This window comes from Pseudomonas sp. GV085 (assembly GCF_003050925.1).
Taxonomy (GTDB): Bacteria; Pseudomonadota; Gammaproteobacteria; order Pseudomonadales; family Pseudomonadaceae; genus Aquipseudomonas.
In genome coordinates, this window is record NZ_QAOV01000013.1 from 57,672 (window position 1) to 114,418 (window position 56,747).

Here is a 56,747-nt window from a genome sequence, read left to right on the forward strand (position 1 = left end):
TGCCAGATTGCTGATCATCTCGCCGAGGGATGCGTTCTTGCCCCCCACATGCTCTACATCATGGACGCCGAGCTTATCGAGGGAAACTACGTACTCTACCAAGGTGATCTCTCCACTAACTGTGTTGGAAAAGCTCAAAACCGGCTGCTCGGGGGAGCGTTTGCCGGCCATATGGCCTGGACCTGGAAAATAAGTGAGAATGCGGGCCAATGGCGGCCGGCAAATCGCGCCTATCATATCCAAGATTCGTCACTAGCTTAAGGCCCAAGGTGCAAATGAAACGATCTGCTTTCTTTATCTCCGATGGTACCGGCATTACCGCCGAAACCCTGGGTCAAAGCCTTCTGGCGCAGTTCGAAAACATTGCCTTCAGCAAAGTCACGCGGCCGTATATCGACAACGTGGACAAAGCGCGGGCCATGGTACAACAAATCAACAAAGCCGCCGAAACAGACGGCTTCCGTCCGATTATCTTCGACACCATCGTCAATCAGGACATTCGTGAGATTCTCGCAACCTCGAATGGTTTCATGATCGACATATTCTCGACGTTCCTGGCACCACTTGAACAGGAACTGACCGAGCATTCTTCCTACACCGTGGGCAAATCCCACTCCATCGGCTCCAACACCAATTACATGGAGCGTATCGAAGCGGTGAACTTCGCCCTCGACAACGACGATGGCGCCCGCACGCACTATTACGACAAGGCCGATCTGATACTAGTGGGCGTGTCGCGATGTGGTAAGACGCCGACGTGTCTGTACATGGCGATGCAATTCGGTATCCGCGCAGCCAACTACCCGCTGACCGAAGACGACATGGAACGCCTGCAACTGCCAAACGCCCTGCGCGCCCACCAGCACAAGCTGTTCGGCCTGACCATCGACCCGGACCGCCTCACCGCGATCCGCAACGAGCGCAAACCCAACAGCCGCTATTCGAGCTACGCCCAGTGCGAGTTCGAAGTGCGCGAGGTCGAGAACCTGTTCCGCCGCGCAAACATCCCGCACATCAACTCCACGCATTTTTCCGTGGAAGAAATCTCCGCGAAGATTCTGGTGGAGAAAGGTGTGGAGCGGCGGTTCAAGTAACTCTCGACACGCCCCTACAGGGATCTCTCTAAATCACGAATAGATCCACAAACCGGTTCACCGGCGTAGCCTCTAGCCGCGCCCGATCCTTGCACAGCGCAAAAATCTCTTCGCTGCGCTGACCGGTGAATCGTGTCAGCAAGTTCGCCCTGAATTTCTCCTCCAGCAACGGGATACCTTCAACCCGGCGTCGACGATGCCCGATCGGGTACTCCACCACGACGTTATCCGTACTGGAGCCATCCTTGAAAAACACCTGCACCGCATTGGCAATGGAGCGCTTGTCGGCCTCCAGATATTCACGGGTGTAACGTGGTTCCTCGACGATAACCATCTTGTCGCGCAGCACATCGATGATCGGATGCGCCTTGTGGAAATCGTCCTCGTAGTGCTCCGCCACCAGATTGCCGAAGGCCAGCGGCACAGCGGTCATGTACTGGATGCAGTGATCGCGGTCGGCGGCATTTGCCAATGGACCGACTTTGGAAATGATGCGAATCGCCGATTCATGGGTGGTGATGACGATCCTGGCGATTTCGTGCAGTCGATTACGCACTTGCGGATGCAAGGTCACCGCCGCTTCGCAGGCCGTTTGCGCATGGAACTCGGCCGGAAAACTGATCTTGAACAGCACGTTTTCCATCACATAACTGCCGTACGGCCGCGAGAAACTGAACCCGCGCTTGTCTTCAGGCTTGAGTGCCAGATCGCTATTGGTGTGGCTGAACAGTACGTCGTAAAAACCCCACTGTTTGGCACTCAATATGCCGGGGATGCCCATCTCGCCACGCATCGCGATGTCCGCCAGGCGCACGCCACGACTGGACGCATCGCCCGCCGCCCAGGACTTGCGCGAGCCGGCATTCGGCGCATGCCGGTACGTGCGCAAGGCCTGACCGTCGGCAAAGGCGTGGGACAACGCCGACAACAACTGCTCGCGATTGGCGCCCATCAGCTTGGCCGTAACCGCAGTCGAGGCGACTTTCACCAGAATCACGTGATCGAGGCCGACGCGGTTGAACGAATTCTCAAGGGCGATCACGCCTTGAATCTCGTGGGCCATGATCATCGATTCAAGCACCGTGCGAACGGTCAGCGGCGCCTCGCCATTGGCCAGGCGCTTTTGCGACAGGTGGTCGGCCACCGCGAGAATGCCGCCGAGGTTATCCGACGGATGCCCCCACTCGGCCGCAAGCCAGGTGTCGTTGTAGTCGAGCCAGCGCACGATGCAGCCGATGTCCCACGCTGCCTTCACCGGATCGAGCCGGTAACTGGTGCCCGGCACACGGGCGCCAAACGGTACGACGGTGCCTTCGACCGCAGGCCCCAGATGCTTGGTGCACTCCGGAAAACGCAGGGCCAGCAAGCCACAACCCAAGGTATCGATCAGACAGTTGCGCGCGGTATCCAGCGCCTCTTCGGACTCGATCTTGAAGTTGAGAACGTAATCGGCAATGTCCTGCAGGACCTTGTCGTAGTCGGGGCGGTTGTTCAGGTCGACGTTGGCACTCATGTTCGATTCACTCTGTGAAATGGGTCGTTGATGAGACCTCGGTTCAGGGCAGCTCCTACATGGTTCGGTGCCGTATTAGAACGAGTCACCCGGCACACGAACATAACCTTCCATCAACACTCGCGCACTGCGGCTCATGATCGCCTTGTTCACGGTCCATTCGCCATTGACCTGACTGGCCTCGGCGCCGACACGCAGGGTGCCGGACGGGTGGCCGAAGCGCACCGCATTGCGTTCGATACCGCCCGCCGCGAGGTTGACCAAAGTGCCGGAAATCGCTGCCGCCGTGCCGATCGCCACCGCCGCCGTGCCCATCATCGCGTGGTGCAATTTACCCATGGACAGTGCACGCACCAGCAGATCGACATCGCCTGCCGCAATCGCCTTGCCGCTTGAGGCCACGTAATCCGCAGGCTTGGCCACGAAGGCCACCTTCGGCGTGTGCTGCCGCTTGGCCGCTTCGTCGATGTTCGAAATCAGCCCCATGCGCAGCGCGCCGTAGGCACGGATGGTTTCGAACATCAGCAAGGCTTTCGGGTCGCCATTGATCGCGCCCTGCAACTCGGTGCCCTTGTAGCCGATGTCTTCGGCATTGACGAAAATCGTCGGGATGCCGGCGTTGATCATGGTCGCCTTGAAGGTACCGACGCCGGGTACTTCCAGGTCATCCACGAGGTTGCCGGTAGGGAACATCGAACCGCCGCCGCCCTCTTCATCCGCCGCAGGGTCGAGGAACTCGATCTGCACTTCGGCCGCAGGGAAGGTCACGCCGTCGAGTTCGAAATCGCCGGTTTCCTGCACTTCTCCGTTGGTGATCGGCACGTGGGCGATGATGGTCTTGCCGATGTTGGCCTGCCACACGCGAACCACCGCCACGCCGTTGTGCGGGATGCGGCTGGCGTCCACCAGACCGTTGCTGACGGCGAACGAACCGACTGCCGCCGACAGGTTGCCGCAGTTGCCGCTCCAGTCGACGAACGGCTTGTCGATCGACACCTGTCCGAACAGGTAATCGACGTCGTGATCGGCCTTGATGCTTTTCGACAGAATCACGGTTTTGCTGGTGCTGGAGGTCGCGCCGCCCATGCCGTCGATTTGTTTGTCGTACGGGTCGGGGCTGCCGATTACGCGCAGCAGCAAAGCGTCGCGGGCCGGGCCTGGGACCTGTGCCGCTTCAGGCAAATCCTTGAGGCTGAAAAACACGCCTTTGCTGGTGCCGCCGCGCATGTATGTCGCGGGTATCTTGATTTGAGCTGCGTGAGCCATGGTGCTCGTTACTCCTTGAGATGAGACACGGGACCCAAGGTCCCGTGTCCGTACAGCCTGTATTAAACGGCGACCGCCGACTCTTCGAGGAAGTCCTGGGCAAAGCGTTGCAACACGCCGCCGGCCTCGTAGATCGACACTTCTTCAGCGGTGTCGAGGCGGCAGGTCACCGGCACATCGACGCGTTCGCCGTTCTTGCGATGGATCACCAGCGTCAGGTCTGCACGCGGAGTGCGGTCGCCAATCACGTCGTAGGTTTCACTGCCGTCGATGGCCAGGCTGTGACGGTTGGTGCCCGGTTTGAACTCCAGCGGCAACACGCCCATGCCCACCAGGTTGGTGCGGTGAATGCGCTCGAAACCTTCGGCGGCAATCGCTTCCACACCCGCCAGGCGCACGCCCTTGGCCGCCCAGTCGCGAGACGATCCCTGCCCGTAGTCGGCGCCGGCGATGATGATCAGCGGCTGCTTGCGATCCATGTAGGTTTCGATGGCTTCCCACATGCGCATCACTTTGCCTTCCGGCTCGACACGGGCCAGCGAACCCTGCTTGACCTTGCCGTTTTCCTGAACCATTTCGTTGAACAGTTTCGGGTTGGCGAAGGTGGCGCGTTGCGCGGTCAGGTGGTCACCACGGTGAGTCGCGTAAGAGTTGAAGTCCTCTTCCGGCAGGCCCATTTTCGCCAGGTATTCGCCGGCGGCGCTGTCGAGCATGATGGCGTTGGATGGCGACAGGTGATCGGTGGTGATGTTGTCCGGCAGTACCGCCAGAGGGCGCATGCCCTTGAGCGGACGAGCGCCGGCCAGCGCGCCTTCCCAGTACGGCGGACGGCGGATGTAGGTGCTCATTTCGCGCCAGTCGTACAGCGGCGCGACTTTCGGGCCGGTGTCTTCGTGGATGGCGAACATCGGGATGTACACCTGGCGGAACTGCTCAGGTTTCACCGAGGCTTTCACCACCGAGTCGATTTCTTCGTCGCTCGGCCAGATGTCTTTCAGGCGGATTTCCTTGCCATCCACCACGCCCAGAACATCTTTTTCGATGTCGAAACGGATGGTGCCAGCGATGGCATAAGCAACCACCAATGGCGGCGACGCGAGGAACGCCTGCTTGGCGTACGGGTGGATCCGCCCGTCGAAGTTGCGGTTACCGGACAACACGGCCGTGGCGTACAGGTCGCGGTCGATGATCTCTTGCTGGATCACCGGGTCCAGTGCGCCGGACATGCCGTTGCAGGTGGTGCAGGCGAAAGCCACGACGCCGAAGCCGAGTTTGTCCAGCTCATCGGTCAGGCCGGCTTCGTCGAGGTACAGCGCGACGGTTTTCGAACCCGGTGCCAGGGACGACTTGACCCACGGCTTGCGAGTCAGGCCGAGCTTGTTGGCGTTGCGCGCCAGCAGGCCGGCGGCAATCACGTTGCGCGGGTTGCTGGTGTTGGTGCAGCTGGTGATGGCGGCGATGATCACCGCGCCATCCGGCATTTGACCCGGCACATCGTCCCATTTGCCGGAGATGCCTTTGGCTGCCAGATCCGAAACCGCGACACGAGCGTGCGGGTTGCTCGGGCCAGCCATGTTGCGCACCACCGAAGACAGGTCGAAGGTCAGGCCGCGCTCGTATTGCGCACCTTTGAGGCTGTCAGCCCACAGGCCGGTCTGCCTGGCGTAGTTCTCGACCAACTGCACCTGCTCGTCTTCACGGCCGGTGAGTTTGAGGTAGTCGATGGTCTGTTGGTCGATGTAGAACATCGCCGCGGTGGCGCCGTATTCCGGGGCCATGTTGGAGATGGTCGCGCGGTCGCCGAGGGTCAGCTTTGATGCGCCCTCACCGAAGAATTCCAGCCATGCACCGACCACTTTTTGCTTGCGCAGGAACTCGGTCAGCGCCAGCACCATGTCGGTGGCGGTGATGCCCGGTTGCAACTTGCCAGTCAATTCGACGCCAACGCTTTCCGGCAGACGCATCCACGATGCGCGGCCGAGCATCACGCTTTCGGCTTCGAGACCACCAACACCGATGGCGATCACGCCCAACGCATCGACGTGCGGGGTGTGGCTGTCGGTGCCGACGCAGGTATCAGGGAAGGCCACGCCGTCTCGCACCTGGATCACCGGAGACATTTTCTCCAGGTTGATCTGGTGCATGATGCCGTTGCCCGGCGGGATCACGTCGACGTTCTTGAACGCCTTCTTGGTCCAGTTGATGAAGTGGAAACGGTCTTCGTTGCGACGGTCTTCGATGGCGCGGTTCTTCTCGAACGCCTCTGGATCGAAACCGCCGCGCTCGACGGCCAGGGAGTGGTCGACGATCAGTTGCGTCGGCACCACCGGGTTGACTTGTGCCGGGTCACCGCCCTGCAGTGCAATGGCGTCACGCAGGCCGGCGAGGTCGACCAGCGCGGTCTGCCCGAGAATGTCGTGGCACACCACGCGGGCCGGGAACCACGGGAAGTCGAGGTCGCGCCTGCGTTCGATGAATTGCTTCAGGGATTCGGTGAGCGTGGCCGGGTCGCAGCGACGCACAAGGTTTTCCGCCAGCACGCGGGAGGTGTACGGCAGGGTGTCGTAGGCGCCAGGCTGGATCGCCTCGACCGCTGCGCGGACATCGAAGTAATCCAGGTGGCTGCCGGGCAGCGGTTTACGGAATTCAGTGTTCATCGTCAGGACTCGGTCACGGTAGTTACAAAAGGTGGGGCCTGGCACCGGCTTCGAAGCCAATGCAATCCACTGTAGGAGCGAGCCTGCTCGCGATAGCGATGTAACTGGTGACATTGATGTTGAATGTCAGTCCGTCATCGCGAGCAGGCTCGCTCCTACAGGGATCTGCTTTGAACTCAGATCCCGGTGCCGACCTCCACCATTCAGCGTTGTTCGATGGGTACGAACTTGCGCTGTTCAACGCCTACGTACTCGGCGCTTGGACGGATGATGCGGTTGTTGGCACGCTGTTCGTACACGTGGGCGGCCCAGCCGGTCAGGCGCGAGCAGACGAAAATCGGCGTGAACAATTTGGTCGGAATGCCCATGAAGTGGTACGCCGAGGCATGGTAGAAGTCGGCGTTCGGGAACAGTTTCTTCTGCTCCCACATGGTCTTGTCGATGGCTTCGGACACCGGGAACAACACCTTGTCACCCACTTCGTCAGCGAGCTTTTTCGACCAGCCCTTGATCACCTCGTTACGCGGATCGTTGTCCTTATAGATCGCGTGGCCGAAGCCCATGATCTTGTCCTTGCGCTCGAGCATGCCGAGGGTGCCTTTGATCGCGTCTTCCGGCGACGAGAAACGCTCGATCATTTCCATCGCCGCTTCGTTGGCGCCACCGTGCAGCGGGCCGCGCAGCGAGCCGATGGCCGCGGTGATGCACGAATACAGGTCGGACAGGGTCGACGCGCAAACACGTGCGGTGAAGGTCGAGGCGTTGAACTCGTGCTCCGCGTAGAGAATCAGCGAAACGTTCATCACCTTGACGTGCAGTTCGCTCGGCTTCTTGCCGTGCAGCAGGTGCAGGAAGTGGCCGCCGATGGACTGCTCGTCGCTCACGCAATCGATGCGCTTGCCTTCGTGGCTGAAGTGATACCAGTAAGTCATGATCGCCGGGAACGCGGCCAGCAGGCGGTCGGTCTTGTCGTGCTGCTCAGAGAAGTCGTTCTCCGGTTCCAGGTTGCCGAGGAACGAGCAACCGCTGCGCATAACGTCCATCGGGTGGGCGTCGGCGGGGATGCGTTCCAGCACTTCCTTCAAGGCTTGCGGCAGGTCACGCAGCTTGCTCAGCTTGTCGATGTAGGCGTTCAGTTGTGCTTTGCTCGGCAGCTCGCCATACAGCAGCAGGTAGGCGACTTCTTCGAACTGTGCGTCAGCCGCCAGTTCACGAACGTCATAACCACGATAAGTCAGACCGGCACCCGACTGGCCCACGGTGGACAGTGCGGTTTGCCCGGCTACCTGGCCACGGAGCCCGGCGCCACTGAGTACTTTTGCTTCGGCCATTTTTTGTCTCCAATATTCTTTTTGTCAGAGAAACCTGTAGGAGCGAGCCTGCTCGCGAAGGTGGATGTAACACCTCGGTGCATCAGGGACACCACGTAATCGTTGACGTCCATCGCGAGCAGGCTCGCTCCTACATATAAAAGGTTCGATTACTTCTTCGCGGCGAACAACGCATCGAGCTTCTGCTCGAAGGTGTGATAGTCGATGCGATCGTAAAGCTCCATGCGGGTCTGCATGGTGTCGATGACGTTTTGTTGAGTGCCGTCGCGACGGATCGCGGTGTAGACGTTTTCTGCGGCCTTGTTCATGGCACGGAACGCCGACAGCGGGTACAGCACCAGCGATACGTCGGCAGCGGCCAGTTGCTCGGTGGTGTACAGCGGCGTCGCGCCGAATTCGGTGATGTTGGCCAGGATCGGCGCTTTCACGCGGTTGGCGAACAGCTTGTACATGTCCAGCTCGGTGATGGCTTCCGGGAACACCATGTCGGCGCCGGCTTCGATGCACGCAGCAGCGCGATCCAGGGCAGACTCCAGGCCTTCCACCGCCAGGGCGTCGGTACGGGCCATGATCACGAAGCTGTCATCGGTACGCGCATCGACGGCGGCCTTGATGCGGTCGACCATTTCCTGTTGGGTCACAATCTCTTTATTAGGACGGTGCCCACAGCGCTTGGCGCCAACCTGGTCTTCGATGTGAATCGCCGCGGCGCCGAACTTGATCATCGACTTGACGGTGCGAGCGACGTTGAACGCCGAGGAACCGAAACCGGTATCCACGTCCACCAGCAATGGCAGGTCGCAAACATCGGTGATACGGCGCACGTCGGTCAGCACGTCATCCAGGCCGGTGATGCCCAGGTCAGGCACGCCGAGGGAGCCGGCAGCCACCCCGCCACCCGACAGGTAGATCGCCTTGAAACCGGCGCGCTTGGCCAGCAGCGCGTGGTTGGCGTTGATCGCACCGACCACTTGCAGTGGGTGTTCGCTGGCGACCGCATCGCGGAAACGCTGGCCTGGTGTGCTCTTGTTCAAACTCATGACTCACCTCGTTTGGCTGTCGGGTTAGCGCCGTCCTGATAATGACGGGCGATATTGCGTTTGGAGGCGCCGATGTGACGGCGCATCAACAACTCGGCCAGTTCACCGTCACGGTCGGCGATGGCATCGAGAATGCGGTGGTGCTCGGCAAATGCCTGGTGCGGGCGATTGGGCGTGGTGGAAAACTGGATGCGGTACATGCGCACCAGTTGATAGAGCTCGCCGCAGAGCATTTGGGTCAGCGTGCGGTTGCCGCTGCCCTGGATGATTCGGTAATGGAAGTCGAAATCGCCTTCCTGCTGGTAGTAGCCTCTCCCGGCCTGAAACGCCTCATCGCGCTCGTGGGTTTCCAGGACCCGACGCAGCTCGTCGATTTCATCGAGGCTCATGCGCTCGGCGGCCAGGCGACAAGCCATGCCTTCCAGGGATTCGCGGATTTCGTAGAGTTCAATCAGTTCGGCGTGATTGAGCGACACCACCCGAGCGCCGACATGCGGCACACGAACCAACAGGCGCTGGCCTTCCAGACGGTGGATGGCCTCGCGCAACGGGCCCCGGCTGATGCCGTAGGTGCGCGCCAGCTCCGGTTCGGAGATTTTGCTGCCCGGCGCAATCTCGCCTTTGACGATAGCCGCCTGGATGCGACGGAAGACGTTCTCGGACAGGGTCTCCGTATCGTCTTGCGTTGAAACGGGGGGATCGAGTTGATCCAGCATATTGTCGACACCTTGTGAGCCAATGCCGCAAAAACTAACGAATACAGGCGACACAGTCAAAGGTTAAATCGATATTGTCGACAATCTTCTGATAACCGGCTGCACCATAACGAAGCAACCCCTCTGTTTATAGCCACCGGCCAGCGCTGGCGCCATCAAACTACCGTGCTAGAATGCCGCCCGCATTTGTTTGTCACATCTGCACTGCCTGTCATGAAAACCTGACAGGCATACGAGGGAGCTTGCGCAGCGATGCCAGGGCCTTGAATCAAGTCGGACCGCTGCGCACCAGGATTTATGAGACTCAAGCCCTTCCCTGCCTTCCTTTATTTCCTTTGCCTGCCCGGTTTTACAATGGCCGGGGAAAAGACCCTGTATGGCCTCAATGAGTATGCGTCGCTCAATGGCATTGACCTGGAAGTGGCGGCCAAACTCGACACCGGGGCGAAAACCGCGTCCCTGAGTGCGCGGGATATCAAACGTTTCAAACGCAACGGCGAGTCGTGGGTACGTTTTTATCTGGCCATCGACACCGCCCATTCGCACCCGATCGAACGCCCGCTGGCCCGTGTCAGCAAGATCAAGCGCCGGGCCGGCGACTACGCTCCCGAAGAAGGCAAAAAGTACACCGCCCGTCCGGTGATCGAACTGGATATCTGCATGGGCTCGGCCCTGCGCAGCATCGAAGTGAACCTGACCGACCGCAGCGCTTTCCAATACCCGCTACTGATTGGCTCCGAAGCCCTCAAGCGCTTCGATGCACTGGTCGACCCCAGCCTTAAATATGCTGCCGGCAAACCCGCCTGCACCACCGACGCTTATACCGCCGAGTAATTCAAATGCGCTCTCTTACCCTTCATCTGAAACTGCTGATCGCCATCCTGGTGGTGCTGGGCATTTCAGTTACGGCCTATCAGATCTTCGTGCTGGGCATCCCGGTGACCGAAGACGCAACCGACGACCTGTGGAACATCGACGCCAAGGTCGAGTTCGTCGCCAGTGCCAAGGACCCGGTCAAGATCCAGATGTTCGTGCCACCGCTGAGCCGCGACTTCGTCAGCCTCAACGAGAGCTTCATCTCCAATAACTACGGCGTGGCCGTGAACCGGGTCGATGGCAACCGCAAGGTCACCTGGTCGGCGCGCCGGGCCAAAGGCAATCAGACGCTGTATTACCGCCTGGTGCTGACCAAGCGTTACTCCGGTGAGAAAGCCAAGATCAAAGGCCCGACCTTTCGCGACAGCATGACCATCGAAGGTCCGGAAAAAATCGCCGCCGAAGCCCTGCTCGCGCCGATTCGCCAGCACTCGGCCGACGTCGAAACCTTCGTCGGCGAATCCATCAAGCGGGTCAACAACCTCAACGACGACAACGTGAAGCTGTTGCTGGCCGGTGATCCGTCCACCGCACACAAGGCAAAAATCGTCGAGTTGCTGCTGTCCATCGCCCACGTGCCGATCGAGAAGGTCCACACCATCCGTCTGGTGGCCGACCAGCCGCAAATACCGGAACTGTGGCTGCGCAGTTTCAATGGCACCGACTGGCTGTACTTCAACCCGGAAACCGGTGAACAGGGCCTGCCGACCGACCGCCTGCTGTGGTGGACCGGCGACGAAAACCTGATCACCGTCGACGGCGGCAAGAAAGCCAACGTGACCTTCAGCCTGAACAACAGCGAAATGAACGCCATTCGCCTGGCCAAGCTGACCGACGAAAACACCGACGCCAACTTCCTCGAATACTCGCTGTACGGCCTGCCGCTGCAAACCCAGCAGACCTTCATGATCATGGTGATGATCCCGATCGGTGTGCTGGTGATCCTGATCCTGCGTAACCTGATCGGCATCCAGACCCTGGGGACATTCACCCCGGTGCTGATCGCCCTGGCCTTCCGCGAAACCCAGCTCGGCTTCGGCATCATGCTGTTTACCATCATCACGGCGCTGGGGCTCTCGCTACGGTCCTACCTCGAACACCTGAAGCTGCAAATGCTGCCGAGGCTGTCGGTGGTGCTGACCTTTGTGGTGGTGTTGATCGCAGCCATCAGCCTGTTCAGCCACAAACTCGGCCTGGAGCGCGGCTTGTCGGTGGCGCTGTTCCCGATGGTGATCCTGACCATGACCATCGAACGCCTGTCGATCACCTGGGAAGAACGTGGCGGCGGCCATGCGATGAAAGTGGCCATTGGCACACTGTTCGCCGCGTCCCTGGCGCACCTGATCATGACCGTGCCGGAACTGGTGTACTTCGTGTTCACCTTCCCGGCGATCCTGCTGATCCTGGTGGGTTTCATGCTCGCCATGGGTCGTTATCGCGGTTATCGCCTGACCGAACTGGTGCGTTTCAAGGCTTTCCTGAAAAAGGCTGACGCCTGATGTTCGGCTTCTGGAAGACCTGGAAGGCCCTGGAAGCCCGGGGCATCATGGGGATCAATCGGCGCAACGCAGACTATGTGCTCAAGTACAACAAGCGCAGCCTGTACCCGATCGTCGATGACAAGATCATCACCAAGGAGCGCGCCATCGCCGCCGGCATCCATGTGCCCGAGCTGTATGGCGTGATCTCCACCGAGAAGGAAATCGACAATCTCGAAGAGATCATCGGCGGGCGCAAAGACTTCGTGATCAAACCGGCCCAGGGCGCTGGCGGCGATGGCATCCTGGTCATCGCCGACCGTTTTGAAGGCCGCTATCGCTCGGTGTCCGGCCGAATCATCAGCCATGAAGAAATCGAGCATCAGATTTCCAGCATCCTGACCGGCCTGTATTCCCTGGGCGGCCACCGCGACCGGGCGCTGATCGAATACCGCGTGATTCCGGACCAGATTTTCAAGAGCATCAGTTACGAAGGCGTGCCGGACATTCGCATCATTGTTTTGATGGGCTACCCGGTGATGGCCATGCTGCGCTTGCCGACCCGTCAGTCCAACGGCAAGGCCAACCTGCACCAGGGCGCCATCGGCGTCGGTGTGGATCTGGCCACCGGCCTGACCCTGCGCGGCACCTGGCTGAACAACATCATCAACAAACACCCGGACACCACCAATGCAGTGGATGGCGTGCAACTGCCCTACTGGGACGGTTTCATGAAACTCGCCGCTGGCTGTCATGAGTTGTGCGGGTTGGGCTACATCGGTGTCGACATGGTCCTGGACCAGGAAAAAGGCCCGTTGATTCTTGAGCTCAACGCCCGGCCCGGGCTGAATATCCAGATTGCCAATGACTGCGGGCTGACGTTGCGTACTCATGCGGTGGAAGCACGACTGGAAGACCTGAAGGCTCGTGGCGTGACCGAATCGGTCAAAGAGCGCGTGGCGTTTGTGCAGGAGATGTTTGGGCATATTCCTGCGGTTGAGGGTTGATCCAGATCCGAGTCGCCTCTTTCGCGAGCAGGCTCGCTCCCACAAGAACAGCGCTGAACCCTGTGGGAGCGAGCTTGCTTGCGATGACTGATTTGTATGCACCCAAAGCCCCCAGCTTTGCTCCAATCTTTCAATTTCCGACATCCCTCTAGGACCAAATCCTGCAGAGGTCTACAATCGCCACCCCGCCTCAATGGCTGATCTCCCTCGCCCATGCTGACCTGTTCCGTACACCCGCTGCCCTATCGCGCCAACCCCGCCGAGTACTTCGCGGCGATTCGCCATGCCCCCGGCGCCGTGCTGCTCGACAGCGGCCGCCCCAGTGCTGATCGCGGTCGCTATGACCTGCTCAGCGCCTGGCCACTGGAACAACTGACGGTATCGCCCGACGAAAGTGGCGACGCCTTCCTGCAACGCCTGCGCGACAACCTGACACGCCTGGGCGAAGCCAATTTGCCCGCAGATTATGAGTTGCCGTTTGCCGGTGGGTTGATCGGCTACCTGAGTTACGACTTCGGCCGACATCTGGAGCGCCTGCCGAGCCAGGCACGGGACGACCTGCAACTGCCTGACGCACGTTTCGGCCTGTACGGCTGGGCATTGGTCAGCGATCACCTTTCGCTGACCAGTCAATTGGTGTTCCACCCGACACTGTCCACCGGCGAACGCCAGCGCCTGATCGATCTGTTCAGCCAGCCTGCACCGGAAGTGGTCGCGCCCTTCAAACTGCTCACCTCGATAACTGCCGACTTGAGCGCTGACCAGTATCAACAGGCAATCGAGCGCATCCAGCAATACATCCAGGCCGGCGACTGTTACCAGGTCAACTTCGCCCAACGGTTTCGCGCACCCTGCCAAGGTGATCCGTGGGCCGCTTACTGTGCGCTGCGCGCAGCATGCCCGACGCCTTTTTCCGGTTTTCAGAGCCTGCCTGACGGCGATGCCGTACTCAGCCTGTCGCCGGAACGCTTCGTCAAAGTCAGCCAGGGTCATGTGGAAACCCGCCCGATCAAGGGCACTCGCCCGCGGGGCCTGACACCTGAGCAAGACGCCGCGAACGCCGCCGAACTGCTGGCCAGCCCCAAGGATCGCGCGGAAAACCTGATGATCGTCGACCTGCTGCGCAATGACCTCGGCCGGACCTGCCGCACCGGTTCGGTTCGGGTGCCGGAACTGTTCAGCCTGGAAAGCTATCCGAACGTGCACCACCTGGTGAGCAGCGTGACCGGTGAACTGGCGGATGGGCGCGATGCCCTGGACCTGATCGCCGGCAGCTTTCCCGGCGGTTCGATTACCGGCGCGCCAAAGATTCGCGCCATGCAGATCATCGATGAGCTGGAACCGACCCGACGCGGACTGTATTGCGGTTCGTTGCTGTACCTGGACGTGCGCGGCGAGATGGACAGCTCCATCGCCATCCGCAGTTTGCTGGTCAAGGACGAGCAGGTGTGTTGCTGGGGCGGCGGCGGGATTGTCGCGGACTCGGAGTGGCAGGCTGAGTATCAGGAATCGATTACCAAGGTGAAGGTGTTGCTCGATACCCTGCAAAACCTCTGACACCCCTGCCCCTGTAGGAGCGAGCTTGCTCGCGATGGTCGTCAACGATAACGCGGCAAGCCTGATACCCCGCAGAGTTCTCAGGTTCATCGCGAGCAATCGAGCGTCGACCGGCTGCTCCTACAGGGAATGTGATTACAGGCTCAAGGTCCGGTTCGAAGCCTTGATGAACTCCTGCTTCAGCTCTTCAAACGTGTGCACCGCCGGGAACTGCGGGAACTGCGCAATCACGTTTTCCGGCGCATGGAACAGAATCCCGGCATCGGCCTCGCCCAGCATCGTGGTGTCGTTGTAGGAATCCCCCGCCGCGATCACCCGGTAGTAGAGGCTCTTGAAGGCCAGGACCGACTGACGCTTGGGATCTTTCTGACGCAACTGGTAACCAGTGACGCGCCCGCTGTCGTCGGTAATCAGACGATGGCAGAGCAAGGTCGGGAAGCCCAGTTGGCGCATCAGTGGCTGGGAGAACTCATAGAAGGTGTCCGACAGGATCACTACCTGGAAGCGCTCGCGCAGCCAGTCGACGAACTCGATGGCGCCGTCCAGTGGCTTGAGCGTGGCGATCACTTCCTGAATGTCGGAAAGTTTCAGGCCGTGCTCGTCGAGAATCCGCAGGCGCTGCTTCATCAGCACGTCGTAGTCGGGAATGTCCCGAGTGGTGGCCCTGAGGGATTCGATCCCGGTTTTTTCGGCGAAGGCGATCCAGATTTCCGGAACCAGCACACCTTCAAGATCCAGACAGGCAATTTCCACAAGACACTCCCATTTGTATTGATTATTGAGTCGAGCGAGCATAAAGCCTGCCGAACTCTAGCGACTCGGACCTGCCTGCGCAACGCAGAGGATGCCCCGGCCCGTGCAGCTTTTTGTTACCATCGACCCCATATAGAGCGCCCAGCGCCACCGACCTGTAGGAAGCCGCCCTGATGAGCCCAACGTTCGACGTCGTGGAACTCGCCACGACCTATGCCAACAAATCCGCCCAGGACATCCTGAAGCTCGCGTTTGCCGAGTTCGGCGATGACCTGTGGATATCTTTCAGCGGCGCCGAGGACGTGGTGCTGGTGGACATGGCCTGGAAGCTGAACAAGAACGTCAAGGTGTTCAGCCTCGACACCGGCCGCCTGCACCCCGAGACCTACCGCTTCATCGATCAGGTGCGCGAGCACTACAAGATCGACATCGAGCTGGTGTCGCCGGACCACACGAAACTTGAACCCTTCGTGAAGGAAAAAGGCCTGTTCAGCTTCTACAAGGATGGCCATGGCGAATGCTGCGGCATCCGCAAGATCGAACCGCTGCGCCGCAAGTTGTGCGGCGTGAAAGCCTGGGCCACCGGCCAGCGCCGCGACCAGAGCCCCGGCACCCGCAGCGCCGTCGCGGTGTTGGAAATCGACACCGCGTTCTCCACCCCGGAACGCACCCTGTACAAGTTCAACCCGCTGGCGCAAATGACCAGCGAAGAGATCTGGGGCTACATCCGCATGCTGGAACTGCCGTACAACAGCCTGCACGAACGCGGCTTCATCAGCATCGGCTGCGAACCCTGCACCCGCCCGGTACTGCCGAACCAGCATGAGCGCGAAGGCCGCTGGTGGTGGGAAGAAGCGACGCAGAAGGAATGCGGGCTGCATGCGGGGAATATCATCAGTAAATCCAAAGCGTAAACCCACTGTAGGAGCGAGCCTGCTCGCGATGGTCGCCAACGATAACGCGGGGTGCCTGATACCCCGCTGCGTTCTCGGGTTCATCGCGAGCAGGCTCGCTCCTACAGTGTTATCTGCAGCTTCAAAAAAATGTGTACACAGGAATGTCACCATCGGTGCCATTTATGTGTGCACTTTTAGTTTCAGCGCCCCAAAAAGTTACATCTCCTTTCTCATCACCTCGCCCACATCTTCCCTCTCAAAAAATAAATACCTGTTCAATCGGTCAATTTAAATTTTCTATTTTTCAGTCAGTTATTCGTTTTCGATAACAAAACGAAATGAACACTGGTTTTTATAGAATCGCGACTGGCATGGATCTGGCTTAAGTGCATACATGTTTTGTATACAATTAGATCAAAACATACACACACTTTAGATCCGCAAGCCTGAAGCGCCCTATCCCGTACAGGCTGCAGATGCCCCGTAACCAGTGATATTCGCCACCCGCGACGAAGATTTGTCGAGCCAACGCTCATGCACAGTCATCGCGGCGTCGAGCATCAGGAGCCTGCCGGAATGCGTACTAGTCTCTCCAATAACAACATCGCGCTGGATCTACCCTCCTCCCATTCCACCCACACTGCCGACAACCAGGCGCATCAAGCCCCTGTCGTGCTCAGCCCCCGACTGCACAATAAGGATCTCGCCCCGACCAAGACCGAAGGCCGGCGCTGGGGTCGCTACAGCATCTTCGCCCTGTGGACCAACGACGTTCACAACATTGCCAACTACTCCTTCGCCATCGGTCTGTATGCTCTGGGCCTGGGCGGCTGGCAGATCCTGTTGTCCCTGGGGATCGGTGCAGCGCTGGTTTACTTCTTCATGAACCTGTCTGGCTATATGGGACAAAAGACCGGGGTACCGTTTCCGGTCATCAGCCGGATCAGTTTCGGCATTCACGGTGCGCAGATTCCTGCATTGATCCGCGCCGTGATCGCCATCGCTTGGTTCGGTATTCAGACGTACCTTGCGTCCGTGGTGTTTCGCGTGTTGTTGACAGCGGTCCATCCCGGGTTCGCCGACTACGACCACGACTCGATCCTCGGCCTGTCGACCCTGGGCTGGGTGTGTTTCGTCGCGATCTGGTTCGTACAACTGGCGATCCTCGCCTATGGCATGGAGATGGTGCGACGCTACGAGGCATTTGCCGGCCCGGTAATTCTGCTGACCGTCGCCGCCCTCGCCGCGTGGATGTACACCCAGGCCGATGCGACCATTGCCTGGTCGATCCGTGAGCCGCTGACTGGCGCTGAGATGTGGCGCAACATCTTTGCCGGTGGCGCGTTGTGGCTGGCGATCTACGGCACCTTGATCCTCAACTTCTGTGACTTCGCCCGCTCTTCGCCGTGCCGTAAAACCATCAAGGTCGGAAATTTCTGGGGCTTGCCGGTGAACATTCTGGTGTTCGCCAGCATCACCGTCCTGCTGTGCGGCGCGCAATTTCAGATCAATGGCCGGATCATCGAGAGCCCGACCGAAATCATCGCCTCGATCCCCAACACCTTCTTCCTGGTGCTCGGCTGCCTGGCGTTCCTGATCGTCACCGTGGCGGTGAACATCATGGCCAACTTCGTCGCCCCGGCGTTCGTGCTCAGCAACCTGGCGCCCAAGTACCTGACTTTCCGCCGCGCCGGGCTGATCAGCGCGACCATCGCCGTGCTGATCCTGCCGTGGAACCTCTACAACAGCCCGCTGGTGATCGTGTACTTCCTGTCCGGCCTCGGTGCCCTGCTCGGCCCGTTGTACGGCGTGATCATGGTCGATTACTGGCTGGTGCGAAAAGGCCAGGTCAATGTACCGCAGCTGTACAGCGAAGACCCCAACGGCGCGTATTACTACAGTCGCGGGGTCAATTTACGCGCGGTGGCGGCGTTCATTCCTGCTGCTTTGATCGCCATCGTCCTGGCACTGGTGCCTGGGTTCCACAGCGTCTCGCCGTTCTCCTGGCTGATTGGTGCCGGCATCGCCGGGATGCTCTACCTGATCATCGCCAAGCGCCAACCGCACTACGCCGATGTCAGCGGCGAAGCCATCGCGGTCGACAACGTCAGTCATTAAACCTGTTGCAGCCCGGCATTGTCGGGCTGCAGAACTACCTGCAATAAGGACTCCCCATGCGCATTCTCGTGGTCAACGTCAACACCACCGAATCCATCACCCAGGCCATCGCCCGTTCGGCGCAAGCCGTCGCGTCGCCCGGCACGGAAATCGTCGGCCTCACCCCTTACTTCGGCGCCGACTCCATCGAAGGCAATTTCGAAAGCTACCTGGCGGCCATCGCGGTCATGGACCGGGTGATGTCCTACGACCAGCCATTCGACGCCGTGATCCAGGCCGGCTATGGCGAGCATGGTCGTGAAGGCTTGCAGGAATTGCTCAACGTGCCGGTGGTCGACATCACTGATGCGGCCGCCAGCACGGCAATGTTCCTCGGTCACGCTTACTCCGTGGTCACCACCCTCGACCGCACCGTGCCGCTGATCGAAGATCGCCTCAAGCTCTCCGGCCTTTGGGACCGCTGCGCCTCGGTGCGCGCCAGTGGTTTGGCGGTGCTGGAACTGGAGCGCGAGCCGCAACGCGCATTGGAGGCCATCGTGCATCAGGCCGAATTGGCGGTGACCCAGGACAAGGCCGAAGTGATCTGCCTGGGCTGCGGCGGCATGGCCGGGCTGGACGAGCAGATTCGTCGGCGTACCGGGGTACCGGTGGTGGATGGTGTGACGGCGGCGGTGACCATCGCCGAATCGTTGGTACGGTTGGGGTTGTCGACCTCGAAGGTGCGGACGTATGCGACGCCGCGGCCGAAGAAGATCATTGGCTGGCCGGGGCGGTTTGCCCGGTAGACCGCGTTATCGTTCATCGCGGTCTTGAGCCTGCCTCAAACCGCACTGAACCTCTGCCCCAACCCCTGCTCGATAAACTGCTCGATGACGAATTCGACAAACGCCCGGGTCTTGCCGGGCAGCAGTTTGTGTTCGGCGTAATAGATAGAAATGTTGCCGTCGTCGACATACCAGTCCGGCAACACCCGCTGCAACGTCCCCACCTCCAGATAACCCACGGCGAACGGCATGCTCACCAAGGCAATGCCCAAACCCTGGCTCGCCGTGGCGCAGGCGGCTTCCGAATCGCTCATGGTCATCCGCGCCTTGAGGGTCAATGGACTGTGTTGCTGACTACGACTGGTCAACTGCCAGGAACGCACGCGACCGGTCTGCGGCGAGCGAATGAGGATGCCATCGTGATACTTGAGATCGTCCGGCTCGACGATTGCCTCCCGCGCCGCCAGATATTCGGCGCAAGCCACCAACACGCGATGGGCCGGTGTCAGCTTGCGTGCCACCACGCCCTGAGGCAGTTCGAATCCGCCGCCAATCGCGGCGTCGAAGCCTTGGGCAATCAGGTCGACCTGTCGGTTGTCGAAATGCCAGTCCGGGTTGATTGCCGGAAAGCGCCGCAGAAACTCCCCGAGCAACGGCACGATGTACAAGCGCCCGAACACCGTGCCCATGCTGACTTTTAATGTTCCGGCAGGACGCCCTCCGGCACTGGCGAGATTGGCCACGGCATTCTGGATGGTGTGCAGGCTGCCGCTGACTTCGCCGAGAAAAAGCTGGCCGGCTTCCGTGAGCGTCAGGCTGCGGGTGCTGCGCTGGAACAGCCTTACACCAAGGCGCGCCTCCAGTTTGGCAACGCTCTTGCCTACCGCCGCCGGTGTCAGGCTCAGACGCCGCGCGGCTTCGGCGAAGCTGCCGACCTCAGCGCTGCGCACAAAGCATTCGATACTGCTGAAGGTTTCCATAGGAGCCACTATAAACTTTTGGTTTACACAGACTATCGCAACTATGGTCTACACAGCATGGAATCCTGAATCGATACTAGCCTCCATCAACCGGGACATCTCGCCTCGGGACTTGGAGATCAACATGACTACTCAGAACCTCAGCGGCAAAGTGGCATTGATTCAAGGTGGTTCCCGCGGCATCGGCGCAGCTATCGTCAAGCGCCTGGCTGCTGAAGGCGCGACCGTTGCCTTCACCTATGTCAGCTCCACGGCGAAAGCTGAAGAACTGCAAGACAGCATCACCACCAAAGGCGGCAAGGCCCTGGCCATCAAGGCCGACAGCGCCGACGCCGACGCCATTCGCGGCGCCGTGTCCGCCACGGTAGACGCTTTCGGTCGCCTGGATATCCTGGTCAACAATGCCGGCGTACTGGCCGTCGCACCGCTGGCCGAGTTCAAACTCGAAGACTTTGACCAGACCCTGGCCATCAACGTGCGCAGCGTGTTCATCGCCACCCAGGCCGCCGCCAAATACATGACCGAAGGCGGACGCATCATCAACATCGGCAGCACCAACGCCGACCGCATGCCCTTCGCCGGTGGCGGCCCATACGCCATGAGCAAGTCGGCACTGGTCGGCCTGACCAAAGGCCTGGCCCGCGATCTCGGCCCGCAAGGCATCACCATCAATAACGTGCAACCGGGCCCGGTCGATACCGACATGAACCCGGCACACGGTGACTTTGCGGAAAGCCTGATCCCGTTGATGGCCGTGGGCCGCTACGGCAAGGCCGAAGAAATCGCCAGTTTCGTCGCCTATCTTGTCAGCCCTGAAGCCGGCTACATCACAGGGGCCAGCCTGACCATCGACGGTGGCTTTGGCGCCTGATTCGTGTCAGCCAACTGCAATAACTGTGGGAGCGAGCCTGCTCGCGAAGAGGGAGTATCAGACACGTTGATGTTGCCTGAAACACCGCTTTCGCGAGCAGGCTCGCTCCCACACTTGCCAGTGTCGACCCGTCTTTTTAGTTAGGCCCATTCCAGCGTCGGCAATCCAAATTCGCCCGGCTCGAACGCCTTCAACGTACGAAGAATGCCATCGGCGTGTGCGTACCTGGCATCGGCCATCGCCGCATCCGGAATTGCAATCGCCGTCATCCCCGCTGCTTTCGCCGCCGTAACACCAAAGGGCGAATCCTCGAACACCAGGCAATCTTCAGGTGCAACACGCAGACGCCGCGCCGCCGTCAGGAAAATATCCGGTGCCGGTTTGGCGGCACCCACCTCGGGGTCATCGGCAGTGACGATGAAGTCGAACAAGGCGAACCAGTCGCGGTGCAGGGTGGTTTTCTGGCCGAACGACTGGCTCGAAGAACTAGTGCCCACGGCAATGGGAATGTTGTTGGCCTTCAGATGCCGTACCAGTTCCTGTGCACCAGGCATCGCTTGCGCTGTAGGAAAGCGCTCGCGCATCAACGGCTCACGGATTACCAGAAACTCTTGTGCCGTAATCGGCAAATCCAGCGCTTCAACCACATAGCGCGCCAGATCGCCCGCGCCCCGGCCAATGATGTTCTGTTTGATGCTCCAGTCGAAGGTTCGACCGTAACGCGCGGCGATGATGGACGTGACTTCGGTGTAGATGCCCTCCGTGTCCAGCAACAAGCCGTCCATATCGAAAATCACGGCCTTGATCGGGCCGAATGCTTTCAGTGGTGCATTCATCGCATCTGATCCGTTTTCCAAGGCATCCCGGCCGACGCAGCTGAGGCCGACTCCCGGATGGATTAAAGGATTCAGCAGCATAGCGAGCGCCGCTGGCTTAGAGCAACGATGAAATCCTGATCCATGTCGAATGGCACTGCGTGATTTGGTGAATCGCCCTACAGAAAACGCCAACTTTCCCGACTTCTTTCCTTGAAAATCCTCCGCAGAGTTTTACGTCCCACATTCCGCCAAGCGAAAGTCTGCAGATGTTCGATCCAAAAAAGGTATTGGCATGCCCCGCCAGCGGCCCCTTGACACGAATGCATAGGGTCGAAACCGCCGCCAGCACCGACACTGTCGATCACACCGCCGCCCACAACTGCCCGGTGTCGATGGTCACTGGCGAGGTATTGCTGACCCTCACGGACAGCACCCTCGACGGGATCTTGCCGTTCGACTTCACCCGCATCTATCGCACCAGTGCCGTCGAACTCGACACCGGCCTCGGTTTTGGCTGGAGGCATTCGCTGTCCCAGCACCTGGAGCTCCACGACGAGCAGGTGCTGTGGATCGACCCCGAAAACCACCGCACGCCATTTCCACGGCCGACGGCGACGCGCCCGGTGATCCACAACAGCCTGTCGCGGACGGCGATTTACCTCGGCGAGGAGCCGGATGAACTGATCCTCGCCCTGGCCGGCGACCGCGCGCGGTTCTACCACTTTCATGACGGCCGGCTCAGTGCGATCAGCGACGCCTACGGCAACCACGTGACGGTGCAGCGGGACCGCCTTGACCGGATCCAACGCCTGGACAACGGCGCTGACCGCGCCTTGCTGTTGCGTTACGACCTCAAGCACCTGATGGCCGTCGATTATCAGGTGTTTCAGCGCAGCGGCCCCGAGGCGTACACCTGGCGCACCGAACAGACACTGGTCAGCTACCGCTACGACGCCCGCCAGCGACTGATCGAGGCGACCAATGCCGCGGGTGAAATCGAGCGCTATGACTACGACGAGCGGCACGTCATCCTGCAACGGCAACTGGCTGGCGGGGCGAGTTTCTTCTGGGCGTGGGAACGCTCCGGCAAGGCGGCCCGCTGCATTCATCACTGGGCCTCGTTTGCGCAGATGGAGGCGCGTTACGTCTGGGACGATGAAGGCGGCGTGACGGTGAACAACGCCGACGGTAGTGAAGAGGTTTACGTTCATGACAACCGCGCACGGTTGCTACACCACGTCGGGCTGGACGGCGGTGAGCAACACAAGGCCTACGACGATCAGGGCCGTCTGATCGCCGAGCAGGACGCCCTCGGCGCTGTCACCGAATACCATTATGACGAGGTCGGCCGGCTGATCGCGCCGCTTGCGCCGGATGAGGCGCTCACGTCCTACGAGTATCGCAACGGTTTCCTGCATACCCGCACCTGCGGTCAGGCGACATGGAGTTACCAGCGCAATGCCCAGGGCGACATCACTGCCGTCACCGATCCCGACGGGCAGATCACCCGCTATTTCTACGATTCGCAGGGGCGCTTGCTGACGATCCGTTTCCCCGACCAGAGCGGTCACCGATTTGTCTGGAACGCCTTGGGACAATTGCTGGAAGAGACCCTGCCGGACGGTGCCCTGCGCACTTTTTCCTACGATGCGTTAGGAAGGCGGATTAGCCGGCAGGACGAACACGGTGCCGTCACCGGTTATGAATGGGACGCCGTGGGTCGACTGACCCGGACCACGCGGCCCTCCGGTGCCCGTCGTGCCTATCGCTACAACGCCTATGGTCAGGTCACCGCCGACACCGACGAACTGGGACGGGTAACCCGTTACGAATACGCCGACGACCTGCGCCTGGTCAGCCGTCGGATCAACCCCGACGGCAGTGTGCTGAAATACCGCTACGAACATGCGCAATTGTTGCTCACCGAGATCGAAAACGAGGTTGGCGACATTTACCGGCTGGATTACACCCCAGGCGGATTGATCCGACAGGAAACCGGCTTTGATGGCCGTCGTACCGCCTACAGCTACGACCTCAATGGCCAATTGCTGGAGAAAACCGAGTTTGGCCACGACGGTTCGCTGCTGGTTACCGGTTATCAACGTGACAGCGCTGGGCGGTTACTGGTCAAAATCTTGCCCGATGGGGTCAAGGTCGAGTACCGCTACGACAGTCTCGGGCGGCTGGTCAGTGTCGATGACGGCCAGAACCATCCGCTGGCGTTCGAATACGACCGCCAGGACCGGCTGATCACCGAACATCAGGGCCGCGGCACCCTGCGTTACAGCTACGACGCCTGCGGTCGGCTCAAGCGCCTGCGCCTGCCGGACGCCTGTGTCCTCGTCTACCACTACGCCAAGGGAGGCGCCCTCACGGCCATCGACCTCAACGGCACGCGTCTGACCAGCCATCGCTTTGTCGGCGGGCGCGAACAGCAACGCCAACAGGGCCTGCTGCTCAGCGATTACGCCTACGACGAGCAAGGTCGTTTGCAGGCCCATGCCGTCAGCCAAAAGCAACGACCGCTGTATCGCCGCAAGTATGCCTACAGCATCAAGGGCAACCTCCTGCAGATTACCGACAGCCGCCACGGTTCACGTCGCTACCAATACGATGCGCTCGACCGTCTGACCGGCGTACGCCACGCCCGCGACCAGTTCGCGGAGAACTTCACCCACGACCCGGCCGGCAACCTGCTGATCCACGACCGCCCCGGCCCGTGTGTGCTCCAGGGCAACTGTCTGCGTCGCCGTTGCGACAGCCACTACGACTACGACGCCTTCGGCAACCTGATCCGCGAACGCCGCGGTATGCCGGCCCAGGTTACTGAATACACCTACGACTGCCAGCACCGCCTGATCGGCGTCAGCCCCCCTGACGGTAAACGTGTCAGCTACCGCTACGACGCATTCGGCCGGCGCATCGGCAAAACCGTCGACGGCCAGACCACGCAATTCTTCTGGCAAGGCGACCAACTCATCGCCGAAAGCGGTCCCCGACACTACCGCAGCTACGTCTATGAGCCCGGCAGCTTCCGTCCGCTGGCGCTGCTCGACGGCAAAGGCCGGGCAGACGCCTGCCCGTTCTACTACCAACTCGACCACCTCGGCACCCCGCAGGAACTGACCAGCTACGGCGGCGGCGTCGTCTGGTCGGCCAAATACACCGCCCACGGCAAACTCCGCGAACGGAGCCACGGCGACGGCGAACGACTCGAACAGCCGCTACGGTTTCAGGGGCAATATTTCGATGCTGAGAGTGGCCTGCACTACAACCGGCATCGCTACTACCAGCCGGACATCGGTCGTTATCTGACGCAGAATCCAGTCAAGTTGGCCGCAGGATTGAACCCGTATCGGTACACCCGGAACCCGACTGGGTGGGTTGATCCGTTGGGGTCGAGGGGGAACTGTCCACTGGCGAACAAGGCCGCAGGCTCGGCGACAAATGGGGGGAGCGGGGCAAAGGCTGATGAGGGTGAACCCAATGCACCCTCTCCAATACCTGCAAATCGATACTGGCATCACGCAGACTCAGGCCACGACATATCGAGGACTGGGCGATGGACGCATTCGATCAGCTAGACAACCGGTCAATCCGGCAACACGACTCGATCAGTCTTCGTCCTCTTCCTCATCTTCCAACTCAATATTCCCCACATCGCCCAAATCATCAGCATCGTTAAGCGGCACCGTCGCATCATCCATCAACGATCCCGGATCTTCATTGCCGGGATCGTTGATGGATGGCCGTTCGCTCGGGCCCTTTTCTTCCTTGCCTTCGCTTTTCGCAGTCATGGGATGCCTCGCTCAACTAGTGATGCTTTTTGTGGTGTTTGTTCGAGTGTTTATAACCGTTACCGGAATGGGAGTGACCGCTGTCACTCCCCAGATCATTGCCGACCGCACCGCCGGCTGCACCGCCCAGGCCTGCACCGATGGCCGATCCGGTCGAACCGCCAAGACTGTTGCCGACCACCGATCCACCCGCCGCGCCCAAACCACCGCCTACCGCCGCCTCGGTGCGACTGTGCCTGGGCGCGGCAATGGCACTGCCGGCCGCTCCGCCGACACCCGCACCAACCGCTGCACCAGTACTGCCGCCCAACTGGCCACCGACCACATTGCCCAGCACCCCACCAAGACCACCGCCCACGGCGGCATCTCCATTACCTCCCGCCAGCGCCACCTGAGAGACCAGCCATCCAAAAACAATCGCAGGCAACATCAATCGTCGAGCACTCAGGCTTGTAGTTTTATTGCCGTTGGTTTTCGGGTTCATGGCACGCCTCGCATTCTTCAGGAGTATGGGAGATTTGAGCGGCTGCTGCGTGAAACGTTCATAAATGAAAAAGCCCGGCATCAAGCCGGGCTCTGTTCAAATCTGGATCAGGATCAGTGACGCTTGTGACCATTGGCCAGATTGCTGCCTACGCCGCCGCCCAATGCGCCGCCCAGGCCTGCACCGATGGTGGCACCGGACTTGCCGCCAAGGCTATTGCCGATCACCGAACCGCCGGCCGCGCCGACACCGCCACCGATAGCAGCGCTGGTGCGATGACCTTTTTTGGCAGCAACAGCGCTGCCCGCCGCGCCAGCGACACCTGCACCAATCGCTGCGCCAGTGCTGCCGCCCATCTTCTGGCCGACCACGTTACCCAATGCGCCGCCCAAGCCACCGCCCAACGCGGCAGTGCCGTCACCAGCCATTGCACCTTGAGCAACCAGAAGCCCCAGAACCAGAGCGGGCAGTGTTAAACGCATGACAAAAACCTCGAAAATAGGGGTAAACAAAAATGGGGGCGAGATTGAATGCTTTTGCACGGATAAAGTCCAGCACGCCGATCCAACTTCGCGGTTGGCGACAGTTGGACAGCACTTTAGGAAAAGGTTTTATGACGGACAAAAAAAAGCCCGCTGGGGAAACGGGCCAGGTGTTGCTTTCTAACGGATGAGTCGAGATTACGCAGACTGCTGTGAAAAGTTTGTGAAAGATCACCACTTTGAAAAAATTGTCATAAAACCCTTTCAGATATTAAAAACCCCCGCTCTTTGACGTAATGCTGTTCACTTAAGCGAAGTGATTCTTTGTAGGAGCGAGCTTGCTCGCGATGGTCGTTAACGATAACGCGTATTTACTGACTGAACGCGGCGCTCTTGAGTCCATCGCGAGCAAGCTCGCTCCTACAAAGTGAACAGCATTACGCTCTATGACGGGGTCTGCCTGACGTTCTATTACTTCCTGACCGGTGCTGTCACCCTGGGTAAGAATTTGCCCTTCAGTACCCGGCACGCCCTGGTCTTGATCTTGTCGACCTCAGTCTGGTCCTCGCCGAAGCTGGCCACATATTGGGTCTGGCCACACCGCACGCAATTGTTGATCGGAAACTCTGCGCCATCGTCCTCGATATACGGATCAGCCATCTCTTCACCCCTTTTCAACAAACGGGATCGACACCGGCAAGCCCTTTGCCTGAAAGAATATCGATCGCCAAGGTTTTTGAGACTAGCCGGTCACCTATGGACCTGCCGTTCGGATTTCCCCGTGACCGACGAATGGCCTTTCACCTTTCACCTCAACTTGACCGCAGTCCCGGTCACAAACACCACGACCATCCCGCCTTTGCCGGCCGGCATACTGATCTCATAATCAAGCCCGACCACCGCGTCCGCCTCAAGCGCCTGCGCCCGCTCCTTGATCTCATCGGTGGCTTGAATGCGCGCCTCCTTCAACGCCCGCTCCAGTGTCTGGGAACGTCCGCCGAAAAAGTCGCGCATCCCGGCAAACACGTCACGGACGACGTTGATCCCTTGCACCGACTCGGCGCTGACGATGTCCAGGTAGGCGGTAATTTGTCGGCCTTCAATGGAGTGGGTTGTGGTGGTGATCATGGGTGTTCCTTCCTGTTCAGAAATTCAGCCAGTGCATCAAACGCCGGCAACGTGACGGGATCGTTGGCCGAGTTGCTGGCCACCGGATGGGATGCGTAGCGGACGATGACCATCTCGGCCTTTGGGTCGAGGTAGATGCGCTGCATGATGTCGATTCTGTTCGAAGAGTTTGAGCGGTCTACAGCCGGACAGGCTTGTTCACTGTTTAAGCATGGGCCTCGCGATCAAGAACATCAGCGACCCACTGATTGATACTTTTGTGGGCTAGCTGAGCTTTCACGGCAACCGTCGCGTGAAGGGCTGGGGCCAGACGCAGACTGAGATGGCCTGAATAGGGTTTCTGTGGGGTGCGGCCGAGTTTGGCGCAAGTCTCCAGATAATCGGTGACGGCCTCTTCGAATGCGGTGCGAAGTTCTTTGACTGACTCGCCGTGAAACCCGACAACATCCTTGATGCCCGCAATGTGGCCGACGAACAGACCGTCTTCATCGCTGTACTCGATCCGGGCTGAGAAGCCGTTGTAGTTCATTACGTTCACGGGGTAACTCCTGCTTGTTCAAGAAAAGCCCGGGCGTCACGCACCTGATAGGGCTTGGCTTCTTTGTCGGGGTGCGGCCGGTGGAAGGTCGCGACCACTCCATTCAGTTCAAAACGTACTCGTGAACCATTGCCTTCGATAGTTCTGGCCCCAGCAGCGCTGAACAAGGATTCGATGCGGGACCACTCCATGGTGGCCGGGGTGAGTCTTGAAAATAAGGCTTTGAGGGTGCTGAGCTGTTTATTATTCATGGTATTATATCATGATACCGTACGAGATTTAGCAATCGCGAATGACATCGCTGATGCGTGGGAGAAGCCTCTAACGCGCGCTTAAAAAAACGCCGCTTATCCAGAACAGGAAAGCGGCGTTTTCGTGTCGAAGCTTTTTTTTGCACGGCAGGCAGGATATCGGGGGGACTCTCGCCGGGGTTGTAGGTAATTTCCGAGAGTTACGCTTGCTGCGTTTTTAGCGGGTCCCACCCCCCACGCTAACCTATGTGGCGATCACAGAAGCGCGCCCTGTTTGCTCAGTTTTGCTTCGCCAACGTAGGAATAGGTACACAGAGTGTTGGATTAACGCCAAGAGACATCAGCAATCAGCCCAGATCCCGGAACCTGTGGTGTTCAAATGGCGAAAGCGCTATCCGCACGCGGGTCTTGAGGGATTGAACGACCCTGCTTCGAAGTGGCCAGCCTCGCAAGCTCAGCACTCAAAAGATGAAGAAAGTTCTTACGCTGACCACCCAGCGCGTGCCGCGTGAGGCGACGCATTGGAGTGGCCGTGGTCAGAGTAGGATAAGATGCCTGCAAATCAGGCTTGCTGTGAGTAGCCCCGCATGACAGATAACAGTCGGAACACCACCCGTCTGATCAAGAAGTACCCGAATCGCCGTCTGTATGACACGCACACCAGCAGTCATTTGACCCTTGCGGATATACGCCAATTGGTCGTCGATAAAATCCCGTTCGAGGTGGTCGACGCCAAGACTGGCGAGGATCTGACCCGAAGTATTTTGCTGCAGGTCATTCTGGAAGCCGAAAGTGGCGGTGAGCCGATATTCTCCAGCGAGATGCTCATGGGGATTATCCAGTTCTACGGTCCCTACCAGAGCGTCCTCGGCAGCTACCTGGATAAAAGCATCCAGACGGTCATCGACATCCAGTCCCAGACCGGTGCCCAGTCATCTGAAGCCTGGAGCGAGTTCATGCACCAGCAAGCACCGGTCATGCAGGATTTGATGCGCCAGTATGTCGACCAGTCAAAAGCCCTCTACCTGAACACTCAGAACCTCTTCGGCCTGTTCGGCGGCACGCCACCAGGCAAGCCAGGTGCCGGTAGCGGGCCGAAAAAAAATGGCGATGGGGAGTAAACCCATCGCCATCAGTGTAACCGCTTTAATGTGACTTACTTGTTACCGCTTGTAGCCTTGGCAGCAGGAGCGGTTTTGCCGGCTGCGGCGGTCGCCGCGTCAAAACTGCTCTGGGCAACGTCAGCAGCCTGTTTTACGGCATTCTGTGCGCTTTCAAAAACGGTACCGGCATTCGCCAGCGACGACTTGAACGCGGCCACAACAGGCTCGGAGCCAGCCGGTGCATTCTTGCTGATCACTTCAACGAACTCTTGCACCTGCTGGGTGCCCGCCTCGACCTGACGCGAGGTCAGTTTGGCGATTTCCGAGTGAGTGCCGACAATCAACGCTTGCACTTGGCGATTGAACTCAGCCAGGCGTTCGACTTGCACATTTGGCTGGGTGAAAGAAGTCTGGAGCTCGGCGAGCCCTTGTAGATCACGGACTGCCAGCAGCTTGCGAAAGCCGTCGAACTGCTCCTCGGTGGCGGCCTGCAATGTCTTGAACTGCAATTGGCTGAACTGTTCAACACTGGAGAAGATTTTGCCGCTGATTTGCTGCAGGAGGTCTAGGTTGGCTTTCTGAGCGTCTTGCAATTTTTCCGAGTTAAAAAAAGACATGCTTGAATCTCCTGATGCTGGAAGGCCTACATGGGCCAGAGGACGCGATAGCGATCCTGCCGGTCATCGCGTTAGCCTTGATATTGCAGTGCACAAATCCGTTTGGCAATGATTTCTTGTGCAGCGCACAAAAAATTTTCTTCTCCTGCCTCTTTTCGCTATAGACTCCTAACATCGAACAGCCAGCCAAGCCCTGTTTATTAATGAGGCGCAGGCAGCTTCTTCTCATGCATCACGCCAGGAGATCACCATGGGCCAGGAAGATATTATTGCATCGCAATATGAAAAAACCTCCTCTCAGCGCGGCCTGTTCGAACACCTGAGTCATCTGCAGCAGCTCAATACCCTGAACGTCCTTGATGCTTTGCGTCAGCGCCAGGAAAAAACCCTCGCGCCTCTGAAGCGGGGTCAGCTCAGACAACCCACGCCCACTGACTGGCAGGAATACTTCACCGACCTCGGCCAACGCAGCCTGCTGTTCTGGGACACCCTGCGCCAGCGCGGCGACAATACGCAGGCCCATGAATGCGCCGGGTATCCACTGCTGCTCAAGTTCGATCATGAAACCCTGATCGCCGGCTCCGATCTCCCGCGCCCGGTCAACTATTCACTGCTGCAAATCCTCCCCGGACCAGAGCAAAGAATCGACAGCAACGGCCAGCCGGTGATCATCATTGACCCACGCGGCGGCCACGGCTCCGGAATCGGCGGCTTCAAACAGGATTCGGTATTAGGTGAAAGCCTCAGAGCCGGCCACCCCACCTATTTCATCTCTTTCAGTCACTCGCCACAGCCTGGGCAAACCCTGGCCGATATCGTCGAAGCCCAGGCCCGGTTCATCGAAGTCGTCAGCGCCCTTCACCCGGCCAACAGCAAGCCGATCATCATCGGTAACTGCCAGGCCGGCTGGGCCTTGATGGGGCTGGCGGCAACACGGCCGGAACTACCGGGATTGATCATTATCAATGGTGCCCCCTTGTCATATTGGGCCGGTGTCAATGGACGCAATCCGATGCGCTACACCGGTGGCCTGCTGGGTGGCGGCTGGATGGCTCGCTTGGGCAGCGACCTGGGCAATGGCCGTTTCGACGGTACCTGGCTGGTCAGCAATTTCGAAAACCTGGACCCGGCCAACACCTATTGGGGCAAGTACTACCAGTTGTTCAGCCAGGTCGACAGCGAGGCTGCGCGCTTCCTCGACTTCGAACGCTGGTGGGGCAGCCCGACCCTGCTCAATGGCGAAGAGATCGAGATGATTGTCGATGACCTTTTCATCGGCAACCAGTTGTCCGGCGGTCTCGGCCGCAAGAGCACCGGCATTGACCTGAAACGTATCGAAGCACCGGTGGTGGTGTTCTGTTCCTACGGAGACAACATCACCCCTCCCCAGCAGGCATTGAACTGGATCGCCGATGCCTATCCCAGCGATCTCGCTTTGCATGACGCAGGACGTACCATCGTCTACCTGCGGCACGCCAGCATCGGCCATTTAGGCATTTTTGTTTCCGGCAAGGTGGCGCGGCGCGAACACCGTGGGATGCTCGGCGCGGTCGAAGCCATCAAGGCGCTGCCGGCGGGACTGTATGAAATGCTGATTGACGATCTGCCAACCTCCTCAGGCAGCGATGACATGCAATACCGAGTGCGTTTCGAATCAAGGCGAATCGCCGATATCCATGATGACGTCGAGCCGGCCCGTGATGACGATCGCGAATTCTCTCTGGTGGAGCGCGCCTCTGAAATCAACAGCGCGTTTTACGACGGGTTCATACGTCCGTGGCTGCGTCAGATCGTCAACGAGCCAATTGCCGAACTGTTGCGCAGGGCGCACCCCTTCCATCAGCAGCAAGTGCTATGGAGCAGCCTGAATCCGGCGCTGTGGTGGTTAGCCGGGACCGCCTCCCAAGTGAGCAGCGATCGTCGTCCCGCACGCAAAGACAACCCGTTGCTGGCCTGGCAGGAGCTGTTCTCCAACCAGATGCAAGACGCCCTGAATGCTTATCGCGATGTGCGTGACGCCACTCAGGAGCTGTGTTTTTACGGCATTTACGGCGCACTGAGTGCCTTCACCGGTAACAAGCCTGTGCGAAATCTCCAGGCACATGCCGACCAGCTGGACCAGGCCCTGATCGAACGCCTGCAGGATGCGCTGCCTCATGGCGGCCCTCTGGAAGCATTGGTGCGGATTCTGTTTTTGCTGGGCCGCGACAGCGACAAGGCGGGCAAGGAAAGCATCGAGAAGCTGATCCAGCAGGTGCACCTGCTGGTCCAGGATTACAGCAATGAGCCCACTGCCCTGCGCGAAGCCATCCGATTGCAGAACCTGCTGGTTTTCGCCCACCCGCAAGAAAGCTTGCGCAGCCTGCCTTTGTTGCTACCAGAGGCAAAGGAGCGCCAACAGGTCCTGACAGCCGTTGGGCAATTGATGCCTGAACTGCTGGCGACCGTTGGAGCTGAAGGCGAATTCTGGCGTGAACTGCACGCGCTGCTCGAAGTCCCCCTGCCGGGCTTCAGCCTGACCCAACCACCCGGTGAAACAGTTGTCATCGCGCAGGAGCCCCCTTCGCAGCCACCTGCAGCGCCGCAGATCACACCGCCGCCCGCTCCTGCCAACGTAGTTAAAGCCCCGAAGCGCAAAGCGCGCAAAGGCACAACAGGCCCCAAGCCTCAATGACCCTTCACAAGGGATTAGCGGTGAATCCGTTCGGTGAAGCCTGCGACCTTATGATCTCTGGACAGACCGATGAGGTTCATGGATCGGACCCGCGCGACTTTTTCGACCACAGGCGACAACTCGTCGGTTCGATACTGACCGGGGGTCATACCGAACCAACGGGTGCATGCCTTATGGAAGCTGCTGTGATCATGAAAACCGAGCAGGTAAGTCACATGCTTCATGTTGAAATGAGAATGGCGCAAATAGAAGTCAGCCATCTGCCGGCGCACATCGTTCAGGACGTCCTTGAATTGCGTGCCATCCTTCTCAAGGCCTCGTTGAAGCGTTCGCTTGCTGATATTCAGTGCCGCCGCAATCGATTCCATATCACATTGCCCTTGGCCTTGCCCCTGGCTCAAGCGCTCGGTAATCAGCGCGCGAATCCTGCCAACCATAGAGTAACCGGACAACAGGTCCAATTGAGCCTCGGCAAAACTGTCATGGAGTGTGGCCAACGCCTCGTTGGCCATGCTCAACGGACTCAGAAGCTCCTGGCCATCGAACAAGATGCTGTCATATGCCGCCCCGAAACTCAGCGGACAGCCAAAAAGCCGCTGATGCTCCGAAGTGTCTTCAGGTTCGGGATAAGTGAACTCCACACTCAACGGTTGCGGTGACTTGCCACCTGCCAGCCAATGGCAGAAACCCAGCAGCGAAGCCAAGGCTGCATCCGTGTATTGCCGGGGTTTGACCGAGCCATGTTGCTGATGATCGAGACTGGCCAATCGGTAATGCTGCTGCTCCTTGACAAGGAAAAGGCTGAATCCGGTACCAATCAACGGGCTGAAACGAACCAGACGTTCAAGCGCTCTTTTCAGATTCGAACTGGACATCATCGTGTAGCCCACGATCTGAAAACTACTGGGATGGAATTCCCCGTAGGCTTTCAAACCGATATTCAGATCATCCGAAGCCTGAACAGCCAAGTCCCAAAGACTATAGATAATGCTTCGCTCGCAGAATGCTCCTGGTTGACTCACGAACCCGACATCCAGTCCCGCCTCCTGGCACAGACCGGCAAGATCCAGTCCTTGGGCCAGAAACGTATTCGCCAGCATGCTGGCATAACCCGAACTCATTCTATACATGGCGTCCTCATTGACCAATGGAACCGAACGTCCTGTCCGGAGCCGATACTGACATGCACTGAACATATTTCAACAGTGTTTCAGGAATATTAACTATCCATTGAGTTTTAAGAGTTGATCCAAGTATGGGTGCTCCTCATTTTTTTGCCAGCAGGCCAAAACACCCGCGTGGCACCGATGGACAGGAGAACGTCACCTTCAAACACTTCCGCACGGCCCGTCGATATCGAACAATCTTCTCTCCTGCAGCGCAAAAAAATGGAGTAGATGTATGGAATCGCGTAGTCGCATTGCTTTGGTAACGGGTGGTATGGGCGGTATCGGTACGGCAATCAGCCAACGTCTATACAAGGAAGGATTCAAGGTAATCGTAGGCTGCAGCTCCGATTCCAGCCGCAAGAACGACTGGCGCGCCAGCCAACTGGAGGCGGGTTACGAGTTCGAGTTCATCTATGGCGACGTCACCGATTGGGAGTCAACCCGCAAGGCTTTCGAGATGGCCCGTGAACAATTCGGCCCGATCGATGTGCTGGTCAACAACGCCGGCATCACCCGCGACGCGTCTTTTCGCAAGCTCACCCCGGAAGACTGGAACAGCGTGATCGGGACCAACCTGACGGGCTTGTTCAACACCACCAAGCAGGTCATTGAAGGCATGTTGTCCAAAGGCTGGGGGCGGATCATCAACATCTCCTCGATCAACGGTCAACGTGGCCAGTTCGGCCAGACCAACTACTCCGCCGCCAAGGCTGGCATCCATGGTTTCACCATGGCACTGGCCCGGGAAGTCTCCGGCAAGGGCGTGACCGTCAATACCGTATCCCCAGGCTACATCCAGACCTCCATGACCGCGGCAATTCGCCCGGACATTCTGGAAGGCATGATCGCAGCAACTCCGGTTGGTCGCCTTGGCCAACCCGAAGAGATCGCCTCAATCGTGGCCTGGCTGGCTTCCGATGAGTCCGCCTACAGCACCGGTGCCGATTTCTCGGTAAACGGCGGCATGAACATGCAATAACCCCCGATCAGGGCAGGAATGCCCTGGTTTGCTCGACGAATTTTGTCTTTTCGATGAGGTCACGCATGAACGAAGTCGTAATCGTTGCCGCTACTCGTACCGCCATTGGCAGCTTCCAGGGTGCTCTATCTGCAATTCCCGCAACCGAACTGGGTGCCGCAGTGATTCGTCGCTTGCTGGAGCAGACGGGTATCGATGCTGCTCAAATTGATGAAGTGATTCTCGGCCAGGTTCTCACTGCCGGCGCTGGGCAGAACCCGGCACGCCAGACCGCGATCAAGGCTGGCTTGCCACACACCACGCCTGCCCTGACCTTGAACAAGGTCTGCGGCTCTGGTCTCAAGGCGGTCCATCTTGCCGTCCAGGCAATCCGTTGCGGCGACGCGGAACTGGTCATCGCTGGCGGTCAGGAAAACATGAGTCTGGCCCCCTATGTTCTGCCCAAGGCACGCACCGGCTTGCGTATGGGCCATGCGCAACTGCAAGACAGCATGATCCAGGATGGCCTGTGGGACGCCTTCAACGACTACCACATGGGTATCACCGCCGAGAATCTGGCGCAGAAGTACGAGATCTCTCGTGAAGCACAGGATGCCTTCTCTGCCGCCTCGCAACAGAAGGCCGCCGCAGCCATTGAGGGCGGGCGCTTCCAGAGCGAAATCACCCCGATCCTGATTCCTCAGCGCAAGGGCGAACCGCTGGTCTTCGACACCGACGAACAGCCGCGTATCGACAGCACTGCGCAAGCGTTGGCGAAACTCAAACCGGCATTCCAGAAAGACGGCAGCGTGACCGCCGGCAACGCTTCGACCCTCAACGATGGTGCGGCCGTGCTGTTGCTGGCCAGCGCCGCTAAAGCACAAGCGCTGGGCCTTCCGGTACTGGCACGAATCAAAGCCTATGCCAGCGCCGGCGTGGACCCGTCGATCATGGGCATCGGCCCAGTCCCGGCTACACGTCTGACTCTGCAAAAGGCCGGCTGGAGTGTCGAGGACCTGGACCTGATTGAAGCCAATGAAGCCTTCGCCGCCCAGGCGCTGGCAGTTGGTAAAGAGCTGGGTTGGGACACCAGCAAGGTCAACGTCAACGGCGGCGCAATCGCCCTTGGCCATCCGATCGGCGCGTCGGGTGCACGGATTCTGGTGTCGCTGGTACACGAACTGATCCGTCGCGACGGCAAGAAGGGGCTGGCCACTTTGTGCATCGGCGGCGGACAAGGCGTCGGCCTGGCTATCGAGCGCTAACCAACGGCATCCGGGTAGCCCATGCGCGGACTTGGGACCCTTGTTCCGCGCATCAGATTGGCGTCAGGTTGGCGTCAGACAACGCTGCCCGCATTCCTGCCGTCGCTACGCCGGAGTCCGGCAAAGCGCGGCTTTTTTTCTGCCCGGCTCATCTGTATGGGCAAGGAACTTTATGGACAACAACGCGCATACATTCAAAACCTATTGGTCAGGCCAGGTTCCGTTCATCGCTTCCTTTGCAGTGCAACAATTACGCCTATGGGTCAGCACCAATCCGTGGTTTTCCGGGCATGAGCACGGCGCCTGGTTCGAGTTACCTCGCGAAACCCTGGACAGCCTTCAAGCGGACTACCAGGTTCAATGGGGCCAACTCGGCCAAAAACTGCTGACCGGCCAACCCTTCAGCTTCGATGATCGACGCTTCTCCAGCGGCAACTGGAGCGAGCCACTGTTCGGCTCCCTTGCTGCGTTTTACCTGCTCAATTCCAGCTTTCTTCTGAAGCTGCTCGACAAGCTGCTGATCGACGAAAAAAAACCGCGCCAACGCCTGCGCTATCTGGTGGAGCAAGCCATTGCCGCCAGTGCGCCAAGCAATTTCCTGGTCAGTAACCCCGATGCGCTTCAGCGTGTGGTTGAGACTCAAGGTGCCAGCCTGCTCACAGGTATGCAGCATCTGGCCAGCGACATGAACGAAGGCAAAATGCGCCAGTGTGATAGCGGCGCCTTCAAGGTTGGCGTCGATCTGGCCAACACCCCCGGCGAGATCGTCTTTGAGAATCACCTATTCCAGCTGATTCAGTACTACCCGCAAAGCGAAACCCAGTACCGACACCCGGTATTCGTCGTACCTCCCTCGATCAACAAGTACTACATCCTCGATCTGCGCCCGGACAACTCGATGGTCCGCCACCTGCTGGAACAGGGACATCCCGTATTCCTGATGTCCTGGCGCAACTTTGACGAGGAACACGCTGGCACCACCTGGGATGACCTGATTGAGCACGGGGTAATCGACGCCTTGCAGGTGACCCGCGATATCAGTGGCGAGCAGCGACTCAATTGCGTGGGCTTCTGTATCGGCGGCACCCTGCTGAGCACGGCGCTGGCAGTACTTGCTGCACGCGGCGACAGAGAGATCGCCAGCGTGAGCCTGTTCACCACGTTCCTTGACTACCTGGATACCGGCCCCATCGACATATTCGTCGACGAAGAACTGGTGGCCTATCGAGAGCGCACCATCGGCGGCATGAATGGTCCCATCGGTCTGTTTCGCGGTGAGGACATGGGCAATACCTTTTCCCTACTGCGCCCCAACGAGCTGTGGTGGAACTACAACGTCGACAAATACCTCAAGGGGCAGAAGCCGATCCCGCTTGATCTGCTGTTCTGGAACAACGACAGCACCAACCTTCCGGGGCCGATGTACTGCTGGTATCTGCGCCACACCTATCTGCAGAACGATTTGAAATCAGGCGAGCTGGAGTGCTGTGGGGTCAAGCTTGATTTGCGTGCAATTGACGCTCCCGCTTACATCCTCGCAACCCATGACGATCACATCGTGCCCTGGAAAAGCGCCTACGCCAGCACCAACCTGCTCTCCGGGACCAAGCGTTTTGTATTAGGAGCTTCAGGGCATATCGCCGGCGTCATCAATCCACCGGCCAAGCAGAAGCGCCATTACTGGACCAATAATCGAGTCACGAAAAACCCGGAAACCTGGTTCAAGAATGCTGAGCAGCAGCCCGGTAGCTGGTGGAATGATTGGTTCAACTGGCTGGCGGGACATTCCGGCGAGCGCCAACCAGCGGTTGCGCACATAGGGAATGACAAATTCCCGCCGCTGGAGCCGGCGCCAGGCAGTTATGTAAAGCAATGAAAGCCTGAAATTCCCTGCTGCATGACTTCATGCAGCAGGTCAACTGCGGATCATTTGTTTCGGTACAAGGAGAGAGGCCCCATGAGCACCGCGTTGCGCATCAACGAAGCACTTTTGATTGCCGGCCACGCATTCGAACCTTTTCAATGCGTCGCCTGGGCTGCGCAAGGCGGTAATGGTGAACTCAGTCTGACTGTCATCGACCGGGCCAGCACTCACATTTGTCGCAAACAGGTTCCAAGCAGTGCCTATTCCGACCCGGCGCAGCTGGAAAGCCTGCTGGAAGAGGTGCGCGCCGAGTTAAGCCAGGAGGGCTACAAGCTACAATCCTGGACAATGCCAGAGTAAGCATTCTCGCGGATCGCTACCGGTGATCCGCCTGATACTCCATCTCAAGATCATCGAAGGCAGCCTCATACACCTGGTGTTGGAATCAGCCAGTGGTGCAGAGGGCTATGCCTTGGACTTACGCGATGCGGGGATCATTGCTGAAATACAGCGCGTCGAATGATGTACACCGCTTGGAAACTGTCGAAAAATCAGCCTTTGGTCGCAAAACGCTGAGCCGCCCAAGGTATGGGCCAAAGCATGGGCTGAATTTTTCAGAACCGCAGATACGAAAAAGCCCCGAATAATCGGGGCTCTAACGTTTAAATGTGGCGGTGAAGGAGAGATTCGAACTCTCGATACAGTTTCCTGTATACACACTTTCCAGGCGTGCTCCTTAAGCCACTCGGACACTTCACCGTATCTCTTCAAACAAGTTCTGTCTGTCGAGGCGCGCTAATGTAGTCGAAAGCTTTTCCGATGGCAAACATTTTTTTCAGAATTTTCATGCGGTTAACGCGATTCAGCATTTCCGGTCGCTCGTGGCCATGGCAAACCGGCCAATCTCCGGCTTCGTGCCCTCTTCTATATAGAGGGGAATGCGCGGCAGGCACGGCGGGCTGCGCCTGGCGGGCAGGCAAAGGGTGACTGGCGGGTCAGTCACGGCGCTTTACCTGGCCTGCGGCGGTGGGTAACGTCTGCCCAACTTTATTGAAAGGAATAGCGTCATGAGTGAGTTGATTTCCTACCATCTCGAAGACGGTATCGCGACCCTGACCTTGAGCAATGGCAAGGTCAATGCCATTTCCCCGGATGTGATTGCCGAGTTCAACGCTGCGCTGGATCAGGCAGTGACTGATCGTGCGGTGGTGATCATTACTGGCCAGCCGGGCATTCTCTCCGGTGGTTATGACCTGAAGGTGATGACGGCCGGACCTAAAGAAGCCGTGGCACTGGTGACCTCCGGCTCGACACTGGCCCGCCGCCTGCTGTCGCACCCCTTCCCGGTGATCGTTGCGTGCCCGGGGCATGCGGTGGCCAAGGGCGCGTTTCTGCTGTTGTCGGCCGACTATCGCATCGGTGTAGACGGTGCGTTCAGCATCGGCCTGAACGAAGTGCAGATCGGCATGACCATGCACCACGCGGGCATCGAGATCGCCCGTGACCGCCTGAACAAAGTGGCGCTGCAGCGTTCGGTGGTCAACGGCGAGATGTTCAGTCCACAAGGCGCCGTGGCTGCCGGTTTCCTTGATGTCGTGGTCTCGGCTGAAGAACTGCAAGGCGCAGCACTGGCGGCGGCTCGCCAGTTGAAGAAGATCAACATGACCGCGCACAAGAACACCAAATTGAAAGTACGCAAAGCGCTGCTGGAGGCCCTGGACAACGCAATCATCCAGGATCAGGTACATTTGGGTTAAGCCCGGATCTGCTACAACGAAAAGCCTGACCATCGTGTCGGGCTTTTTCATACATGCCTCTTTATACATGCCTCGGTTAAACCTCTGTAACCGCTCTGGATCGCTTCTGACCGATTGGTCGGAAACATCAGCACAAACATCGGCTATCTTCCGCTTCCCTGGCAGTAATTGCCGAAAACAGTGCACATCCGTACACTGCGCCACCTTTTGTCCCGGTGGGGCCTGTAAATGCTGTTTTTGTTCCGTATGTCATTGATGGCCCTGCACTTTATCGTGGCGGGTGTGCTGGGTGTGATTCTCGGCCTGTGCCGGCCATTCAACCCGGACAACAGCCGTCTGTGCGCACGCCTGTATGCATGGCCGGCCATGTGTATTTTGCGTTTGCAGGTGAAGGCCGAAGTCGGGCCGTTGATGGATAAACCGGACAGTTGCGTGATCATCGCCAATCACCAGTCCAACTACGACCTGTTTATGTTTGGCAACGTGGTGCCCCGCCGCACCGTGTGCATCGGCAAAAAGAGCCTGAAATGGGTACCGCTGTTCGGGCAACTGTTCTGGCTGGCCGGCAATGTGCTGATCGACCGCGGCAATGCACAAAAGGCGCGCAAGTCGATGTTGACCACCACCCACACCCTGCAAAACAAAGACACCTCGATCTGGGTTTTCCCGGAAGGCACGCGCAACCTGGGCGAGGACTTGCTGCCCTTCAAGAAAGGCGCCTTCCAGATGGCCATTGCCGCCGGGGTGCCGATCGTGCCGGTGTGTGTCAGCAGTTACGTCAAACACATGCGATTGAACCGTTGGCGCAGCGGGAAAATTCTGATTCGTTCGTTGCCGGCGATTCCCACCGCCGGATTGAGCCTGGACGACATGCCCCTGCTGATTGCCCAGTGCCGCGAACAGATGCGTGAATGCATCGAATCGATGGACCGGCAACTGCAAGCTGCCTGAAAAAAGAAAACCCGCCTGGTGCGGGTTTTCTTTTGCCTGCAAGTCTTTACCGACGAACACAGCAGAATTAACTGACTCTCAAACACTGACAAGGCTAAGCTGATCAACACTGCCATTGCATTTGCTGCTAATTAAAAGCTGCCAAAAGAAGTGAATCACAATCATGGGTAGAGTTGTTGCTTCAGCGGTTTATAGCGCCGGTAAGAGAGTCACCAATATCACCCTCGACGAAGGCGCAGCCTGGGCGGCAAAGCCAGGACACTTTGTCTGGATCGGCCTCGAGGAGCCGAACGCCGAGGAACTCTACAATCTGCAACGTCAGTTCAACCTGCACGAACTGGCCATCGAAGACGCCCTGGAAAAGCACAGCCGGCCGAAGCTGGAAACCTTCGGCGATGCGCTGTTCATCGTGACCTATTCGCCCATCCGCCATGAAGGCAAACTCGAGTTCATCGAGACACATATCTTTGCCGGCAATGGCTACATCATTACTGCGCGCAACGGCCACTCAGCGTCCTACGCCCATGTCCGACAACGCTGTGAGGCGCGTCCGCTGTTGCTTGAGCACGGGGAAGATTTCGTACTTTATGCCATCCTCGATTTCGTGATCGAGAACTACCAGCCGATGGGCGAAGCCATTCACGGGGAAATCGATGAGCTGGAGGGCAATGTGTTATGCGGCTCGTTGAATGACTACGACATCCAGAGACTACATGGCCTGCGTCGTGATGTTTTGCGCTTGCGTCGTTATGTGGCACCGATGATTGAGATCGGGGAGGAATTGCAGAGGCTGAGCTTCCCGTTTATCGATAAAAACATGCGGCCTTACTTTCGCGATGTGCAGATCCATGTCACGCGGCAGATGGAAGACCTGACGACCCTGGCGGATATTGCCAGCCAGACGATTGAGGTCGGGGTGCTGTTGGAGGCCTCTCGCCAGAGTGTGGTGCAGCGCAAGTTTGCGGCCTGGGCGGCGATCCTGGCCTTCCCGACGGCGGTGGCGGGGATTTATGGAATGAATTTCCAGAACATACCGGAGTTGAGCTGGCACTACGGGTATTTCGGAGTGCTGGGGTTTATTACGGTGGGTTGTCTGGGGTTGTGGGCGAGTTTCAAGAAGTCGGGGTGGTTGTAGGAGCGAGCTCGCTCGCGAAAAACCCAAGGGCGCCGCTGTGTACCTGGTTCAACGCGCTATCGTTCACGACTTTCGCGAGCAGGCTCGCTCCCACATTGATCTGCGCGACACCGAAAATCCGATGTGGGAGCGAGCCTGCTCGCGATGCTTTTAATTTCAATCAGCTGCCGGCTTGTGCGCCACAAACCGCATCATCCACTCGGCAACCGTGGCGCCGTGGTGTTCCTGTTCCAGGCTCGCGATACCTTTGGAGTAGACCTGCTCACCCAGTGCCTGCTGGCGAATCTCCAACAGGGCGCGGGAGTAGTCGTGGATGAATTCCGGATGCCCCTGGAAGCACAGCACCTGATCGTTGATGTGGTAAGCGGCATACGGGCAGAAATCGCTGGAAGCGATGACCGTAGCGTTTTCCGGCAGCGACGTGACCTGATCCTGGTGGCTGATCAGCAACGTCAGTTCTTCGCGCACCGGGCTCATCCATGGCGCCTTGGCGGCCAATTTGTAGTTGTGCGTGCCGACGCCCCAGCCTTGGGTCGCACGCTCGCTCTTGCCACCGAGCAGCAGCGCCAGCAACTGATGACCGAAGCAGACGCCCAGCAATTTGTCGCCGCGCTCGTAGCGGGTCAGCAGATACTTCTTGAGGGTTTCGATCCACGGGTCGGTGCCGAATGAATCGGCCTTGCTGCCCGTCACCAGGTAGGCGTCGAATGTCAGGTCGTCGCCTGGGTATTCACCCTGCACCACGTTGTAGACCGTGAACTCGGCGGCAATCGGTTGCTGCGAAAACAGGTGTTTGAACATCTGCCCGTAGCCCTGATATTGGTCAACCAATTCCGGACGCAGGTGGTCGGTTTCCAGAATGCAGATGCGTAACGACATAAAAAATACCTGACACGTGATGGGAATAATGCACACCCCAGAGCCTGCCTTGAAACACTGTGACAAGGCAAGCCCCGAAATGCGTCATCGAGCCCTTAGAAGATCTCCCCTTTCGCCGCTTTTTCCAGCAGCAGTGCAGGCGGTGCGAACCGCTCGCCATATTGCCTGGTCAGGTACTGGGCACGGGCGACAAAGTCGTGCACCCCGTACTGGTTGATGAACTGCAGCGCACCACCGGTCCATGGTGCGAACCCGATACCGAAGATCGAGCCAACGTTGGCATCCGCCGTCGAGGTCAACACGCCCTCCTCCACGCAGCGCACTGTTTCGATGGCTTGCACGAACAGCAAGCGATCACGCACATCCTTCGGCGAAATCTGTCCGTCGGTTTTCTCGAAGCGCGTCTTCAACTCCGGCCACAAGTGTTTCTGGCCGCCCACCGGATACTCGTAGAAACCTCCACCGGCAGCCTTGCCCAGACGCTTGAACTCATTGAGCAGCACGTCAATCACAGAAAATGCTGGATGTTCTATCAGCGGTTTCCCTTCTGCTTGCAAGTCCTTGGCGGTTTGCAGGCGGATATGGCTCATCAGGCTGAGGGAAACCTCGTCAGAGATCGCAAGCGGTCCTACCGGCATGCCGGCTTTGCGCGCTTCAGTCTCTATCATCGCCGCGTTGATGCCTTCACCCAGCATGGCGATGCCTTCGTTGGTGAAGGTGCCGAACACCCTTGAGGTGAAGAAACCGCGGCTGTCATTGACCACAATCGGGGTTTTCCTGATTTGCAGGACGTAATCGAATCCGCGGGCCAGGGTTTCGTCGCTGGTGTTGGCGCCCTTGATGATTTCCACCAGCTGCATTTTTTCCACGGGGCTGAAAAAATGCAGGCCGATGAACTTGCTCTGGTCGGGCACGGCGCACGCCAGGCCGCTGATCGGCAAGGTCGAGGTGTTGGAAGCGATCACTGCGTCCGCGCCGACGACTTTCTGTGCCGCCAACGAGACCTTGGCCTTCAAATCTCGATCCTCGAACACGGCCTCGATGATCAGGTCGCAACCGGCCAGGTCGGCATCGCTTTCGCTGGTTTGAATGCGTGAAAGAACGGTGTCGCGTTGCTCGATGCTCATTTGTCCGCGAGCGACTTTCCTGTCCAGCAGCGCCGCCGAATGCGCCTTGCCCCTCTCTGCCGCGGCGAGGTTGATGTCCTTGAGCACCACCTCGATACCTGCCGATGCGCTGACAAACGCAATCCCCGCACCCATCATCCCAGCGCCGAGCACGCCGACTTTGCGGGTGACATACGGTTCAAAACCTTGAGGCCGCGAGCCTCCGGCATTGATTTCGTTGAGCTGGAACCAGAACGTGCCAATCAGGTTTTTCGAGACCTGGCCAGTGGTCAGTTCGGTGAAATACCGGGTTTCGATCAAGTGCGCCGTGTCGAAATCCACCTGGGCGCCCTCGACCGCCGCACAGAGGATTTTCTCCGGCGCGGGCATCGTGCCCTGGGTTTTACTGCGCAGGATCGAGGGTGCAATCGCCAGCATCTGGGCGACTTTCGGGCTTGACGGTGTACCGCCCGGAATCTGGTAGCCCTTCACATCCCAGCGTTGTATCGCCGTCGGGTTAGCGAGAATCCACGCCTTCGCCTTGACCAGCAAGTCCTCGTGATCGCTCGCCAGTTCGTCGATCAACCCTGCCTGCAATGCCTGTTGCGGCCGCACCCGCTTGCCTTCGAGCAGATACGGCAGGGCCTTTTCCAGGCCGAGCATGCGCACCATGCGCACCACGCCACCGCCGCCCGGCAGCAGGCCGAGGGTGACTTCCGGCAGGCCGAGTTGCACCGATGGATTGTCCAGCGCCACGCGATGATGGCAGGCCAAACAGATTTCCCAGCCGCCGCCGAGTGCCGCGCCGTTGATCGCCGCGACCACCGGTTTGCCGAGGGTTTCCAGGGTGCGCAACTGGCCCTTGAGGGTCAGCACCATGTCGTAGAAGGCTTTGGCTTCGGGCTTGCCGACCTTGATCAGTTCATTGAGGTCGCCGCCAGCGAAGAAAGTCTTCTTGGCCGAGGTGATGATCACACCGGCGATGCTGTCCTTGTCGGCCACCAGGCGCGCAACGCAGTCAGTCATGGCCTCGCGGTACACCGCGTTCATGGTGTTGGCGCTCTGGCCCGGTATGTCGATGGTCAGGACCACGATCTGGTCCTGGCCTTTTTCGTAACGAATTGCTTCGCTCATAACTGGGTTCCTTGAAGTCCGGGCTCAGAGGCGTTCGATGATGGTGGCAATACCCATGCCGCCGCCGACACACAGGGTCGCGAGGCCATAACGCAGGCGTCGGGCTTCCAGTTCATCGAGCAGCGTGCCGAGAATGGCGCAGCCGGTGGCACCCAGCGGGTGGCCCATGGCGATGGAACCACCGTTGACATTGACCTTGTCCGGGTCGACGGCCATGTCCTTGATGAATTTCAACACCACGGAAGCAAACGCCTCGTTGACCTCGAACAGATCGATGTCTTCAACCCGCAGCCCGGCCTTGGCCAGCGCCTTGCGGGTCGCCGGCGCAGGGCCGGTGAGCATGATGGTCGGGTCGGTGCTGGTGACCGCAGTGGCGACAATCCGCCCCCGGGGCTGCAAGCCCAGCGCCCGACCCTTGGCTTCGGAGCCGATGAGCATCAGCGCCGCGCCATCGACAATCCCGGAACTGTTGCCGGGGGTGTGAACATGATTGATCCGCTCGACGTGGCTGTAGACCCGCAGTGCGGTGGCATCGAAGCCCATCTGCCCCATCATCTCGAAACTTGGCTTGAGCTTGCCCAGGCCTTCCAGGGTCGATTCGGCGCGGATGAACTCATCGTGATCGAGCAGAATGATGCCGTTCTGGTCCTGCACCGGCACCAGCGATTTGTTGAACGAACCGTCGGCTCGCGCACGCGCAGCCTTTTGCTGGGAATGCAGCGCATAGGCATCGACATCCTGACGGCTGAAGCCTTCAAGGGTGGCGATCAGGTCCGCGCCCACACCCTGTGGCGTGAAGTGGCTGTGCAGGTTGGTCGCCGGGTCCAGCGCCCAGGCCCCGCCATCGCTGCCCATCGGCACCCGGGACATCGACTCGACACCGCCGACCACCACCAGGTCTTCGAAGCCGGAGCGCACTTTCATTGCGCCGAGGTTGACCGCCTCCAGCCCGGAAGCGCAGAAGCGGTTGATCTGCACCCCCGCCACACTGACATCCCAATCGGCCACCTGAGCAGCAGTTTTGGCGATGTCAGAGCCTTGATCGCCAACCGGCGTCACGCAGCCGAGCACCACGTCATCGACCTGGCTGGTGTCCAGCGCCATGCGCTGTTGCAGTGCGGTGAGCAAACCGGCAACCAGATTCACCGGTTTGACACTGTGCAAGGCGCCGTCGGCCTTGCCTTTGCCACGGGGCGTGCGTAACGCGTCGAAAATCAATGCTTGGGTCATGACGTCCTCGAACCACAGTGCAGGTGGGTAAATACCGAGCGCTCATCTTGGCCCGAGCCGCGATTGATTCAATGACCTTAGCGCTCACAGACGTTGACGCTCACGCTCAGACGGACGGTAGTCAGCTACCGGATTAACCGATTCAAGACACCAAGCTGTCTAGCCAACGGGCGCCAAAGAAGCTGGCAATAGGCCTCATATCTTTTTTAAAGAGAATCGTAACGACTCCATATGAAATGGATCTAAACCAAGCACAGCGCGGGCTCTAAGGTGAAGTTGTACGAAGTTGTCGTCGGGTTTTGCCGAGACGCTCGTCACTACAGGAAGTGCAACGCGCTGCCAACATGGAGATATGCAGGCAGGCATCAGGAAATAACAAAAAAGGCGGTCAAGCCATGTTCAAACAATCGAAAGTACGTCAAGCCGGGCTCATCCTTTTCGCCACCACGCTGTTGTTGATATTGCCGAACCTGACCAAGGTGATCGGCTAGTCGCGTCTAAAAGATACGGCGTCACAGTTTTTGAATTGCCACTATCAAAATGTGACTGGCCCGCTAGCCGGGCCAGCGTGGCTGTGCCAATCTTTGCGGCACTTGCACGACATGGACGGCGATCACTTGAAAATGCTCATTCTGCTCGGGGCCATGCTGTTCGGCTCGCCCCTGTATGCCGCACAGCTGAACCTGGAGCTGGGCGCGAACAGTCGCACCTGGCAGACAGAGCAATTGCTCAAGCATCCTCAGGCTCAAACCATCAACATCAGCAACGACGTTTCCTACAAGCGGGACATGAGTTACCGCGCCGTGCCGTTGTCCGCGCTGCTGAACGGCATCAAGCCCGAGGACCATCTGCAAGCCGTGGCCCTGGATGGCTTTGCCGCCGAAATGGCCGCAGCGCCGTTGCTCAATACACAGGGGGCACAGGCTTGGCTGGCGATTGAAGACCCGGCCAAACCCTGGCCACCGCTGTCGGAAGGCAAGCCAGGCGCCGGGCCGTTCTATCTGGTCTGGAGCAATCCGCAGGCCGGCAACATCAGCCCCGAACAATGGCCGTTCCAGGTGGCAAGCATCAAACGCCTGGCGCCCGTAGCCGAGCGCTTTCCTGCCCTGCTGCCCGATCCGGCGTTGAAGGCGGATGATCCGGTGAACAAGGGATTTGCGTTATTCCAGAAAAATTGCCTGGCCTGCCATCGACTCAACGGCGTCGGGGACGCGCAATTCGGGCCGGACCTGAATATTCCGTACAACCCGACCGAGTACTTCGGCGCGGACTTCCTCAAGCGCTACATTCGCGATCCACAGAGTTTGCGCCAATGGCCGCAGGCGAAGATGCCCGGGTTCTCGGCCGAGGTGCTGCCGGATGGGGATCTGGGGATGCTGGTGGGGTATTTGAAGCATATGGCGGGGCGCAAGGTTCAACCCTGACAGACCTCCCCGTAGGAGCTGCCGCAGGCTGCGATCTTTTGATCTTTAATATCAAAATCAAAAGATCGCAGCCTGCGGCAGCTCCTACAAGGGTGATCCATCAGATTATTGCTGTTGGACGGAAATCACCGGCGCGAGCGTCGGTGACACCAGCACCTTGGCGTGCATCTGCTCACACCCGCCGCCCCGGCGCATCCCGCGCACCGGACAGGCATCCAGGTAGTCCAGGCCCACCGCCAGCTTCAGGTGACGTTCCGGCCGCGCCAGTTCATTGGTCACGTCGAAGCTGTACCAGGCATCATCCAGCCAGGCTTCGGCCCAAGCGTGGCTGGCCAGGTGTTCGCTGTTTTCGCTGTACAGATAGCCCGACACATAACGCGCAGGAATGCCCAGGCTGCGGGTGCAGGCGAGAAACGCGTGAGTGTGGTCCTGACACACGCCGGAGCGCCCGGCAAAGGCCTTGGCCGCGCTGGTGTCGACTTCCGTGGAGCCCGGCGTGTAGGTCATATGCTGGTTGAGGCCATGCATCAGATCGATCAGCGCCGTGCGATCGCGGCGTTGCTTGCAGGCCTTCTCTGCGAACTCACGCAGGGCGGCGTCGGCTTCGGTCAAACGGGTGAAGCGCAGGAATGGCAACGCCGACTGGCTCTCGTGTTCGGCCTCACGCATTTCGTCAATATCGACCTGGCCACGAGCACCGATGATGATCGCCTCGTGGGGCTCGTCCAGGGTCAGCACATGCAGAATGTTGCCGAACGGATCGAGTTGCGCGCGCACCGGGCGTGGCAGGTCGAGCTGCCAGCTGAGCACGTGCTGGCGCTCGCTGTCGTGGGGGGTCAGTCGCAGGTACTGGATGCTCGCCCGCACCTGATCTTCGTAGTGATAGGTGGTTTCGTGGCTAATGGAAAGTCTCATGCAGCCTCCAGGTAGGAACTGTGTATGGCGTTACCCAACTGGCGCACCAGCGGGATGAACTCGGTCAGCCAGGCGTGCAGGCCTTCGTCAAGAATTTCGGTGATGCCGGTGTAGCGCAGGCGTGCGTCAATTTCTGCCGCCAGGCGTTGTGCGGGGCGACCGTTGGCCCCCGGCAATTGCGCGAGGATCTGGTCGATTTCTTCGGTGCAGGCGCGCAGGGATCGCGGTACATCGGCCCGCAGCAACAGCAGCTCGGCGACATGCCGGGCGCCGGGGGCGTCGCGGTAGATTTCCGTGTAGGCCTCGAACGACGATAACGCCCGCAGCAACGCGCTCCATTGGTAATAGGCGTGAGCCGTGCCATCGCTGACCGCTTCGGCCTGATCGCCAGCCATTTCGTAGCGGGCATCGAGCAGGCGCAAGGTGTTGTCCGCCCGCTCGATAAAGGTCCCCAGACGAATGAAGCGAAACGCATCGTTACGCATGATGGTGCCGTAGGACGCGCCCCGGAACAGGTGGGAACGTTCCTTGATCCACTCGCAGAAACGGCTCATGCCGTAGCGACCGAGCCCCTGTTCGGCGATGCCGCGAATTTCCAGCCAGGTGGCGTTGATGTTTTCCCACATGTCGGCGGTGATGCGCCCACGCACCGCATGAGCACTGGCCCGTGCGGCACCGAGGCAGCTGTAGATGCTCGCCGGGTTGGCCGCATCCAGGGCGAAGAAGTGCAGCAACCGTTCGGCATGCAATTCACCATGGCGCTCCAGGTAGTCGTCCAGGGTACCGGTGATCAACAGCGGCATGGCCAATTCGTGCAAACCGTCGCCACGTCCGTCCTGCGGCATCAGCGACAGCGAATAGCTGATGTCGAGCATCCGGGCGAGGTTTTCCGCCCGCTCCAGGTAACGCGACATCCAATACAAATCCGAGGCAGTTCTACTTAACATGACAGGCTTCCTTTAATCCTCAACCACCCAGGTGTCCTTGGTTCCGCCGCCCTGGGAGGAATTGACCACCAGGGAGCCTTCGCGCAGGGCGACGCGGGTCAAACCGCCGGGCACGACCCGGGTTTCGCGGCCCGACAATACAAACGGGCGAAGGTCGATGTGGCGTGGAGCGATGCCGTTTTCGACAAAGGTCGGGCAGGTCGACAAAGACAACGTCGGTTGGGCGATGTACGCGTGGGGCTTGGCTTTGATCCGCTCGCGGAACGATTCGATTTCCGCCGCCGTCGCCGCTGGCCCCACCAGCATTCCGTAACCGCCGGAACCCTGGGTTTCCTTGACCACCAGCTCTGGAAGATTGGCCAGCACGTGGGACAGCTCCGAGGGATTACGACACTGCCATGTCGGCACGTTCTTCAGGATCGGCTCTTCATCCAGGTAGAAACGAATCATGTCCGTGACGAAGGGGTACACCGACTTGTCGTCCGCGACCCCGGTGCCGATGGCATTCGCCAGCACCACGTTGCCGGAGCGGTAGGACGACAGCAGCCCTGGCACGCCAAGCATCGAATCCGGATTGAACGCCAGCGGATCGAGGAAGGCATCGTCGAGGCGACGGTAGATCACGTCGACGGCTTTCGGCCCGTCCGTGGTGCGCATGAACACCTTGTCATCGCGCACGAACAGGTCCGCGCCTTCCACCAGCTCCACACCCATTTCCCGCGCGAGAAACGCATGCTCGAAGAACGCGCTGTTGAAGCGGCCGGGTGTCAGCACCACCACGCTTGGATTGTCGATGGGACTTGAGCTTTTCAGGGTATCGAGCAGCAGGTTCGGGTAGTGGTCGATGGGAGCGATGCGTTGTGCCGCGAACAGCTCGGGGAACAGGCGCATCATCATCTTGCGGTCTTCGAGCATGTAACTGACGCCGCTCGGTGTACGCAGATTGTCTTCGAGCACGTAGTAGGTGCCGTCGCCGTCGCGTACCAGGTCGACACCGGAAATGTGCGAATAGATATCGCGGTGCAAATCCAGGCCCTGCATCGCCAACTGGTACTGCTCGTTGGCCAGCACCTGCTCGGCCGGAATGATGCCGGCCTTGATGATGCGCTGCTCGTGGTAAAGGTCGGCGAGGAACATGTTCAACGCCTTGACCCGCTGGATGCAGCCGCGCTCGACGACCCGCCATTCACTGGCGGGGATGCTGCGGGGGATGGTGTCGAAGGGAATCAGGCGCTCTGTCCCCTGCTCATCACCGTAGAGCGTGAAGGTTATCCCGGCGCGATGAAACAACAGATCGGCCTCGCGTCGCCGTTGTGCCAGAAGCTCGTCAGGCGTCTCGGCCAGCCAACGGGCAAACTCCCGATAATGCGGGCGGACCAGGCCGCCGGCATCGTACATCTCATCAAAATAGGTGCGGATCATGCCGTACTCCTTGTCACTCGGACGTCCAGACCTTCGCAAGGCCCGTGCCATCGGCATAAACGCTTATATTTCAATCGGTTGGATAATCAAGACGCACGCACCGCACCAATCCTGTGCGACAAATGCCCCAACCTGATTGCCCCCGCTTCATTGCAAGGCGCTGTGATCGCCTATCACCAGCATAGTCAGAGTTGATTTCACTGCCCGGTTAACGCGGTGGATAATCCGTCCATTCGCTGAAAAGCTGACCGAACTTCCCTTTTAACCGCCCGTTTTGGGCGGTTTTTTTTGCCTTCGCGAAATATTGCGAAATAAAAACAACGTCAAAAGATCGCAGCCTGCGGCAGCTCCTACAGGATGTACGCCATTCAAATGTAGGAGCTGCCGCAGGCTGCGATCTTTTAATCTTTAAGCCCACAAACGAAAACGGCCAACCCGAAGGTCAGCCGTCAATGCTGGTTGTCACTGTTCATAAGTTATGCGAGTCGCCCTCGTACCTCCTGTTTCACACCCCAGCCTTCGATGATGCCACCCAACGGCTCGACCACCGCTTCGAAACCCTGTTCGAAATCGCCGATGTCGTCGTAGGTGGCATACATGACTTTGCACAACTCCAGCGCCCAGGCGCCATCGTCACGCACACTGACTTGCGCATTCAGGGATTCACCACGGTGGAAATGACCTGCCGCCCTGCGTGCCCGCTCCTCATCCGGAAAAATGGCGTAGAACTCGATGGGATGAAACCGTGAAAAGTCAAAACCGCCTTCTTTCATGCGGCGCAGAACGCTGCTGCTGATGTCTTCTTGATAGGCTGTGCTCATGAAACGTCCTCCTCAATACGATGGATAGACTTTCCGTACTCCCTCACTCGCAACCGAATAGCGCGAGCGACGGCAACCGATGTGCCGGCGGGAAACAAGCATGGAGCTGACAAGACCAGACCTTAGCGATCCGTTCGCTGATCTCGCTTGCAGAGTAGCCTCAAGATAGAGCCTCTGCCAAGGCCTGGATGTGAATGCGACAGGTGTCGTTCAGATTGGAGTAATGCCGAGGATTTGAATGCTGTTCTGGAGCTTGAGTTCTTTGACGCACGCATCAGTGGTCCGCCCTTCCAGATCGTTCAGATCCAGTTCGGCGGCGACAGGAAGAAGCCGGGCCTTGATGAGCCTGGCGGCACGCTCGTAGTCCGGGCGCTCGGTGCACTCAAAGACTTCGTTGACGGTTTCGCCATGATCATCCACGAAAGTGACTTTCCACTTTTGCATTGGTGCCTCCTCGGTAAAACCCATGGATGGGTTTACCCCTATCTCGACCTTGTTAGCTGGCTAATTGTTCCGCCTTGTTCCGCTGCAATCCATGTAGGAGCGAGCCTGCTCGCGATGGCAGAGGAACATTCAACATCCATATTGACTGGTCTGACGCCATCGCGAGCAGGCTCGCTCCTACATGGTTTTAGTCGTTGCCTGGCTTGTTCACCGCCTGCAACACGTATTGCGGCAAGGCGAAGGCGCCAATGTGGATTTCAGGATTGTAGTAGCGGGTGACGATGCCACTGCCCGTGAAGCGCTGTTGCAGGGTTTCGCGGGACAACTTGCGATAAGCGGTATTGGTGGCGCCCCAGGCGAAGGTCATCGAGCCGCCGATGTAGGTCGGTACGGCGGCCTGATAGAAGTGCCAGTCCGGGAACAGGCTGCGCAGGCGACCGGCGGTGGTCTTCACTTCTTCGATCTGCATGAACGGCGTGCCGTTCTGCGTCACCAGGATGCCGCCTTCATTCAGGCAGCGGTGGCAGGCCTGGTAGAAGTTTTCCGAGAACAGCACTTCCCCCGGTCCGATCGGGTCGGTGGAGTCGGAAATGATCACGTCGAATTTTTCAGTGGTGGTGGCGACGAAACGCATGCCGTCATCGATCACCAGGTTCAGGCGTGGATCTTCGAATGCACCTTTGGAGTGGTTCGGCAGAAACTCCTTGCACATGTCGACCACGGTGCCGTCGATCTCGACCATGGTGATGTGCTCGACACTGCGGTGCTTGGCCACTTCACGCAACATGCCGCCATCGCCGCCGCCAATGATCAGCACGCGCTTGGCGGTGCCATGGGCGAGGATCGGCACGTGAGTCAGCATTTCGTGATAGATGAACTCGTCGGCTTCGGTGGTCTGGATCACGCCGTCCAGCGCCATCACCCGGCCCATGCGCGGGTTCTCGAAGATCACCAGGTGCTGGTGTTCGGTGCGCACTTCGTGCAGCAGTTTTTCCATGCGAAAACGCTGGCCGTAGCCTTCGTAGAGGGTTTCCAGGTAGTCGCTGGTCGGGGTGATGCTCATGGGAAGTGCTCCGATGAATGCGGGTGGCAACGGACGGTTACCCGCCCATGATGGTCATTCGATCGTTTCGATTGACCGGGAAAGGCGCGCATTCTACGTCGCGGAAGATGACAGGTCGAACCTTCGTCATCAAAGGCCCCGCAGAACACTGTGGGAGCGAGCCTGCTCGCGAAGCAGGCGATGCGGTGTTTCAGCGGCTGCGCGTCATCGTTCTTCGCGAGCAGGCTCGCTCCCACAGGTTTAGTGTCGCTTGTTCAGAACTTGACGTTACCCCGCGGCCCCGCGATGGCCCAGATGATCAGTCCCAGCACCGGCAACAGCGCAATCAGCAGCACCCAGAGGATTTTCATCCCGGTCTCGGCGCTACTTTTGAATACGTTGATGATGGCCCAGATGTCCAGGGCAAAAATGATCAAGGCAACCAGGCTGTTGAACGTGGAACCCATGGTGACGCTCCCAAAGAGTGATATGCCCTCTCAGGATAGACGGTCGTCGCGAGGGTTCCTTTTTATTGACAGGGTTTGGCTATCAGACGTGGATCGCCACTTTCAGGGCTTCCAGGGATGGCACGGCCACGATGCCGACTTCTGCGCACAATTCCAACACGCGTGGCACGTCATTGCCGTAGACCAGCACCACCTGTAACGCCTCATCGAGCAACTGGCTGAAGTTCATCAGCGTATAGCCACCATTTTCCTTGTTCAGGCTGCTCATCTGCACCTGAATGCGATTGAGCGCGGTCAGGGCTTCGGTCTTGGCCAGTTGCTTGGGCTTGAGATTGAATTCCACGCCCGGGCCGAACGACGCGGCGATTTGCGCGAACAGATCCATGTAGGTGTCAGCCTGGAACAGCACCGTTTCCGGCAGGCTGCCGACCACCACCCACTCACCCAGCGGGATCGGGAAGGTTTCGTCGTAGTTGATGTCCGGATTGGCCGTCAGAAAAGCATCCTGATCGGCGTAGGCCTGGGCCGCTTCGTCTGCGACCTTGAGGATTTCGTCTTCGCCCATGCACCCGGAGCTGATTTTGCTGATGAGTTCGACGAGTGCGGCTTTCATGGGGCGGATCCTGTAGCGAGGGGAATATTGAGGGCGCGAAGGATAGCGCAAGGATAGGTTCGAATGGCCAAAAAAGATCGCAGCCTTCGGCAGCTCCTACTGGTGTACGCCACTCAATGTAGGAGCTGCCGAAGGCTGCGATCTTTTAAAGCAATCAGCCAACCAGTTTCTGCAACTGCGCAACGGTATCGGAAGCCCCCATGGTTTTAGCCGCTTCCAGCGCGGTGATGCCATTGGCGTCCTTGGCTTTCGGGTCGGCGCCCTTGCCGATCAGGTAATCGACCACCTCAACGCGGTTGAACATCGCCGCCATCATCAGCGCCGTGCGGCCATCGAAGGACGAGCCTTCAACCTGCGCGCCACCCTCGACCAAGGCCTTGATCACCGCCAGGTCGCCCTTGAAGGCGGCGCCGGCAATCGGGCTCTGGCCGTTGTCGTTGCGGATCTCCGGGTCGGCCTTGTGTTCCAGCAGGACTTTTACCGTGTCCACATGGCCGTGGTACGCGGCCAGCATCAGCAAGGTATCGCCCTTGTGGTTACGCAGGTTCGGCGGCAAACCCTTGGTCAGCAGCGCGGCCATCATTGCCGCATCGCCCTCCCGTGCCTTGTTGAATACCTGTTCGGTGAATTCGGCGGCTTCTTCGGGGGTCATCTGGCGGCTTTTGTCTGACATTGGGCACTCCCTTTTCTGTCATTCGTAAAAGCCGACAGTTTCCCGAGCGCTCCCGGCACTGTCACTTGTTTTTTCTCATGGGCCGCCATAGCCAGATTCAATAGCGGTACTTGCCACCGTGAATGTCGGTCAACAACTGCTGCGTGACCTGCACGTAAGTCTGGGTCCCCGGCAGCCAGGCATAGATCGGGTCATCTCCGGTTTTACCCGGGTCGAAGCCCTCGTCCTTGAGTCGGGTCTTCTGATATTTGAACGTCCCGGTGGTTTCCATTTTCACTTTCACCCGCAGGAATAACGGCACCGCATAGGCCGGCATTTGCTCGCGGGCGAAGGCCAGCAGTTCACTGAAGTCCAGGGTTGCCAGGGATTCGGCCGGGGTAATCGCCGCCATCCCGGCGCGGCCATTGGTGTTGCGGATTTCCACGCCATAGGCCACGGCTTCGGAAATAAGCGGATGTTGCAGGAGGATGTTTTCAACCTCCGTGGTCGAGACGTTTTCGCCCTTCCAGCGGTAGGTATCGCCCAGGCGGTCGACAAACTGCGCATGACCGAAACCGATGTTGCGCAACAGGTCGCCGGTGTTGAAGTAGCGGTCACCCTTTTCGAACACATCCTGGAACACGACCTTGGCGGTTTTCTGCGGATCGGTGTAGCCGTCCAACGGTGCCTTGTCATCGATTTTCGCCAGCAACAACCCCTGCTCGCCTTTGGCGACCTTGCGCATCAAGCCATTGGCCTGACGAATCGGCGCGCCGCTGTCGTGGTCGTACGCGACCAGCTCCCAGCGCATCAGGGAAAAACCAATGGTGTTGTCGAAGTTAAGAATATTGGTGAAGCCGATATTGCCGTCACTGGCGGCGTACAGCTCGCAGATGTGATTCACTGCAAAGCGGGTCTTGAACTCGTTCCAGGCGCCGGGACGCAGACCGTTGCCGATCATTTTCTTCACATCGTGCCGGTTGTCGTCGGCGCAGGGCGGTTGATCGACCAGGTAGCGGCACAGTTCGCCGACATAACCGATGGTGGTCGCCCGGTACTTGCGCGCGTCGTTCCAGAACTGGCTGGCGCTGAATTTGCGGCGGATGGCGAACCCGCTGGCACCGCTGACGGCTGCCCCCCAGCACACGCAAAGGCCCGTGGCGTGGTACAGCGGCAAGGTGCAATAGACGACATCGTCGGGGCGCATGTCCAGGGCGATCATGCCGAAGCTCGCAGAGCTGCGCATCCAGCGTCCGTGCTTGAACACCCCAGCCTTGGGCAGCCCCGTGGTGCCCGAGGTGTAGATATAAAAGCAGGGATCGTCGAAGAAAATCTGCTGGCTGCTGGGCGGGTTGTCGCTGGCGTCGTCGAGACTGGCGGTCATCAGGTTGATGAAACCTTCAGGGGCGATACCCGGTTGGCGAGAGGTGTCCTGATCGGCGACGAACCAGGTTCGGTCAGCCTTGATCAACACCCGATCACGTATCGCCAGGTACGCAGGGACCAACTCTTCACCGACAACGATCGCCACCGGCGCCACCAGATTCACACTGTGCACCAGGGTGTCGCGGGTCTGCGAGGTATTGAGCAGCGCACTGATCGCGCCGACCTTGGCCACCGCGAGAATCGTCACCAGCAGTTCCGGACGGTTCTCGATAAAGACCGCCACCACATCACCCTTGCCGATGCCTTGGCCGATCAGGTGATGAGCAATGCGGTTGGCCCATTGGTTAACCTCGGAGT

The 56,747-nt window shown here is 59.1% G+C and carries 53 protein-coding genes, 1 tRNA gene and 2 pseudogenes (2 of these 56 cut by a window edge); 22 read left to right on the forward strand and 34 right to left on the reverse strand.

What is annotated here, in order from left to right; all coding sequences use genetic code 11:
- Positions 1-102 carry the 5' end (the start) of a phosphoenolpyruvate synthase gene (gene ppsA / locus C8K63_RS23880; protein WP_108218917.1) on the reverse strand. 2,274 nt of this gene lie to the left of the window's left edge, so only the first 102 of its 2,376 coding nucleotides appear in the window; its start codon is at positions 100-102; the stop codon falls past the left edge of the window.
- Between the two features lie 173 nt (positions 103-275).
- Between ppsA and C8K63_RS23885 the strand changes: the two genes are divergently transcribed.
- Positions 276-1,094, forward strand: coding sequence for a pyruvate, water dikinase regulatory protein (locus C8K63_RS23885; protein ID WP_108218918.1), 819 nt, complete (start codon positions 276-278; stop codon positions 1,092-1,094).
- A gap of 28 nt (positions 1,095-1,122) precedes the next feature.
- Here C8K63_RS23885 and prpD read toward each other — a convergent pair whose 3' ends face one another.
- From prpD to C8K63_RS23915, 6 genes are all read right to left on the reverse strand, one after another.
- Positions 1,123-2,607 (reverse strand): 2-methylcitrate dehydratase, encoded by a 1,485-nt coding sequence (prpD, locus tag C8K63_RS23890; RefSeq protein WP_108218919.1) that lies wholly within the window; start codon positions 2,605-2,607, stop codon positions 1,123-1,125.
- Between the two features lie 75 nt (positions 2,608-2,682).
- Entirely contained in the window at positions 2,683-3,873 is a 1,191-nt protein-coding gene (prpF, locus tag C8K63_RS23895) for a 2-methylaconitate cis-trans isomerase PrpF (protein WP_108218920.1), read from the reverse strand.
- Between the two features lie 62 nt (positions 3,874-3,935).
- Positions 3,936-6,530, reverse strand: a complete 2,595-nt coding sequence (gene acnD, locus C8K63_RS23900) for a Fe/S-dependent 2-methylisocitrate dehydratase AcnD (RefSeq protein ID WP_108218921.1) — start codon at positions 6,528-6,530, stop codon at positions 3,936-3,938.
- 203 nt (positions 6,531-6,733) lie between these two features.
- Positions 6,734-7,861 carry a 2-methylcitrate synthase gene (prpC, locus tag C8K63_RS23905; protein WP_108218922.1) on the reverse strand — a complete coding sequence of 376 codons (1,128 nt, stop codon included), beginning with the start codon at positions 7,859-7,861 and terminating at the stop codon, positions 6,734-6,736.
- Between the two features lie 149 nt (positions 7,862-8,010).
- Entirely contained in the window at positions 8,011-8,901 is an 891-nt protein-coding gene (gene prpB, locus C8K63_RS23910) for a methylisocitrate lyase (RefSeq protein ID WP_108218923.1), read from the reverse strand.
- On the reverse strand, positions 8,898-9,617 hold the full coding sequence (locus tag C8K63_RS23915) for a GntR family transcriptional regulator (protein ID WP_108218924.1): 720 nt from the start codon (positions 9,615-9,617) through the stop codon (positions 8,898-8,900). Before C8K63_RS23915 ends, prpB begins: the two co-directional genes overlap by 4 nt.
- Positions 9,618-9,914: 297 nt before the next feature.
- On the opposite strand from C8K63_RS23915, the gene C8K63_RS23920 reads away from it, so the two are divergent.
- The 4 genes from C8K63_RS23920 (at position 9,915) to pabB (ending at position 14,535) form a co-directional block, all read left to right on the forward strand.
- Positions 9,915-10,451: an ATP-dependent zinc protease gene (locus tag C8K63_RS23920; RefSeq protein ID WP_108218925.1), complete on the forward strand. Its 537-nt coding sequence runs from the start codon at positions 9,915-9,917 to the stop codon at positions 10,449-10,451.
- 5 nt (positions 10,452-10,456) lie between these two features.
- A complete protein-coding gene (locus C8K63_RS23925) occupies positions 10,457-11,992 on the forward strand; it encodes an inactive transglutaminase family protein (protein WP_108218926.1) in 1,536 nt (511 codons plus the stop codon).
- Positions 11,992-12,978 carry an alpha-L-glutamate ligase-like protein gene (locus C8K63_RS23930; protein ID WP_108218927.1) on the forward strand — a complete coding sequence of 329 codons (987 nt, stop codon included), beginning with the start codon at positions 11,992-11,994 and terminating at the stop codon, positions 12,976-12,978. Before C8K63_RS23925 ends, C8K63_RS23930 begins: the two co-directional genes overlap by 1 nt.
- Before the next feature lie 213 nt (positions 12,979-13,191).
- The gene (pabB, locus tag C8K63_RS23935) at positions 13,192-14,535 is read left to right on the forward strand and encodes an aminodeoxychorismate synthase component I (protein ID WP_108218928.1); all 1,344 of its coding nucleotides are present in this window, start codon (positions 13,192-13,194) and stop codon (positions 14,533-14,535) included.
- Between the two features lie 135 nt (positions 14,536-14,670).
- On the opposite strand, the gene thrH is transcribed toward pabB, so the two are convergent.
- Positions 14,671-15,288 carry a bifunctional phosphoserine phosphatase/homoserine phosphotransferase ThrH gene (gene thrH / locus C8K63_RS23940; RefSeq protein ID WP_108218929.1) on the reverse strand — a complete coding sequence of 206 codons (618 nt, stop codon included), beginning with the start codon at positions 15,286-15,288 and terminating at the stop codon, positions 14,671-14,673.
- A gap of 173 nt (positions 15,289-15,461) precedes the next feature.
- On the opposite strand from thrH, the gene C8K63_RS23945 reads away from it, so the two are divergent.
- From C8K63_RS23945 to C8K63_RS23960, 3 genes are all read left to right on the forward strand, one after another.
- Positions 15,462-16,202: a phosphoadenylyl-sulfate reductase gene (locus C8K63_RS23945; RefSeq protein WP_108218930.1), complete on the forward strand. Its 741-nt coding sequence runs from the start codon at positions 15,462-15,464 to the stop codon at positions 16,200-16,202.
- 558 nt (positions 16,203-16,760) lie between these two features.
- Positions 16,761-18,302: an NCS1 family nucleobase:cation symporter-1 gene (locus tag C8K63_RS23955; RefSeq protein WP_108218932.1), complete on the forward strand. Its 1,542-nt coding sequence runs from the start codon at positions 16,761-16,763 to the stop codon at positions 18,300-18,302.
- Positions 18,303-18,358: 56 nt separating this feature from the next.
- Positions 18,359-19,087 carry an aspartate/glutamate racemase family protein gene (locus tag C8K63_RS23960; protein ID WP_108218933.1) on the forward strand — a complete coding sequence of 243 codons (729 nt, stop codon included), beginning with the start codon at positions 18,359-18,361 and terminating at the stop codon, positions 19,085-19,087.
- A 35-nt stretch (positions 19,088-19,122) separates the two neighbouring features.
- On the opposite strand, the gene C8K63_RS23965 is transcribed toward C8K63_RS23960, so the two are convergent.
- Positions 19,123-20,046, reverse strand: a complete 924-nt coding sequence (locus tag C8K63_RS23965; RefSeq protein WP_108218934.1) for a LysR family transcriptional regulator — start codon at positions 20,044-20,046, stop codon at positions 19,123-19,125.
- A 124-nt stretch (positions 20,047-20,170) separates the two neighbouring features.
- Between C8K63_RS23965 and C8K63_RS23970 the strand changes: the two genes are divergently transcribed.
- Positions 20,171-20,917: a 3-oxoacyl-ACP reductase family protein gene (locus C8K63_RS23970; protein WP_108218935.1), complete on the forward strand. Its 747-nt coding sequence runs from the start codon at positions 20,171-20,173 to the stop codon at positions 20,915-20,917.
- A gap of 140 nt (positions 20,918-21,057) precedes the next feature.
- On the opposite strand, the gene C8K63_RS23975 is transcribed toward C8K63_RS23970, so the two are convergent.
- Positions 21,058-21,753, reverse strand: a complete 696-nt coding sequence (locus C8K63_RS23975) for an HAD-IA family hydrolase (RefSeq protein WP_108218936.1) — start codon at positions 21,751-21,753, stop codon at positions 21,058-21,060.
- Between the two features lie 248 nt (positions 21,754-22,001).
- On the opposite strand from C8K63_RS23975, the gene C8K63_RS23980 reads away from it, so the two are divergent.
- Complete coding sequence (locus tag C8K63_RS23980; protein WP_108218937.1) at positions 22,002-25,319, forward strand: RHS repeat-associated core domain-containing protein; 3,318 nt, start codon at positions 22,002-22,004, stop codon at positions 25,317-25,319.
- Positions 25,320-25,349: 30 nt separating this feature from the next.
- Here C8K63_RS23980 and C8K63_RS23985 read toward each other — a convergent pair whose 3' ends face one another.
- The 8 genes and pseudogenes from C8K63_RS23985 to C8K63_RS24020 form a co-directional block, all read right to left on the reverse strand.
- Entirely contained in the window at positions 25,350-25,532 is a 183-nt protein-coding gene (locus C8K63_RS23985) for a hypothetical protein (protein WP_108218938.1), read from the reverse strand.
- Positions 25,533-25,548: 16 nt separating this feature from the next.
- Positions 25,549-26,016, reverse strand: coding sequence for a glycine zipper domain-containing protein (locus C8K63_RS23990; RefSeq protein WP_108219054.1), 468 nt, complete (start codon positions 26,014-26,016; stop codon positions 25,549-25,551).
- Between the two features lie 113 nt (positions 26,017-26,129).
- Positions 26,130-26,498, reverse strand: coding sequence for a hypothetical protein (locus tag C8K63_RS23995; RefSeq protein WP_007988063.1), 369 nt, complete (start codon positions 26,496-26,498; stop codon positions 26,130-26,132).
- A 471-nt stretch (positions 26,499-26,969) separates the two neighbouring features.
- Positions 26,970-27,158: a hypothetical protein gene (locus C8K63_RS24000; RefSeq protein ID WP_108218939.1), complete on the reverse strand. Its 189-nt coding sequence runs from the start codon at positions 27,156-27,158 to the stop codon at positions 26,970-26,972.
- A gap of 147 nt (positions 27,159-27,305) precedes the next feature.
- On the reverse strand, positions 27,306-27,626 hold the full coding sequence (locus C8K63_RS24005; protein ID WP_108218940.1) for a YbjQ family protein: 321 nt from the start codon (positions 27,624-27,626) through the stop codon (positions 27,306-27,308).
- Positions 27,623-27,769 (reverse strand): annotated as a pseudogene (locus C8K63_RS24010) (6-aminohexanoate hydrolase); the annotation flags it as partial. The gene C8K63_RS24005 and the pseudogene C8K63_RS24010, both read right to left, overlap by 4 nt.
- A gap of 62 nt (positions 27,770-27,831) precedes the next feature.
- Positions 27,832-28,164, reverse strand: a complete 333-nt coding sequence (locus C8K63_RS24015; protein WP_108218941.1) for a type II toxin-antitoxin system HicB family antitoxin — start codon at positions 28,162-28,164, stop codon at positions 27,832-27,834.
- Positions 28,161-28,415, reverse strand: a complete 255-nt coding sequence (locus tag C8K63_RS24020; RefSeq protein WP_108218942.1) for a type II toxin-antitoxin system HicA family toxin — start codon at positions 28,413-28,415, stop codon at positions 28,161-28,163. The genes C8K63_RS24015 and C8K63_RS24020 overlap by 4 nt, the downstream gene beginning before the upstream one ends.
- Before the next feature lie 321 nt (positions 28,416-28,736).
- Between C8K63_RS24020 and C8K63_RS24025 the strand changes: the two are divergent.
- Together C8K63_RS24025 and phaR are read left to right on the forward strand one after the other, a co-directional pair.
- Positions 28,737-28,949 (forward strand): annotated as a pseudogene (locus C8K63_RS24025) (helix-turn-helix domain-containing protein); the annotation flags it as partial.
- A gap of 53 nt (positions 28,950-29,002) precedes the next feature.
- Positions 29,003-29,536 carry a polyhydroxyalkanoate synthesis repressor PhaR gene (gene phaR / locus C8K63_RS24030; protein WP_108218943.1) on the forward strand — a complete coding sequence of 178 codons (534 nt, stop codon included), beginning with the start codon at positions 29,003-29,005 and terminating at the stop codon, positions 29,534-29,536.
- A gap of 35 nt (positions 29,537-29,571) precedes the next feature.
- Here the strand turns inward: phaR and phaP are convergent, their stop codons facing one another.
- On the reverse strand, positions 29,572-30,135 hold the full coding sequence (gene phaP, locus C8K63_RS24035) for a TIGR01841 family phasin (RefSeq protein WP_108218944.1): 564 nt from the start codon (positions 30,133-30,135) through the stop codon (positions 29,572-29,574).
- Between the two features lie 250 nt (positions 30,136-30,385).
- On the opposite strand from phaP, the gene C8K63_RS24040 reads away from it, so the two are divergent.
- Entirely contained in the window at positions 30,386-32,809 is a 2,424-nt protein-coding gene (locus tag C8K63_RS24040) for a DUF3141 domain-containing protein (RefSeq protein ID WP_108218945.1), read from the forward strand.
- Positions 32,810-32,823: 14 nt separating this feature from the next.
- Here C8K63_RS24040 and C8K63_RS24045 read toward each other — a convergent pair whose 3' ends face one another.
- Complete coding sequence (locus C8K63_RS24045) at positions 32,824-33,939, reverse strand: AraC family transcriptional regulator (protein ID WP_108218946.1); 1,116 nt, start codon at positions 33,937-33,939, stop codon at positions 32,824-32,826.
- Between the two features lie 271 nt (positions 33,940-34,210).
- On the opposite strand from C8K63_RS24045, the gene phbB reads away from it, so the two are divergent.
- The 5 genes from phbB to C8K63_RS30385 all read left to right on the forward strand — a co-directional run bounded on the left by phbB (position 34,211) and on the right by C8K63_RS30385 (position 38,588).
- Complete coding sequence (gene phbB, locus C8K63_RS24050; protein ID WP_007988010.1) at positions 34,211-34,957, forward strand: acetoacetyl-CoA reductase; 747 nt, start codon at positions 34,211-34,213, stop codon at positions 34,955-34,957.
- A gap of 65 nt (positions 34,958-35,022) precedes the next feature.
- On the forward strand, positions 35,023-36,201 hold the full coding sequence (locus tag C8K63_RS24055) for an acetyl-CoA C-acetyltransferase (protein ID WP_108218947.1): 1,179 nt from the start codon (positions 35,023-35,025) through the stop codon (positions 36,199-36,201).
- Between the two features lie 172 nt (positions 36,202-36,373).
- Positions 36,374-38,077 carry a class I poly(R)-hydroxyalkanoic acid synthase gene (gene phaC / locus C8K63_RS24060; protein ID WP_108218948.1) on the forward strand — a complete coding sequence of 568 codons (1,704 nt, stop codon included), beginning with the start codon at positions 36,374-36,376 and terminating at the stop codon, positions 38,075-38,077.
- An 81-nt stretch (positions 38,078-38,158) separates the two neighbouring features.
- Positions 38,159-38,425, forward strand: a complete 267-nt coding sequence (locus tag C8K63_RS24065; RefSeq protein WP_108218949.1) for a hypothetical protein — start codon at positions 38,159-38,161, stop codon at positions 38,423-38,425.
- 22 nt (positions 38,426-38,447) lie between these two features.
- A complete protein-coding gene (locus tag C8K63_RS30385) occupies positions 38,448-38,588 on the forward strand; it encodes a hypothetical protein (protein ID WP_158273959.1) in 141 nt (46 codons plus the stop codon).
- A gap of 146 nt (positions 38,589-38,734) precedes the next feature.
- Here C8K63_RS30385 and C8K63_RS24070 read toward each other — a convergent pair.
- A tRNA-Ser gene (locus C8K63_RS24070) sits at positions 38,735-38,824 on the reverse strand.
- 308 nt (positions 38,825-39,132) lie between these two features.
- Here C8K63_RS24070 and C8K63_RS24075 point away from each other — a divergent pair.
- From C8K63_RS24075 to C8K63_RS24085, 3 genes are all read left to right on the forward strand, one after another.
- Positions 39,133-39,822, forward strand: a complete 690-nt coding sequence (locus C8K63_RS24075) for a crotonase/enoyl-CoA hydratase family protein (RefSeq protein ID WP_108218950.1) — start codon at positions 39,133-39,135, stop codon at positions 39,820-39,822.
- A 228-nt stretch (positions 39,823-40,050) separates the two neighbouring features.
- Entirely contained in the window at positions 40,051-40,773 is a 723-nt protein-coding gene (locus C8K63_RS24080; protein WP_108218951.1) for a 1-acylglycerol-3-phosphate O-acyltransferase, read from the forward strand.
- Positions 40,774-40,936: 163 nt separating this feature from the next.
- On the forward strand, positions 40,937-41,908 hold the full coding sequence (locus C8K63_RS24085) for a magnesium and cobalt transport protein CorA (protein ID WP_108218952.1): 972 nt from the start codon (positions 40,937-40,939) through the stop codon (positions 41,906-41,908).
- Between the two features lie 156 nt (positions 41,909-42,064).
- Here the strand turns inward: C8K63_RS24085 and C8K63_RS24095 are convergent, their stop codons facing one another.
- The 3 genes from C8K63_RS24095 to C8K63_RS24105 all read right to left on the reverse strand — a co-directional run bounded on the left by C8K63_RS24095 (position 42,065) and on the right by C8K63_RS24105 (position 46,257).
- On the reverse strand, positions 42,065-42,787 hold the full coding sequence (locus C8K63_RS24095; RefSeq protein WP_108218954.1) for an amidotransferase: 723 nt from the start codon (positions 42,785-42,787) through the stop codon (positions 42,065-42,067).
- A 95-nt stretch (positions 42,788-42,882) separates the two neighbouring features.
- Entirely contained in the window at positions 42,883-45,027 is a 2,145-nt protein-coding gene (locus tag C8K63_RS24100; RefSeq protein ID WP_108218955.1) for a 3-hydroxyacyl-CoA dehydrogenase NAD-binding domain-containing protein, read from the reverse strand.
- A 24-nt stretch (positions 45,028-45,051) separates the two neighbouring features.
- Complete coding sequence (locus tag C8K63_RS24105) at positions 45,052-46,257, reverse strand: acetyl-CoA C-acetyltransferase (protein WP_108218956.1); 1,206 nt, start codon at positions 46,255-46,257, stop codon at positions 45,052-45,054.
- A gap of 602 nt (positions 46,258-46,859) precedes the next feature.
- Here C8K63_RS24105 and C8K63_RS24110 point away from each other — a divergent pair.
- Complete coding sequence (locus C8K63_RS24110; protein ID WP_108218957.1) at positions 46,860-47,681, forward strand: cytochrome c; 822 nt, start codon at positions 46,860-46,862, stop codon at positions 47,679-47,681.
- 105 nt (positions 47,682-47,786) lie between these two features.
- On the opposite strand, the gene C8K63_RS24115 is transcribed toward C8K63_RS24110, so the two are convergent.
- The 10 genes from C8K63_RS24115 to C8K63_RS24165 all read right to left on the reverse strand — a co-directional run.
- On the reverse strand, positions 47,787-48,596 hold the full coding sequence (locus C8K63_RS24115) for a transglutaminase family protein (protein ID WP_108218958.1): 810 nt from the start codon (positions 48,594-48,596) through the stop codon (positions 47,787-47,789).
- Positions 48,593-49,543, reverse strand: a complete 951-nt coding sequence (locus C8K63_RS24120) for an alpha-E domain-containing protein (RefSeq protein ID WP_108218959.1) — start codon at positions 49,541-49,543, stop codon at positions 48,593-48,595. Before C8K63_RS24120 ends, C8K63_RS24115 begins: the two co-directional genes overlap by 4 nt.
- 12 nt (positions 49,544-49,555) lie before the next feature.
- Positions 49,556-50,965 (reverse strand): circularly permuted type 2 ATP-grasp protein, encoded by a 1,410-nt coding sequence (locus C8K63_RS24125; protein ID WP_108218960.1) that lies wholly within the window; start codon positions 50,963-50,965, stop codon positions 49,556-49,558.
- Between the two features lie 476 nt (positions 50,966-51,441).
- Positions 51,442-51,786: a ribonuclease E inhibitor RraB gene (locus tag C8K63_RS24130; protein ID WP_108218961.1), complete on the reverse strand. Its 345-nt coding sequence runs from the start codon at positions 51,784-51,786 to the stop codon at positions 51,442-51,444.
- Positions 51,787-51,996: 210 nt separating this feature from the next.
- Positions 51,997-52,230, reverse strand: coding sequence for a hypothetical protein (locus tag C8K63_RS24135; protein WP_108218962.1), 234 nt, complete (start codon positions 52,228-52,230; stop codon positions 51,997-51,999).
- A gap of 187 nt (positions 52,231-52,417) precedes the next feature.
- A complete protein-coding gene (gene speE / locus C8K63_RS24140; protein ID WP_108218963.1) occupies positions 52,418-53,293 on the reverse strand; it encodes a polyamine aminopropyltransferase in 876 nt (291 codons plus the stop codon).
- A gap of 254 nt (positions 53,294-53,547) precedes the next feature.
- A complete protein-coding gene (locus C8K63_RS24150) occupies positions 53,548-53,739 on the reverse strand; it encodes a PLD nuclease N-terminal domain-containing protein (protein ID WP_007993066.1) in 192 nt (63 codons plus the stop codon).
- Positions 53,740-53,821: 82 nt separating this feature from the next.
- Positions 53,822-54,352, reverse strand: a complete 531-nt coding sequence (locus tag C8K63_RS24155; protein WP_108218965.1) for a hypothetical protein — start codon at positions 54,350-54,352, stop codon at positions 53,822-53,824.
- Positions 54,353-54,506: 154 nt separating this feature from the next.
- Positions 54,507-55,025: an ankyrin repeat domain-containing protein gene (locus C8K63_RS24160; protein ID WP_108218966.1), complete on the reverse strand. Its 519-nt coding sequence runs from the start codon at positions 55,023-55,025 to the stop codon at positions 54,507-54,509.
- A 97-nt stretch (positions 55,026-55,122) separates the two neighbouring features.
- Positions 55,123-56,747, reverse strand: partial view of a long-chain-acyl-CoA synthetase gene (locus C8K63_RS24165; RefSeq protein WP_108218967.1) — the 3' portion only. The gene runs 214 nt beyond the window's last position; the window shows 1,625 of its 1,839 coding nt (coding positions 215-1,839); its start codon lies off the right edge, out of view; its stop codon occupies positions 55,123-55,125.

Excerpts from the sequence above, each read along its gene's own strand:
- C8K63_RS23885 (WP_108218918.1), top strand. The coding sequence starts at position 276 with ATGAAACGATCTGCTTTCTTTATCTCCGATGGTACCGGCATTACCGCC.
- prpD (WP_108218919.1), bottom strand. The coding sequence starts at position 2,607 with ATGAGTGCCAACGTCGACCTGAACAACCGCCCCGACTACGACAAGGTC.
- prpF (WP_108218920.1), bottom strand. The coding sequence starts at position 3,873 with ATGGCTCACGCAGCTCAAATCAAGATACCCGCGACATACATGCGCGGC.
- acnD (WP_108218921.1), bottom strand. The coding sequence starts at position 6,530 with ATGAACACTGAATTCCGTAAACCGCTGCCCGGCAGCCACCTGGATTAC.
- prpC (WP_108218922.1), bottom strand. The coding sequence starts at position 7,861 with ATGGCCGAAGCAAAAGTACTCAGTGGCGCCGGGCTCCGTGGCCAGGTA.
- prpB (WP_108218923.1), bottom strand. The coding sequence starts at position 8,901 with ATGAGTTTGAACAAGAGCACACCAGGCCAGCGTTTCCGCGATGCGGTC.
- C8K63_RS23915 (WP_108218924.1), bottom strand. The coding sequence starts at position 9,617 with ATGCTGGATCAACTCGATCCCCCCGTTTCAACGCAAGACGATACGGAG.
- C8K63_RS23920 (WP_108218925.1), top strand. The coding sequence starts at position 9,915 with ATGAGACTCAAGCCCTTCCCTGCCTTCCTTTATTTCCTTTGCCTGCCC.
- C8K63_RS23925 (WP_108218926.1), top strand. The coding sequence starts at position 10,457 with ATGCGCTCTCTTACCCTTCATCTGAAACTGCTGATCGCCATCCTGGTG.
- C8K63_RS23930 (WP_108218927.1), top strand. The coding sequence starts at position 11,992 with ATGTTCGGCTTCTGGAAGACCTGGAAGGCCCTGGAAGCCCGGGGCATC.
- pabB (WP_108218928.1), top strand. The coding sequence starts at position 13,192 with ATGCTGACCTGTTCCGTACACCCGCTGCCCTATCGCGCCAACCCCGCC.
- C8K63_RS23945 (WP_108218930.1), top strand. The coding sequence starts at position 15,462 with ATGAGCCCAACGTTCGACGTCGTGGAACTCGCCACGACCTATGCCAAC.
- C8K63_RS23955 (WP_108218932.1), top strand. The coding sequence starts at position 16,761 with ATGCGTACTAGTCTCTCCAATAACAACATCGCGCTGGATCTACCCTCC.
- C8K63_RS23960 (WP_108218933.1), top strand. The coding sequence starts at position 18,359 with ATGCGCATTCTCGTGGTCAACGTCAACACCACCGAATCCATCACCCAG.
- C8K63_RS23965 (WP_108218934.1), bottom strand. The coding sequence starts at position 20,046 with ATGGAAACCTTCAGCAGTATCGAATGCTTTGTGCGCAGCGCTGAGGTC.
- C8K63_RS23970 (WP_108218935.1), top strand. The coding sequence starts at position 20,171 with ATGACTACTCAGAACCTCAGCGGCAAAGTGGCATTGATTCAAGGTGGT.
- C8K63_RS23975 (WP_108218936.1), bottom strand. The coding sequence starts at position 21,753 with ATGAATGCACCACTGAAAGCATTCGGCCCGATCAAGGCCGTGATTTTC.
- C8K63_RS23980 (WP_108218937.1), top strand. The coding sequence starts at position 22,002 with ATGTTCGATCCAAAAAAGGTATTGGCATGCCCCGCCAGCGGCCCCTTG.
- C8K63_RS23985 (WP_108218938.1), bottom strand. The coding sequence starts at position 25,532 with ATGACTGCGAAAAGCGAAGGCAAGGAAGAAAAGGGCCCGAGCGAACGG.
- C8K63_RS23990 (WP_108219054.1), bottom strand. The coding sequence starts at position 26,016 with ATGAACCCGAAAACCAACGGCAATAAAACTACAAGCCTGAGTGCTCGA.
- C8K63_RS23995 (WP_007988063.1), bottom strand. The coding sequence starts at position 26,498 with ATGCGTTTAACACTGCCCGCTCTGGTTCTGGGGCTTCTGGTTGCTCAA.
- C8K63_RS24000 (WP_108218939.1), bottom strand. The coding sequence starts at position 27,158 with ATGGCTGATCCGTATATCGAGGACGATGGCGCAGAGTTTCCGATCAAC.
- C8K63_RS24005 (WP_108218940.1), bottom strand. The coding sequence starts at position 27,626 with ATGATCACCACCACAACCCACTCCATTGAAGGCCGACAAATTACCGCC.
- C8K63_RS24020 (WP_108218942.1), bottom strand. The coding sequence starts at position 28,415 with ATGAATAATAAACAGCTCAGCACCCTCAAAGCCTTATTTTCAAGACTC.
- phaR (WP_108218943.1), top strand. The coding sequence starts at position 29,003 with ATGACAGATAACAGTCGGAACACCACCCGTCTGATCAAGAAGTACCCG.
- phaP (WP_108218944.1), bottom strand. The coding sequence starts at position 30,135 with ATGTCTTTTTTTAACTCGGAAAAATTGCAAGACGCTCAGAAAGCCAAC.
- C8K63_RS24040 (WP_108218945.1), top strand. The coding sequence starts at position 30,386 with ATGGGCCAGGAAGATATTATTGCATCGCAATATGAAAAAACCTCCTCT.
- C8K63_RS24045 (WP_108218946.1), bottom strand. The coding sequence starts at position 33,939 with ATGTATAGAATGAGTTCGGGTTATGCCAGCATGCTGGCGAATACGTTT.
- phbB (WP_007988010.1), top strand. The coding sequence starts at position 34,211 with ATGGAATCGCGTAGTCGCATTGCTTTGGTAACGGGTGGTATGGGCGGT.
- C8K63_RS24055 (WP_108218947.1), top strand. The coding sequence starts at position 35,023 with ATGAACGAAGTCGTAATCGTTGCCGCTACTCGTACCGCCATTGGCAGC.
- phaC (WP_108218948.1), top strand. The coding sequence starts at position 36,374 with ATGGACAACAACGCGCATACATTCAAAACCTATTGGTCAGGCCAGGTT.
- C8K63_RS24065 (WP_108218949.1), top strand. The coding sequence starts at position 38,159 with ATGAGCACCGCGTTGCGCATCAACGAAGCACTTTTGATTGCCGGCCAC.
- C8K63_RS24075 (WP_108218950.1), top strand. The coding sequence starts at position 39,133 with ATGAGTGAGTTGATTTCCTACCATCTCGAAGACGGTATCGCGACCCTG.
- C8K63_RS24080 (WP_108218951.1), top strand. The coding sequence starts at position 40,051 with ATGCTGTTTTTGTTCCGTATGTCATTGATGGCCCTGCACTTTATCGTG.
- C8K63_RS24085 (WP_108218952.1), top strand. The coding sequence starts at position 40,937 with ATGGGTAGAGTTGTTGCTTCAGCGGTTTATAGCGCCGGTAAGAGAGTC.
- C8K63_RS24095 (WP_108218954.1), bottom strand. The coding sequence starts at position 42,787 with ATGTCGTTACGCATCTGCATTCTGGAAACCGACCACCTGCGTCCGGAA.
- C8K63_RS24100 (WP_108218955.1), bottom strand. The coding sequence starts at position 45,027 with ATGAGCGAAGCAATTCGTTACGAAAAAGGCCAGGACCAGATCGTGGTC.
- C8K63_RS24105 (WP_108218956.1), bottom strand. The coding sequence starts at position 46,257 with ATGACCCAAGCATTGATTTTCGACGCGTTACGCACGCCCCGTGGCAAA.
- C8K63_RS24110 (WP_108218957.1), top strand. The coding sequence starts at position 46,860 with ATGGACGGCGATCACTTGAAAATGCTCATTCTGCTCGGGGCCATGCTG.
- C8K63_RS24115 (WP_108218958.1), bottom strand. The coding sequence starts at position 48,596 with ATGAGACTTTCCATTAGCCACGAAACCACCTATCACTACGAAGATCAG.
- C8K63_RS24120 (WP_108218959.1), bottom strand. The coding sequence starts at position 49,543 with ATGTTAAGTAGAACTGCCTCGGATTTGTATTGGATGTCGCGTTACCTG.
- C8K63_RS24125 (WP_108218960.1), bottom strand. The coding sequence starts at position 50,965 with ATGATCCGCACCTATTTTGATGAGATGTACGATGCCGGCGGCCTGGTC.
- C8K63_RS24130 (WP_108218961.1), bottom strand. The coding sequence starts at position 51,786 with ATGAGCACAGCCTATCAAGAAGACATCAGCAGCAGCGTTCTGCGCCGC.
- C8K63_RS24135 (WP_108218962.1), bottom strand. The coding sequence starts at position 52,230 with ATGCAAAAGTGGAAAGTCACTTTCGTGGATGATCATGGCGAAACCGTC.
- speE (WP_108218963.1), bottom strand. The coding sequence starts at position 53,293 with ATGAGCATCACCCCGACCAGCGACTACCTGGAAACCCTCTACGAAGGC.
- C8K63_RS24150 (WP_007993066.1), bottom strand. The coding sequence starts at position 53,739 with ATGGGTTCCACGTTCAACAGCCTGGTTGCCTTGATCATTTTTGCCCTG.
- C8K63_RS24155 (WP_108218965.1), bottom strand. The coding sequence starts at position 54,352 with ATGAAAGCCGCACTCGTCGAACTCATCAGCAAAATCAGCTCCGGGTGC.
- C8K63_RS24160 (WP_108218966.1), bottom strand. The coding sequence starts at position 55,025 with ATGTCAGACAAAAGCCGCCAGATGACCCCCGAAGAAGCCGCCGAATTC.